This window comes from Pseudomonas panipatensis (assembly GCF_900099785.1).
Classification (GTDB): Bacteria; Pseudomonadota; Gammaproteobacteria; order Pseudomonadales; family Pseudomonadaceae; genus Pseudomonas; species Pseudomonas panipatensis.
On sequence record NZ_FNDS01000009.1, the window covers coordinates 1 to 57,267 of the forward strand.

50 protein-coding genes (1 of these 50 only partly in view) are annotated in these 57,267 nt (G+C 65.0%); 31 read left to right on the forward strand and 19 right to left on the reverse strand.

The genetic code is table 11. The annotated features are described in order from the left end of the window. From BLQ74_RS20025 to BLQ74_RS20060, 7 genes are all read left to right on the forward strand, one after another. Positions 1-4,661 (forward strand): hemagglutinin repeat-containing protein (locus BLQ74_RS20025; protein WP_212633150.1); only part of this gene is annotated, 4,661 nt, incomplete at its 5' end. A 972-nt stretch (positions 4,662-5,633) separates the two neighbouring features. Next, complete coding sequence (locus BLQ74_RS20035) at positions 5,634-6,440, forward strand: YfaP family protein (protein ID WP_090265525.1); 807 nt, start codon at positions 5,634-5,636, stop codon at positions 6,438-6,440. 38 nt (positions 6,441-6,478) lie between these two features. Next, positions 6,479-8,230 carry a DUF2138 domain-containing protein gene (locus tag BLQ74_RS20040; protein WP_090265528.1) on the forward strand — a complete coding sequence of 584 codons (1,752 nt, stop codon included), beginning with the start codon at positions 6,479-6,481 and terminating at the stop codon, positions 8,228-8,230. Next, positions 8,215-8,859 (forward strand): DUF1175 domain-containing protein, encoded by a 645-nt coding sequence (locus BLQ74_RS20045; RefSeq protein ID WP_090265530.1) that lies wholly within the window; start codon positions 8,215-8,217, stop codon positions 8,857-8,859. Before BLQ74_RS20040 ends, BLQ74_RS20045 begins: the two co-directional genes overlap by 16 nt. Beyond that, positions 8,856-13,403 (forward strand): alpha-2-macroglobulin family protein, encoded by a 4,548-nt coding sequence (locus BLQ74_RS20050; protein ID WP_090265532.1) that lies wholly within the window; start codon positions 8,856-8,858, stop codon positions 13,401-13,403. Before BLQ74_RS20045 ends, BLQ74_RS20050 begins: the two co-directional genes overlap by 4 nt. Further along, entirely contained in the window at positions 13,403-15,046 is a 1,644-nt protein-coding gene (locus BLQ74_RS20055; protein WP_090265534.1) for a DUF2300 domain-containing protein, read from the forward strand. Before BLQ74_RS20050 ends, BLQ74_RS20055 begins: the two co-directional genes overlap by 1 nt. 5 nt (positions 15,047-15,051) lie before the next feature. Beyond that, a complete protein-coding gene (locus BLQ74_RS20060; RefSeq protein WP_090265536.1) occupies positions 15,052-15,864 on the forward strand; it encodes a YfaP family protein in 813 nt (270 codons plus the stop codon). A 92-nt stretch (positions 15,865-15,956) separates the two neighbouring features. Here the strand turns inward: BLQ74_RS20060 and BLQ74_RS20065 are convergent, their stop codons facing one another. The 5 genes from BLQ74_RS20065 to gatC are packed head-to-tail and all read right to left on the reverse strand — an operon-like array spanning position 15,957 to position 20,007. Next, positions 15,957-16,343, reverse strand: a complete 387-nt coding sequence (locus BLQ74_RS20065; RefSeq protein WP_090265538.1) for a carboxymuconolactone decarboxylase family protein — start codon at positions 16,341-16,343, stop codon at positions 15,957-15,959. 14 nt (positions 16,344-16,357) lie between these two features. Next, positions 16,358-16,735, reverse strand: a complete 378-nt coding sequence (locus tag BLQ74_RS20070; protein WP_090265540.1) for a septal ring lytic transglycosylase RlpA family protein — start codon at positions 16,733-16,735, stop codon at positions 16,358-16,360. A gap of 53 nt (positions 16,736-16,788) precedes the next feature. After that, complete coding sequence (gatB, locus tag BLQ74_RS20075; RefSeq protein ID WP_090265543.1) at positions 16,789-18,234, reverse strand: Asp-tRNA(Asn)/Glu-tRNA(Gln) amidotransferase subunit GatB; 1,446 nt, start codon at positions 18,232-18,234, stop codon at positions 16,789-16,791. Positions 18,235-18,245: 11 nt separating this feature from the next. After that, a complete protein-coding gene (gene gatA / locus BLQ74_RS20080) occupies positions 18,246-19,700 on the reverse strand; it encodes an Asp-tRNA(Asn)/Glu-tRNA(Gln) amidotransferase subunit GatA (RefSeq protein ID WP_090265545.1) in 1,455 nt (484 codons plus the stop codon). Between the two features lie 19 nt (positions 19,701-19,719). Beyond that, a complete protein-coding gene (gene gatC / locus BLQ74_RS20085; protein ID WP_090265548.1) occupies positions 19,720-20,007 on the reverse strand; it encodes an Asp-tRNA(Asn)/Glu-tRNA(Gln) amidotransferase subunit GatC in 288 nt (95 codons plus the stop codon). A gap of 238 nt (positions 20,008-20,245) precedes the next feature. On the opposite strand from gatC, the gene mreB reads away from it, so the two are divergent. From mreB to tldD, 8 genes are all read left to right on the forward strand, one after another. Further along, a complete protein-coding gene (gene mreB / locus BLQ74_RS20090; protein WP_090265550.1) occupies positions 20,246-21,283 on the forward strand; it encodes a rod shape-determining protein MreB in 1,038 nt (345 codons plus the stop codon). Positions 21,284-21,314: 31 nt separating this feature from the next. Next, positions 21,315-22,397 (forward strand): rod shape-determining protein MreC, encoded by a 1,083-nt coding sequence (gene mreC, locus BLQ74_RS20095; protein ID WP_090265553.1) that lies wholly within the window; start codon positions 21,315-21,317, stop codon positions 22,395-22,397. After that, positions 22,397-22,885 (forward strand): rod shape-determining protein MreD, encoded by a 489-nt coding sequence (gene mreD / locus BLQ74_RS20100; protein WP_090265555.1) that lies wholly within the window; start codon positions 22,397-22,399, stop codon positions 22,883-22,885. The genes mreC and mreD overlap by 1 nt, the downstream gene beginning before the upstream one ends. A gap of 72 nt (positions 22,886-22,957) precedes the next feature. Further along, positions 22,958-23,542 (forward strand): Maf family protein, encoded by a 585-nt coding sequence (locus BLQ74_RS20105; protein WP_090265557.1) that lies wholly within the window; start codon positions 22,958-22,960, stop codon positions 23,540-23,542. A 44-nt stretch (positions 23,543-23,586) separates the two neighbouring features. Beyond that, the gene (gene rng / locus BLQ74_RS20110) at positions 23,587-25,044 is read left to right on the forward strand and encodes a ribonuclease G (RefSeq protein ID WP_090265560.1); all 1,458 of its coding nucleotides are present in this window, start codon (positions 23,587-23,589) and stop codon (positions 25,042-25,044) included. A gap of 14 nt (positions 25,045-25,058) precedes the next feature. Continuing rightward, on the forward strand, positions 25,059-28,883 hold the full coding sequence (locus tag BLQ74_RS20115) for a YhdP family protein (protein WP_090265562.1): 3,825 nt from the start codon (positions 25,059-25,061) through the stop codon (positions 28,881-28,883). A 158-nt stretch (positions 28,884-29,041) separates the two neighbouring features. Further along, positions 29,042-29,890 (forward strand): carbon-nitrogen hydrolase family protein, encoded by an 849-nt coding sequence (locus tag BLQ74_RS20120; RefSeq protein ID WP_090265564.1) that lies wholly within the window; start codon positions 29,042-29,044, stop codon positions 29,888-29,890. 2 nt (positions 29,891-29,892) lie between these two features. After that, a complete protein-coding gene (gene tldD / locus BLQ74_RS20125; protein WP_090265566.1) occupies positions 29,893-31,350 on the forward strand; it encodes a metalloprotease TldD in 1,458 nt (485 codons plus the stop codon). Positions 31,351-31,415: 65 nt separating this feature from the next. Here the strand turns inward: tldD and yjgA are convergent, their stop codons facing one another. Next, on the reverse strand, positions 31,416-31,940 hold the full coding sequence (yjgA, locus tag BLQ74_RS20130) for a ribosome biogenesis factor YjgA (RefSeq protein WP_090265569.1): 525 nt from the start codon (positions 31,938-31,940) through the stop codon (positions 31,416-31,418). 119 nt (positions 31,941-32,059) lie between these two features. Between yjgA and pmbA the strand changes: the two genes are divergently transcribed. Continuing rightward, positions 32,060-33,409, forward strand: coding sequence for a metalloprotease PmbA (gene pmbA / locus BLQ74_RS20135; protein WP_090265570.1), 1,350 nt, complete (start codon positions 32,060-32,062; stop codon positions 33,407-33,409). A gap of 57 nt (positions 33,410-33,466) precedes the next feature. On the opposite strand, the gene BLQ74_RS20140 is transcribed toward pmbA, so the two are convergent. The 10 genes from BLQ74_RS20140 to BLQ74_RS20185 form a co-directional block, all read right to left on the reverse strand. Further along, the gene (locus BLQ74_RS20140; RefSeq protein WP_090265572.1) at positions 33,467-33,739 is read right to left on the reverse strand and encodes an HPr family phosphocarrier protein; all 273 of its coding nucleotides are present in this window, start codon (positions 33,737-33,739) and stop codon (positions 33,467-33,469) included. 30 nt (positions 33,740-33,769) lie between these two features. Next, positions 33,770-34,627, reverse strand: coding sequence for an RNase adapter RapZ (rapZ, locus tag BLQ74_RS20145; protein WP_090265573.1), 858 nt, complete (start codon positions 34,625-34,627; stop codon positions 33,770-33,772). A gap of 2 nt (positions 34,628-34,629) precedes the next feature. Further along, a complete protein-coding gene (gene ptsN, locus BLQ74_RS20150; RefSeq protein ID WP_090265575.1) occupies positions 34,630-35,094 on the reverse strand; it encodes a PTS IIA-like nitrogen regulatory protein PtsN in 465 nt (154 codons plus the stop codon). Between the two features lie 10 nt (positions 35,095-35,104). Further along, the gene (gene hpf, locus BLQ74_RS20155) at positions 35,105-35,413 is read right to left on the reverse strand and encodes a ribosome hibernation-promoting factor, HPF/YfiA family (RefSeq protein ID WP_090265577.1); all 309 of its coding nucleotides are present in this window, start codon (positions 35,411-35,413) and stop codon (positions 35,105-35,107) included. A 77-nt stretch (positions 35,414-35,490) separates the two neighbouring features. After that, entirely contained in the window at positions 35,491-36,987 is a 1,497-nt protein-coding gene (locus BLQ74_RS20160; RefSeq protein ID WP_090265579.1) for an RNA polymerase factor sigma-54, read from the reverse strand. 215 nt (positions 36,988-37,202) lie between these two features. Further along, on the reverse strand, positions 37,203-37,928 hold the full coding sequence (lptB, locus tag BLQ74_RS20165) for an LPS export ABC transporter ATP-binding protein (RefSeq protein WP_090265582.1): 726 nt from the start codon (positions 37,926-37,928) through the stop codon (positions 37,203-37,205). After that, on the reverse strand, positions 37,928-38,464 hold the full coding sequence (gene lptA / locus BLQ74_RS20170; protein WP_090265584.1) for a lipopolysaccharide transport periplasmic protein LptA: 537 nt from the start codon (positions 38,462-38,464) through the stop codon (positions 37,928-37,930). Before lptA ends, lptB begins: the two co-directional genes overlap by 1 nt. Next, positions 38,451-39,023 (reverse strand): LPS export ABC transporter periplasmic protein LptC, encoded by a 573-nt coding sequence (gene lptC, locus BLQ74_RS20175; protein WP_090265586.1) that lies wholly within the window; start codon positions 39,021-39,023, stop codon positions 38,451-38,453. The genes lptA and lptC overlap by 14 nt, the downstream gene beginning before the upstream one ends. An 8-nt stretch (positions 39,024-39,031) precedes the next feature. After that, the gene (locus BLQ74_RS20180; protein WP_090265588.1) at positions 39,032-39,556 is read right to left on the reverse strand and encodes a KdsC family phosphatase; all 525 of its coding nucleotides are present in this window, start codon (positions 39,554-39,556) and stop codon (positions 39,032-39,034) included. Then, positions 39,557-40,531: a KpsF/GutQ family sugar-phosphate isomerase gene (locus BLQ74_RS20185; RefSeq protein WP_090265590.1), complete on the reverse strand. Its 975-nt coding sequence runs from the start codon at positions 40,529-40,531 to the stop codon at positions 39,557-39,559. It abuts the gene before it with no gap. A gap of 243 nt (positions 40,532-40,774) precedes the next feature. Between BLQ74_RS20185 and BLQ74_RS20190 the strand changes: the two genes are divergently transcribed. The 10 genes from BLQ74_RS20190 to hisC all read left to right on the forward strand — a co-directional run bounded on the left by BLQ74_RS20190 (position 40,775) and on the right by hisC (position 48,676). Beyond that, a complete protein-coding gene (locus BLQ74_RS20190; protein ID WP_090265592.1) occupies positions 40,775-41,584 on the forward strand; it encodes an ATP-binding cassette domain-containing protein in 810 nt (269 codons plus the stop codon). After that, complete coding sequence (mlaE, locus tag BLQ74_RS20195; RefSeq protein ID WP_090265595.1) at positions 41,584-42,381, forward strand: lipid asymmetry maintenance ABC transporter permease subunit MlaE; 798 nt, start codon at positions 41,584-41,586, stop codon at positions 42,379-42,381. The genes BLQ74_RS20190 and mlaE overlap by 1 nt, the downstream gene beginning before the upstream one ends. Then, positions 42,381-42,854 carry an outer membrane lipid asymmetry maintenance protein MlaD gene (gene mlaD / locus BLQ74_RS20200; protein ID WP_090265597.1) on the forward strand — a complete coding sequence of 158 codons (474 nt, stop codon included), beginning with the start codon at positions 42,381-42,383 and terminating at the stop codon, positions 42,852-42,854. Before mlaE ends, mlaD begins: the two co-directional genes overlap by 1 nt. Positions 42,855-42,868: 14 nt before the next feature. Then, on the forward strand, positions 42,869-43,522 hold the full coding sequence (locus tag BLQ74_RS20205) for an MlaC/ttg2D family ABC transporter substrate-binding protein (protein WP_090265599.1): 654 nt from the start codon (positions 42,869-42,871) through the stop codon (positions 43,520-43,522). Next, positions 43,519-43,830 carry an STAS domain-containing protein gene (locus BLQ74_RS20210; RefSeq protein WP_090265601.1) on the forward strand — a complete coding sequence of 104 codons (312 nt, stop codon included), beginning with the start codon at positions 43,519-43,521 and terminating at the stop codon, positions 43,828-43,830. The genes BLQ74_RS20205 and BLQ74_RS20210 overlap by 4 nt, the downstream gene beginning before the upstream one ends. Before the next feature lie 116 nt (positions 43,831-43,946). Continuing rightward, positions 43,947-44,186: a BolA family protein gene (locus tag BLQ74_RS20215; protein ID WP_090265602.1), complete on the forward strand. Its 240-nt coding sequence runs from the start codon at positions 43,947-43,949 to the stop codon at positions 44,184-44,186. 22 nt (positions 44,187-44,208) lie between these two features. Further along, positions 44,209-45,474 carry a UDP-N-acetylglucosamine 1-carboxyvinyltransferase gene (gene murA / locus BLQ74_RS20220; RefSeq protein WP_090265603.1) on the forward strand — a complete coding sequence of 422 codons (1,266 nt, stop codon included), beginning with the start codon at positions 44,209-44,211 and terminating at the stop codon, positions 45,472-45,474. Positions 45,475-45,486: 12 nt separating this feature from the next. Beyond that, positions 45,487-46,122, forward strand: a complete 636-nt coding sequence (gene hisG, locus BLQ74_RS20225) for an ATP phosphoribosyltransferase (protein ID WP_090265605.1) — start codon at positions 45,487-45,489, stop codon at positions 46,120-46,122. A 122-nt stretch (positions 46,123-46,244) separates the two neighbouring features. Next, entirely contained in the window at positions 46,245-47,555 is a 1,311-nt protein-coding gene (hisD, locus tag BLQ74_RS20230; RefSeq protein ID WP_090265606.1) for a histidinol dehydrogenase, read from the forward strand. A 65-nt stretch (positions 47,556-47,620) separates the two neighbouring features. After that, positions 47,621-48,676 (forward strand): histidinol-phosphate transaminase, encoded by a 1,056-nt coding sequence (hisC, locus tag BLQ74_RS20235; protein WP_090265608.1) that lies wholly within the window; start codon positions 47,621-47,623, stop codon positions 48,674-48,676. A gap of 46 nt (positions 48,677-48,722) precedes the next feature. Here the strand turns inward: hisC and algW are convergent, their stop codons facing one another. Beyond that, positions 48,723-49,871, reverse strand: coding sequence for a Do family serine endopeptidase AlgW (algW, locus tag BLQ74_RS20240; RefSeq protein ID WP_090265610.1), 1,149 nt, complete (start codon positions 49,869-49,871; stop codon positions 48,723-48,725). Between the two features lie 112 nt (positions 49,872-49,983). Between algW and BLQ74_RS20245 the strand changes: the two genes are divergently transcribed. After that, positions 49,984-50,742 carry a Nif3-like dinuclear metal center hexameric protein gene (locus BLQ74_RS20245; protein ID WP_090265612.1) on the forward strand — a complete coding sequence of 253 codons (759 nt, stop codon included), beginning with the start codon at positions 49,984-49,986 and terminating at the stop codon, positions 50,740-50,742. Positions 50,743-50,818: 76 nt separating this feature from the next. On the opposite strand, the gene mltB is transcribed toward BLQ74_RS20245, so the two are convergent. Then, positions 50,819-51,916 carry a lytic murein transglycosylase B gene (gene mltB, locus BLQ74_RS20250; protein ID WP_090265614.1) on the reverse strand — a complete coding sequence of 366 codons (1,098 nt, stop codon included), beginning with the start codon at positions 51,914-51,916 and terminating at the stop codon, positions 50,819-50,821. A gap of 532 nt (positions 51,917-52,448) precedes the next feature. On the opposite strand from mltB, the gene cysD reads away from it, so the two are divergent. After that, entirely contained in the window at positions 52,449-53,366 is a 918-nt protein-coding gene (gene cysD, locus BLQ74_RS20255; RefSeq protein ID WP_090265617.1) for a sulfate adenylyltransferase subunit CysD, read from the forward strand. A 12-nt stretch (positions 53,367-53,378) separates the two neighbouring features. Then, positions 53,379-55,280, forward strand: a complete 1,902-nt coding sequence (gene cysN, locus BLQ74_RS20260; RefSeq protein WP_090265619.1) for a sulfate adenylyltransferase subunit CysN — start codon at positions 53,379-53,381, stop codon at positions 55,278-55,280. Positions 55,281-55,404: 124 nt separating this feature from the next. On the opposite strand, the gene BLQ74_RS20265 is transcribed toward cysN, so the two are convergent. Next, positions 55,405-55,848, reverse strand: coding sequence for a Z-ring associated ZapG family protein (locus BLQ74_RS20265; protein WP_090265621.1), 444 nt, complete (start codon positions 55,846-55,848; stop codon positions 55,405-55,407). A 137-nt stretch (positions 55,849-55,985) separates the two neighbouring features. On the opposite strand from BLQ74_RS20265, the gene BLQ74_RS20270 reads away from it, so the two are divergent. Beyond that, positions 55,986-56,630 carry an alpha/beta hydrolase gene (locus BLQ74_RS20270; RefSeq protein ID WP_090265624.1) on the forward strand — a complete coding sequence of 215 codons (645 nt, stop codon included), beginning with the start codon at positions 55,986-55,988 and terminating at the stop codon, positions 56,628-56,630. A 42-nt stretch (positions 56,631-56,672) separates the two neighbouring features. Next, positions 56,673-57,267, forward strand: the start of a protein-coding gene (locus BLQ74_RS20275) for a tryptophan--tRNA ligase (protein WP_090265626.1). The gene runs 752 nt beyond the window's last position; the window shows 595 of its 1,347 coding nt (coding positions 1-595); the start codon lies at positions 56,673-56,675; its stop codon lies beyond the right edge, outside the window.

The following is a 57,267-nucleotide window of genomic DNA, read 5'->3' on the forward strand; positions in this document are numbered from 1 at the left end:
ACAACAGCCACAAATACCTGATCGAGACCAACCCGGCGCTGACCAGCCTGAAAAGCTTCCTCAGCTCCGACTACCTGCTCGGCCAACTCGGCTACGACCCGGATCGGGCACAGAAGCGCCTCGGCGACGGCCTCTACGAACAACGTCTGCTCCAGCAGGCCGTGGTGGCGCGCACCGGGCAGCGCTTCATCGACGGCATGGCCAGCGACGAAGCGCTGTTCAAGTACCTGATGGACAACGCCATCGCCTACAAGGACGCCCTGCACCTGAGCGTCGGCGTGGGCTTGAGCGCGGAGCAAGTGGCGGCGCTGACCCACGACATCGTCTGGCTGGAAGAGGCCGAGGTGAACGGCGAGAAAGTCCTGGTGCCGGTGCTCTACCTGGCCCAGGCGAAGAACCGCCTGGCGCCCAACGGCGCGCTGATCCAGGGCCAGGACGTCAGCCTGATCAGCGGCGGCAAGCTGACCAACCAAGGCACCCTGCGCGCCAGCGGCAACCTCTCCGCCACAGCGGCGAACATCGACAACAGCGGACTGATCGAGGCCAGCCAACGCCTGCAACTCTTGGCCACTGACAGCATCCGCAATGCCCAGGGCGGCATCATCGCCGGGCGTGATGTCAGCCTCACGGCGCTGACCGGCGACGTCATCAACCAACGCAGCGTGACCCGCATCGACAGCGCCCAGGGCCAACGCACCTGGACCGCCAGCTTCGCCGACAGCGCCGCGCGCATCGAAGCCGCCGGCAACCTCGACATCAGCGCCGGGCGCGACATCGGCAACCTCGGCGGCGTCCTCAAGGCCGGCAACGACCTGCGCCTGAACGCCCGCCGCGACCTCAACATCACCTCGGTCGAAACCATCAACGGCCAGGTCAACGGCAGCCGCTCGTCCAGCCAGAGCATCCGCCAACTCGGCGCCGAGGCCAGCGCCGGCCGCGACCTCGACATCAGCGCCGGGCGTGACCTGAGCGCCGTGGCCAGCCGGCTGGATGCGGCACGGGATGCGGCGTTGAGTGCGGGGCGGGATGTGACGCTCGCCTCGGCGGCGGATGAGAGCCATAGCTATAGCAACACCCGCAAGGTCACCGCGCAGGAGGACCACGTCCAGCAGCAGGGCAGCGAGCTGAATGCTGGGGGCAGCGTCAGCGTCGCCTCCGGTCAAGACCTCAGGCTGCAGGCGAGCAAGATCAGCGCTTCGCGCGAGGCCTACCTGTATGCCTCGCGCGACGTGAACCTGGTCGCCGCCGAAGACAGCGACTACAGCTACTACCGCAAGACCAAGACCAGCCACTCGGGGCTGTCCAGCTCTTCGAAAACGACCATCGACAGCAGCAGTAGCACCACGCAGGTGGGCTCGCTGGTCAGCGCCGATACCGTGGCCATTCGCGCCGGCCAGGACATCGGCGTCAGCGCCAGCGACGTCGCCTCCAGCAACGGCACCCGTCTGGTGGCCGGGCGCAACGTGGTGGTCGACGGCGCTACCGAAACCAGCGAAACCAGCCACGCCGAATCGAAGAAGAAGTCCGGCGTGATGAGCAGCGGCGGGCTCGGCTTCAGCATCGGCTCGGCCAGCACCAAGGCGACCCAGACCGAGCACACCGAGCAGACTCGCGGCAGCACCATCGGCAGCGTGCTCGGCAACGTCGATATCCAAGCCGGCAAGGACCTGACCATCCGCGGTTCGGATGTGGTCGCCGGCAAGGACATCAACCTCATCGGGCAGAACGTCAACATCCTCGCCGCGCAGAACGAGAACCGCAGCGAACAGACCTACAAGAGCAAGAGCAGCGGCTTGACCCTCGCGCTCTCCGGCAGCGTGGGCAGCGCCATGGACTCGGCGTACCAGACCGCCAAGCAGGCTCGGAGCGAGGATGACAGCCGACTCTCCGCCCTGCAGGGCATCAAGGCCGGGCTGACCGGCGTGCAGGCCTGGCAGGCGGCACAGCAGGGCAGTGAGGAAGGTGGTGTCAAACAGTTCTTCGGCATCAGCGCCTCCCTGGGTTCGCAGAAGTCCAGCTCCAAGCAGACCCAGGAACAGAGCGTCAGCCAGGGCAGCAGCCTGACCGCCGGCAACAGCCTCAACATCCTGGCCACCGGCAGTGGCGCGGTAGGCCAGGATGGCGACATCCACATCCAGGGCAGCCAACTCAAGGCTGGTAACGACCTGCTGCTGGCGGCCAATCGCGACATCACGCTGGAGGCCGCAGCCAACACCCAGACGCTCGCTGGCAAGAACAGCAGCAGCGGTGGGGCGATCGGCGCCAGCCTGGGCTATGGCTCCGACGGCAAGGCGGGCCTGAGTATTTTCGCCAGCGCCAACCAGGGCTCGGGCAAGGAGAAAGGCACCGGCACCACCTGGAGCGAAACCACGCTCGATGCGGGTGGCAAGGCCAGTCTGGTCAGCGGCCGCGACACCGCGCTCAAGGGCGCGCAGGTCAACGGCGAGCAGATCATCGCCAACGTCGGCCGCGACCTGACCCTGCAGAGCCTGCAGGACAGCGACTACTACGACTCCAAGCAGAAGAACGTCTCCGCCGGGGCAAGCGTTGCGATCATCGGCTCGGGCGGCAGTGCCAACTTCAGCGCCAGCCAGAGCAAGATCGACTCCAACTACCAGAGCGTGCAGGAGCAGACCGGCCTCTACGCCGGCAAGGGCGGTTTCCAGATCGACGTGGGCAACCACACGCAACTGGACGGCAGCGTCATCGCCAGTACCGCCGACGCCGACAAGAACCGCCTGAGCACCGCCACCCTGGGTTGGAGCAGCCTCGACAACAAGGCCGACTACAAGAGCCAGCAGCAAAGCGTCAGCGTCAGCAGCGGCAATGACGGCAGCGGCAAGTTCACCAGCAATATGCCCAGCGGCATGCTGGTGGCCTACACCCACGGCGACAGCGCCAGCGGCACCACGAACTCGGCCATCGCCAACGGCGCCATCGACGTTCGCGACCCGGCCAGCCAGCAGCAGGACGTCGCCAGCCTGAGCCGCGACGTCGAGCACGCCAACGGTAGCATCAGTCCGATCTTCGACAAGGAGAAGGAACAGCAGCGGCTGCAGCAGGTGCAGTTGATCGCCGAGATTGGCACCCAGGCGATGGACATCGTGCGGACGCAGGGGCAGATCGAGGCCGAAAAAGCCGCGAAGGCGAAGTTGGCCGAGGAGGGCAACCGCACGCCCACCCAGGAGCAGATCCGCAATAGCCCGGCGTACCAGGCGGCGATGGCCAGCTACGGTACCGGCAGCGATCTGCAACGCGCGGCCCAGGCGGTGACAGCCGCCCTACAAGGGCTGGCCGGTGGCGACATCGGATCGGCCTTGGCGGGGGCATCGGCGCCCTACCTGGCCAACGTCATCAAGCAGCAAACCGGCGACAACGACAGCGCGCGGATCATGGCCCAGGCCGTGTTGGGCGCGGTGGTGGCGCAAGCGCAGGGCAACTCGGCGGCAGCCGGAGCGGCCGGTGCGGCAGGCGGAGAACTGATCGCCAAGGCCATCGCCGACCAGCTCTATGGCGTCAAGAACAACGACACCCGTGGTTTGAGCGAAGAGCAGAAACAAACGATCTCGGCACTCTCGACCTTGGCGGCGGGCATCGCGGGCGCGGCGCTCAGGGGCGATGCGGCGGGTGCATTGGCGGCTGCGCAGGCGGGTAAGAATGCCGTGGAGAACAACCATCTCTCCACCTACGAAAGCCTCAGCCTGAAGCAGAAGGAGGCCCAGTACCAACGCGACTGCCCAGGTGGCGCAGGCAACAGCGGCGTCTGCCAGGCACTCAAGGCCGATATCCAGGCGCTACGAGAAAAGGGTCGTAGCGTACTGGAAACCGAGCGTATCGCCGTAGGCGATGACATGGGGGCGGAGTACGTAGGCAAAACCAAGCCAGGCGATATCATCCCGTGCTCGGGCTCAGCCAACGGTTTCTGCCAGGTCAGCGATCAGGTCGTGAACACCGAGCTGGGCAAGGAATGGCGGCTGATGCCAGCCACGCCGGAACAGGCCCAGGTCGCCCAGACGCAACAGCAGAGCGCGAACGCACAAGCCGATGCTTCCCTCAAACAATGGGGCGCCGGCGCATTCGACGCGGGCTGCGGAGGATTCGGCATGGCCTCGACGGCCTGCCAAGTCTACCGAGCGGCCGGCGGCGCAAACCCGATCTCCGGCGCCACGCCCAGCACGGGCGAACAGGTGCTGTGGGGCGCCTCGGCTATCCTCAATGGGCTGGGGATTTATGGGGCGGGGGCAAGAGGGGCTGCGACAACAGGGAAAATTAAGATTGAGCCTGGTGCAATACCTGATGCAAACGAAGTGCGAGCAGGACAAGGGCTATCTGGTCTTGGCTATGATGTTACGCACCAGACCACCGCATCAGCTAAGGGGATTCAGGGGCAGCGCACTGCAGACTTACATGTTGATGGGATTGGCTCTATCGATGTATATACGCCGAAGAACTTGGCTCCGACCAATATAGTCAGGGCAATAGAGAAAAAAGCGAATCAAGCAGGCGGAGTTCTAGTGCAGGCAGACTTACCTAGTGCTGATATGTCTTCCATTGCCGCTCGTATGTGGGGGAAAAATAACGCACAGAATATAAAAACTATATTCTTCCAAGGTTCTGATGGGGTGGTTGTCCGATTTGATCGGCCGTCTGGAGGGGGCTAATTATGCCAAAGTATTCTTGTGCATGCGGTTACGTTATGAATCTTTCCCAAGGGTGGTCAGACTGCGAGTTAACTTTAATTCCTGAGTCATCGATAGAGAAATTGGGAGGAAGGTTGGATAACGGAGATAGGCTTTCTTCTGATCAGCTATATGAGGCTCTTGATGAGGGAGCTGTCACTGTGTATCGATGTCCAAATTGTGCGCGGCTGCACTTGGAAGAGGAACCAAATAAATTCACTACGTATGTGGTTGAGTAAGTGCTCTATAAAAAACCGGAATTTGCCGGTGGAATTTCACGGCATCCTGTCCCTCCAAACTATCCAAATCAACTTCCCCGCCATTGCAGCGGGGAGGTTTTTACGTCAAATCATCGAATCCGCCGTCTTCGCCTCTACCGCTGATCGATTTTTCACCTGATTCCTCCGGCTGAAATGGCCGAAAAGTCAGCCCTGCTTGCCATCGGAACGAATCTCTCCGCCTGATCTATGGACAAGGACTTTTTCGGTGGCTGGGTGATCGAACCGCCGAATCACCAAGGGAAGTAATAGCCGGTCAGCCACCCATCCCAGGCGTCGAACCAAGTCATCCGCCGAGGCGTTCGCTGGTACGGATCGATCCCGTGTCATGCTTCCGGTGATGTGCACCCAGCCAGGTTCTGCGGGAGCCGTGCGCTATTGCGTCTGGTGATGAATTGCTCCAAGACCTTGTCTAGCTGCTCAGCGTTCAGCACCCGCCAGCGCTCCAGCGTGTTTTTCAGGGGGGCGAACAATCGCTCGATCCAGCCGTTCTGCCAGGGGCAGCCGACTTCGCCGCGTCGGGAGGCGGCGATAGGGTGGTTTGCATCACCGCGGTGTGCTTAAGGCTGTGCCTGAAAAGCTGAGCGCTGCGTCACTGCGTCGCCTGGCAGGCATTTCCCACGCTGAAACCTCCCGCTACACTTTGCGGCTCCATACGCGCGACAAAGGATTGCTCATGCGTCTCCAGGATTTCCGCTGCCATTGGGCACTGCTGCTTGGCCTGTTGCTGGCCGGGGCGGTTGGTGCTGAGCCGGGCGCCGAGCTGGCCAGCCCGACTGCGGGTTGGCGCTATTCCGGTCTGCTCGATGACCTGGACAGTCCGCGCGTCGCCTATCCGACACCGCCCATCGACCGTGGCGGCCAGCGTGGCCGCAGTCTGATCGAGGGCCACCTGCGCGAACTGGCCGGCATCGACCGCGCGCAGCGCCTGGTGGTGAATGGCAATCCCCTGCCGCTGTACACCGACGCCCAGGGGCGCTTCGTCCGTCCCTATGCCTTTGGCAGTGGCTCCAACAGCGTCGAGGTGGCCAGCGCCGATGGCCGCTCGCTCAAGCGCGTGCAGTTCTACGAGGCCAACGCCGGGCGCGTCCCGCCACGGGTGCGCGTGGTCCTCGGCTGGGATGATCCGAAGGCCGAGCTCGACCTGCATATCGTCACGCCCGACGGCCAGCATGCCTTCTGGGCGCGGCCGCGGTTGAACAATGGCGGCGGCCTCGACCCGGATGGCGTCGACGGTCCCGGCCCGGAAATGTTCACCATGGCCGCGCCGCTGCACGGCACCTATCTGGTCTACGTCAATTACTGGGGCAACTACGGTGATCAGGGCTACAACTTCCAGGCTGGCAGCAATCAGCAGGAGGTGATCACCGCCCAGGTCAACCTGGTGTTCAACGAAAACAGCGTCAACGAGAAGCGCGAGACCTTCGTGGTGCCGCTGCGCACCATCGGCGACCTGGTACTGGTCAAGACCTTCACTTACTGAAGCCGCCCCTCGCAGGGATGAAACGGGATCGAGCAAGCATGAGCGATAACACCCCCTCCAGCAGCGCGCCGAGCGGCGCTCCCAGCAACGCCAGCCCTGCGCCGGGCGTGCGACGCTGGCCCCTGATCCTCGCCGGTCTGGTCGCCGTCGCGGTGCTCGGCGGCGTGGCCCTGCGCTATGGCCTGCTGCCGTCGCACCACGGTCAGGTGGCGAGCCTGGAAGCGCCGCAGGGCGAGGTGCCGGCATTCAATCTCAAGCGGCCGGATGCGCTGATCGACAGCGCGTCGCTCAGCCGCTTGCCGAAGGAAGTGCTGGAGGTGCCGCTGCTGCGCGACACCCTGACCGAGGACTTCGTTTTCTACTACGAGAACAATGCCGACCGCCTGGGCCTCGGCGGCAGCTTGCGGCGCATCGTCTACGAGCACGAGCTGACGCTGAAGGACAGCCTGATCGAGGAACTCCTCGACCAGCCGGCGCAGGTCGCCCTGTGGCGCGGCGCCGATGGCCGCCTGCGCGATTTCCTGGTGCTGATGAAGCGCGGTGGGTTGGCTAAGGTGCTGGAGCCGCTGGCCCATGTCGCCGCCGATGACAGCCAGTTGCGCAAGGTCGGCGAACTCAAGGTGGAAGGCTCGCCCACCGCGCTCTATCGCCTGCGCTACGGCGCCGCCAAGACCCTGCTGTTCGCCTCCCGTGGCGACTACCTGCTGCTGCTGTCCAACCCGAAGATGCTCTATCCCAAGGCCGATGGCGACACCCTCGGCGAGGCCGATGCCCAGGCCAGCGGCGACCTGGCGGCGCTGCTCGGCGGCGAGGATGCCTTCCCGCGCCAGTTCGGCCTGACCGCGCGCGGCGAGCTGAGCCAGCGCATCACCCTCGATGCCAGCGTCCTGGCCATGGGTTATCAGCGTTTCATCCCGGCCTTCGCCGGCGTGCGCTTTGACAAGGACGCCAAGGGCTGGCACAGCTACCTGGCGCTGAATGCCGTGGAGCGCCAGCCGGAGCTGGATTTCAGTCCGGTGTGGCAAGCCATGCCGATGGGCGCCAGTGCCTGCGTGGCCCTGCCGCTGACGCCCGGCCTGTATGACAGCCTGCTGGTGCGCCTGGGCGCCGAGCAGAAGATGGCCGCGGCCTTCTCCGAGCACCTCAGCGGTGCCGCCGGCCTCTGCTGGTATGCCGACTCGCGCCTGCATTCGCCGCTGCTGGTGGCGACCCTCAGTGCGCCGCCCAGCAGCGAACTCGACGACGACCTCGGCAAGCTGTTCGCCAGCATGGTCGGCGCCTTCGAGCCGAACGCCGAGGGCGGCAGCTTCCCGGTGGATGCGCAGACCAACGGCGATACGCGCAAATGGCTGCGCCTGGTCAGCTCGAATTTCGGTCAGTACCCCGCCGAGCAGGCGGTGGACCCCGAGGCCATCAGTGGCCGTGGTTTCTTCCGCGTCGGCCTGGCGCGCAAGGGCAACACCCTGCTGTTCTCGATCGACGATCAATTGCTGGAAAAGGCCCTCGGCACCCTCGACAAGCGCTATCCGCCGCTGGCCGATGTGCTGCCCAAGGATGCCCTGGTGCCGGCCTATCTGGCGCCACAGTCGCTTTCCGCGCTGCTCCAGCGGGAAACCCTCGAGAGCCTGCCGCAGGACCTGGAGCCGGTGTTCCGCAATGCCGCCGACAGCCTGCTCATGCCCCGCCTGAAGGCCCTCGCCGGACATGGCGGCTACGCCCTCGGCCTGCCGGCCGGCAGCAGCACCGACCAAGCCTGGCAGTGGCTGCCGCTGCAATGGCGGCCGCTGTGACGCCACGCGCGCTGCTGCTCGCGCTGGGGCTGTGCTTCGCCCAGGTCACACAGGCGGCCGGCGCGGCGCTCGACCCGGAGCAGTCGCAGGTGTTTCGCGCCTGGTTCGTGCGCATCGCCGAGGAGCAGTTGCGCCAGGGCCCCAGCCCGCGCTGGCAGCAGCAGGACTGCGCGGGCCTGGTGCGCTTCGCCGCCAACGAGGCGCTCAAGGTGCATGACGACAAGTGGCTGCGCGCCAACGGCCTGTCCAACCGCTACCTGCCGCCGGAGCTGACGCTCAGCGCCGAGCAGCGTCAGCTCGCGCAGACCTGGCAGCAGGGCGGCGGCCAGGTCGGCCCCTACGTCAACGCGATCAAACTGATTCAGTACAACAGCCAGCTCGTCGGCCGCGACCTCAACCAGGCGCGGCCGGGCGACCTGATTTTCTTCGACCAGGGCGACGACCAGCACCTGATGATCTGGATGGGCCGCAACATCGCCTACCACACCGGAACCCGCACGCCGAACGACAACGGCATGCGCTCGGTCAGCCTGCAACAACTCATGACATGGAAGGACACCCGATGGATACCCGACGAATCCAATCCCAACTTTATCGGCATCTATCGCTTGTCCTTCCTCGCCCGATGAAGGCGCTCGCCGCGTTCGCCGGCCTGGCCCTGTGCGGCCTGCTGCTGGCCCCGGTCGATGCCAGCCGCGCCGACGACGCGGTGCCGCCGAGCAACTACACGCCGATGAGCGGCGAGTCGTTCTTCCTGCTGGCCGACAGCAGCTTCGCCACCGACGAAGTGGCTCGTGTGCGCCTGGAAGCGCCCGGCCGCGACTACCGGCGCTATCGCATGGAGAGCTACGGTGGGGTGGATATCCGCGTCTACCGCATCGACCAGCCGCTGGACTTCCTCAAACGCCAGAAGAACCTGCACCGGGTGCTCGCCGAGGGGCAGTTCAAGGGCGAGGGCCTGAGCAACACCCTGGCCTACCTGTGGGACAACTGGTACCGCAAGTCGCGCCGGGTCATGCAGCGCGCCTTCACCTATGAGTCGCGCAAGCAGGTCACCGAGGTGGTGCCGGAGCTGAAGATGGGCCAGGCGATCAGCGCGCCCACGCCCTACGAGGCACCGCCGCAGTACGCGCCGATTCCCGGCCTGCCGATGGTCAGCCAGTTCCGCTATCCGCTGTGGGACGCCAAGCCCATCGAGCCGCCGAAGGACGTCAAGCTGGCCGGCTCCTCCAGCGAGTTCATCAATGTCTCGCCGGGCAACGTCTACATCCCGCTGGGCAAGCTGAAGCCGGGCCTGTACCTGGTCGAGGCGCTGGTCGGCAAGTACCGCGCCACCACCGTGGTGTTCGTCTCCAACACGGTGGCGGTGAGCAAGATCGCCGGCAACGAGTTGCTGGTCTGGTCGGCGCGCAAGCATGAGGGCACCCCGGTGCCGGACACCCAGGTGCTGTGGACCGACGGCCTTGGCGTGATGAGCAGCGGGCATACTGACGGCGAGGGCCTGCTGCGCCTGCAGCACGCCAGCCCGGAGCGCTCCTTCGTGATCGGCGAGGACAAGGAGGGCGGGGTCTTCGTCTCGGAGAACTTCTATTACGACAGCGAGATCTACGACACCAAGCTCTACGCCTTCACCGACCGTCCGCTGTACCGACCGGGCGACTGGGTGTCGCTGAAGGTCGTCGGCCGCGAGTTCAAGAACGCCCGTGACTCCCAGGCGCCGCAGGCGGCGCCGCTGAAGCTCAGCGTGATCGACGCCGCCGGCACCACGCTGCAGAGCCTCGATCTGCAGCTCGATCCCAAGGGCGGCACTCAGGGCCGCTTCCAGTTGCCGGACAACGCCGTGGCTGGCGGCTATGAGCTGCGCTTCGACTACCGCGGGCAGACCTACGGCAGTGCCTTCCGCGTGGCCGAGTACATCAAGCCGCACTTCGAGATTTCCCTCGACCTGGCCAAGCCGGACTTCCGCACCGGCGAGCCGGTCAAGGGCAACCTGATCCTGCTCTACCCGGATGGCAAGCCGGTGGCCAATGCACGCCTGCAACTGACCCTGCGTGCGCAGCAACTGTCCATGGTCGACAACGAGTTGCAGTACCTCGGCCAGTTCCCGGTGGAGCTGTCCAGCGCCGAACTGACCACCGACGCCCAGGGCCGCGCCGCGCTGGAGCTGCCCGCGGCGGACAAGCCGAGCCGCTACCTGCTGACGGTGTTCGCCAGCGATGGCGCCGCCTACCGGGTCAAGACCAGCAAGGAAATCCTCATCGAGCGCGGCGCCGCCCGCTACAGCTTGAGCGCGCCGCAGCGCTTCAGCGCGGTGGGCGACAAGGTGCAATTCAGCTACGCCGCCGAGCAGCCCACCGCGCTGAAACCGAAGAGCTACCGCTGGCTGCGCCTGGAGGACCGCTCCAGCGGCGAGGGCGCGGCGGGCGAGGGGCACTTCGAACTGACCTTCGACAAGCCCGGCACCTACAGCATCGAACTGCGCGACGAGCACGGCCAACTGCTCGGCGGCACCGGCCACTCGGTGAGCGGCGAGGGCGTCAAGGCCGTGCCCGGCACCGTCGAGATCGTCCTCGACAAGGCCGAGTACCAGGCCGGCGACGAAGCCCTGGCGCTGATCACCTTCCCCGAGCCGGTGGACGACGCGCTGCTTTCGCTGGAGCGCGACAAGGTTGAGGCCACCGCGTTGCTGTCCAAGGGCGGCGACTGGCTCAAGCTGGAGAAACTCAATGCCACGCAGTACCGCGCGCGCATTCCGGTGAAACCTGATTTTTCGCCGAACCTGACCTTCTCCGTGCTCTACACCCGTGGCGGCGATTACAGTTTCCAGAACGCCGGGATCAAGGTCACGGTGCCGCAGGTGGAGATCGCCATCGCCACCGACAAGGAGCGCTACGAGCCGGGCGAGACGGTGACCGTCGAACTCACCACGCGCTACGCCGGCAAGCCGGTGTCGAGCCACCTCACGGTGGGCGTGGTGGACGAAATGATCTACGCCTTGCAGCCGGAGATCGCCCCCGGCATCGACCAGTTCTTCTACCACCCGCGGCGCAACAACGTGCGCACCAGCGCCAGCCTGTCCTTCATCAGCTATGACGTGGCCCTGCCGGGCAACGCCAGCGCACCGGGACGGGCCAACCGCAGCGAGCGTGGCGTCAAGGTGCTGGAGCGGCCGCGCCGCGAAGAAGTCGATACCGCCGCCTGGCAACCGCAGTTGGTCAGCGATGCCAACGGCAAGGCGCGCTTCAGCTTCCGCATGCCCGACTCGCTGACCCGCTGGCGTATCACCGCGCGGGCCATGGACGATAACGGCCAGGTCGGCCAGAAGAAGCAGTTCATCCGCTCCGAGAAGCCGCTGTACCTGAAGTGGAGCGGGCCGACCCGTTTCCGCGCCGGCGACAAGCCGGACCTCGGTCTGTTTGTGTTCAACCAGGGCGAGCAGGCGCTCAAGGCCGACCTGCTGATCCGCTACGCCGGCCAGGAGCAGAGCCAAGCGCTGGAGCTGGCCAAGGGTGTCAACTATGTGCGCCTGCCGGCGCAGGCCCTGAGCGACGGCGAATGGAGCGCCGAGCTGCGCCAGGACGGCCAGTTGCGCGACAGCCTGGGCGTGCGCTTCGCCCTCGCCGCCGATGGCTGGCAGGTGCTGCAGGCGCGCTCGCTGGAACTGGCCGCGCAGAGCAGCCCGCTGCAACTGCCGGCGGACGCCCGTGACATCCGCCTGCGCCTCGACGACAGCGCCCAGGCGCTGTTCCGTGGCAGCCTCGACGACCTGCTGGCCTATCCCTACGGCTGCGTCGAGCAGACCGCCAGCCGCCTGCTGCCGCTGAGCGTGGCCTACCCGCTGCTGGCCGGCGGCGAGCCGCGGGTCCGCGACCGCCTGCGCCTGATCATGCAGAACAGCCGCCTGCGCCTGGTGCAGATGGCCGGTCCGAACGCCTGGTTCACCTGGTGGGGCGGCGACACTGACAGCGATGCCTTCCTCACCGCCTATGCCTACTACGCCGACTGGCATGCCAGCCGCGCCCTGGAGATCGACCTGCCGCCCGAGCACTGGCAGCGCGTGCTCGAGCTCTACGCCAAGCTGGCAGGGCAGACGCCGCTGCTGCAGCGCGCGCTGATCCTCGGCTTCGCCCGTGACATGCAACTGCCGGTGCAGACCCTGGTCGGCGGCCTGCTCGACGACCTGGCCAAGGCCGGCGAGGGCGAGAGCGCCAAGCTGCCGGCCGATGGCGCGGTCAGCCTGGTGATGGCCGAGCCGGACTCCGATCTCGGCCTGGCCGTGGCGCGCGTCCTCGCCGCCAACCTCGCGCAGCAAGCCAAGGTGCCGCTGCCGGCGGCCTTCGCCAAGCAGCTCGATGGCGCGCGGCTGAAACTCAACACCAGCGATCAGCCATTCGCCCAGGCCGTGCAACTGTCCCTGGCCGCGCCGGATGCCGCGCGGGCGCGCGCCCTGCTGGCGCGTCTCGGTCCGCAGCAATCGACCCTGGAACGCGCCCTGGCGCTGACCTGGTTGCAGCGTGCCCTGGCCCAGGCACCGGCCGAAGCCGCGCTGAAGCCAGGCAAGGACTGGCTGGAACAACAAGGCCCGAGTGGCGAGCGCTACTGGCAGTGGCAGGGCCAGGGAGTGCCCGCCGAGCTGAACCTGGACAGCGCGCCGGCGCATGCCCTGGCCGCGTCGCTGAGCTTCCGCAGCGCCGAAGCGCCGGCCAGTCAGTTGCCGCTGACGATCAGCCGCCGTCTGCTGCGCCTGGTGCCGGGCGACAAGGCCTTCGAGTTCAAGGTCGAAGCGCTGGGCGACAAGCCGATCTCCAGCGATGACCTTTACCTCGACGAAGTGACCCTCAAGAGCGAGGGCAGCACCGCGTTGCGCTACGGCATGCTGGAAGTGCCACTGCCGCCGGGCGCCGATGTCGAACGCACCACCTGGGGCATCCAGATCAGCGGCCTGGGCGGCACCGAGGCGACCAGCCTCGAACGCGCGCGCAACGAACCCGGCGACCTGCACTACGGCATCCCGGTGGACAGCCTCAGCGGTGAACTGCGCTTCCGCCACCTGGTGCGCTTCTCGCAGAAGGGCGAGTTCGCCCTGCCGCCGGCGCGCTACCTGCGCCTCTACGCGCCGCAGGACCAGGCGCTGGAGCAGACCCCGGCGCTGGCGCGGATCAAGGTCGAGTAATGCGTCCGCGCCTGGCCTGGCTGCTGCTCCTGCTGCCGCTTTGCGCGGCAGCGGCGCCCGCGCCGGTGCAACTGGCCTGGCGCACGCCCCAGGGCGATCAGTTGCTGCGCCTGGATCGCCAACAGGTGCTGGAGCGCCAGCCCCTGCCGGCGGCGTTGCGCACGCCGCTGGGCAGCCTGTGGAAGCTGTTCGTCTTCGCCTGGCTGGTGGATAGCGGTCAGCGCGAGGCGGACTACTCCTGCACGGGCGAATCGCGCGAAGAGGTCTATTGCTGCACGGCCGGGCAGAGCATCGGTCGCGAGCAGGCGCTGGTGAAGTCCTGCGGCCTGTATTACCAGCCGGCGCGGCTCGGCCTGGACGCGGCGACCTGGCGGCGCTACTGGTCGGCGCACCAGGCCCCGGAGTGGCTGCTCGATCTCGACCGCGTGCAGCCGCAGACCGAGGTGCCGGTGGCCGAGCTGCTCGACCTGCTGGCGCGTCTGCCGGCCCAGGCCGAAGCACGCCGGGTGCTCTTGAATGTGGCGTTGAACGCCGATGACGGCCATGCCGTGGCCAGTCTCGGCGGCCGCCTGCGGGTGAAGACCTGGAGCTGGCTCGACGAACGCGATGCGCAAGCGCGCCGTGGCGGCTTCGCCGGCTGGCTGGTGGACGGCACGCCGCTGTGGATGAGCGGTCCGGGCACCAGCAAGACGCTGCTGGCGCAGTACGCCGAGGTGCTCGGTGGGCTGCTGCCGACGCCCTGGCCGGCGGAACCGGGGCGTTGCGTCGAAGTCGGCCTGTTCAGCCGCTACCCGCTGCGCCAGGTGCTCGGCGCCCAGGGCCGTCCGGCAACGCCCGGCGTCCTCAACGGGCGTTACCAGGTGACCTTCGACAACGGCAACCAGTTGGCTATCGACAGCAGCGGCGAGCTGTTCCTCCAGCGCAGCGATGGCCAGCCGCAACTGGTGGCGCGCCTGGACCGCGAGGAGTACGTCGCCCGCGTGCTGCAGCGCGAAGCCACGGCGGAGCCGGCGGAAGCGGCCAAGGCCCTGGCGGTGACCATCCGCACCTACCTGCTGCAGAACGCCGCGCCGCGCGGCGAATGCCTGAGCATCGACGACAGCAGCCAGCGCCAGCGCGTCGCCCCGCGCCCGGCGGTGGCGGAAATGCGCGCGGTGGCGGCCTTCACCGACGGCCTGGTGCTGGCCGGTAGCACGGTCACCTATCACAACGATCAGCCCGGCCCGGCGCGCCTGTCCTGGCAGGACGCCCAGGCCCAGGCGGCGAGCGGCCTGCGCTTCGACGCCATACTCGCACGGGCCTTCCCACGCGCCAGCCTGAGTGCCTGGAGCAACCCGGTGGCGGCCTGCCAGCCCCTGCCGGCCGCGGAAGACTGGCTGCGCAAGCAACGCCGCGAGTGGCGCGCGCGCCTGGATGACGAGCCCGGCTACGAGGAACTGTCCAGCTTCGCCGTGTGCCAGCTGTCGTCCGGGCGCCCCTACGTCGACCGCGAGCGCCAGCGCATCTATGTGCGTGGCCTGTACAGCATGCAGGACCGCCTGGACCTGACCCACGAATACCTGCACCTGGCCTTCCAGGCGCACCCCAACGGCCAGGACGAGGGCTTCGTCGAAAGCCTCGCCCGCCGTCTGTTACTGGAATGACCGCCATGAACCTTCGCCCGCTCGTATTCCTTACCCTTCTCGCCGGCCTGCCGCCCTGCGCGGCCGTCGCGGCCGAGTCGTCGATCCGGCTGGACACGCCGCTCGCCGGCTGGCGCAGCGGCAACGGCGAGGGCGCCAACTTCCGGCAGACGGTGAACTACCCGGCGGCCTCGGTGAACACCCCGGCGGACCAGTCCAGCACCGCGCGTATCAAAGGCGAGATCAAGGCGCTGCCCAAGGGCTCGGCGGAGCCGGCGACGCTGGTGGTGAACGGCGTGGCGATGCCGCTGAAGATCGACGACAACGGCGGCTTCGACCGTCCCTATGCCTTTCCGGCCGGCAGCAACAGCCTGGAAGTGATCAGCCCGGACGGCCAGCAGCGCAAGCGCGTGCAGTTCTACCACGGCGGAGGCGGCGGCGAAGTGCCGGCCAAGTTGCGCGTACTGCTGTCCTGGGACAGCGACCACACCGACCTCGACCTGCACCTGGTGACCCCCGATGGCGGCCACGTCTGGTACGGCAACCGCTCGCTGCCCAACGGCGCCACCCAGGACGTCGACGTGACCACCGGCTATGGCCCGGAAATCATCGCCACGCCGACCCCGCTCAGGGGGCAATACCTGGTCTATGTGAACTACTACGGTGGCGGCTACGGCTACAGCGAGGACGGCGAATCCGAGGCCGCGCAGCCGTTGACCACGGCGCGGGTGACCATCATCACCGAGGAAGGCACGCCGAACGAGAAGCAGGAGAGCTTCCTGGTGCCGATGCGCCAGCCGGGCGAGCTGACGCTGGTGAAGCGGTTCAGTTATCCCTGAGGGGGAGCGCTTTTTCGCTGGATGAGAGGACGAGCGCAGCGATTCCCATCGAGGGCTATCGCTGCGCTCAACGCCATCCTAGGGCGGAGGGCTCAGGCCTGCAGGTCGGCCTGCCAGGCGTCGATCACTTCCTGCGCCGCGCGGAAGGCGTCGATGGCCGCCGGCACCCCGGCGTAGACCGCGCAGTGCAGCAGCGCTTCGCGGATTTCTTCCACCGTGCAGCCGTTGTTCAGCGCGCCACGCACATGACCTTTCAGCTCCTGCGGGCACTTCAGCGCGGTAAGCGCGGCCAGGGTGATCAGGCTGCGGGTCTTGCGCGGCAGGCCGTCGCGGGTCCAGACGCCGCCCCAGGCATGCTGGTTGACGAAGTCCTGCAGCGGCTGGGTGAAGTCGCTGGCGTTGTTCAGTGCACGGTCGACGAAGGCGTCGCCCATCACTTCGCGGCGGACCTGTTCACCGGATTTGCTTGCTTCGCTCATGGGGTTTCCTTGTGTCAGTCGAGTTGTTGAACGCGCACCGGCGCCGTCCCGCTGCGGGTCAGGCCGATGGCCTCGGCGGCCTTGCGCGACAGGTCGATGATGCGCCCACGGGTGTACGGGCCGCGGTCGTTGATGCGCACCACCACGCTGCGATCGTTGTTCAGGTTGGTCACCCGCGCATGGCTGCCCAGCGGCAGGTCGCGGTGTGCCGCGGTCAGCAGGTTGGGGCTGTAGCGCTCGCCGCTGGCGGTGCGCTTGCCGGCGTGGCGGTTGCCGTAGAAGGACGCTTCGCCGGTTTCGTCGTAATTGCCGCCGCCATGTCCGGCGCAGCCGGCGAGGATCAGTGGCAGGGCGACGAGAATGGCCAGGCGTGGCAGAGGAACGAGCAGCATGCTGAATACCTGTGGACAAAAAGACGCCGGGCAAGCCCGGCGTCTGGTCTGACTCAGCCTTCGAGCTTCTTCTTCAGCAATTCGTTCACTTGGCCGGGGTTGGCCTTGCCCTTGGAAGCCTTCATCGCCTGGCCGACGAAGAAGCCGAACATCTTGCCGCGCTTGGCCTCGTCGGCGGCGCGGTACTGTTCGACCTGCTCGGCGTTGGCCGCCAGCACCTCGTCGAGCATCGACTCGATGGCGCCGCTGTCGGTGACCTGCTTCAGGCCCTTGGCTTCGATCACCTGGTCGGCCGAGCCTTCGCCGGCGGCCATGGCCTCGAAGACCATCTTGGCGATCTTGCCGGAGATGGTGTTGTCCTTGATGCGCAGGATCATGCCGCCCAGTTGCTCGGCGGATACCGGCGACTGTTCGATCTCCAGGCCGTCCTTGTTGAGCAGGCTGGACAGTTCGCCCATCACCCAGTTGGCCGCCAGCTTGGCGTCGCCGCAGATGGCCTGGACCTGTTCGAAGTAGCCGGCCATCTCGCGGCTGGCGGAGAGCACGCTGGCGTCGTAGCTGGACAGCCCGTACTGGCTCTGGAAGCGCTCGCGCTTCTGGTCCGGCAGTTCCGGCAGGTCGGCGCGCAGCGTTTCCAGGAAGCTGCGCTCGATCACCACCGGCAGCAGGTCGGGGCAGGGGAAGTAGCGGTAGTCGTTGGCTTCTTCCTTGCTGCGCATGGAGCGCGTCTCGTCCTTGTTCGGGTCGTACAGGCGGGTTTCCTGGACCACCTTGCCGCCGTCCTCGATCAGGTCGATCTGCCGCTGCACTTCGTGGTTGATGGCCTTTTCGATGAAACGGAAGGAGTTGACGTTCTTGATCTCGGCGCGGGTGCCGAACTCGGCCTGTCCCTTGGGCCGTACCGAGACGTTGCAGTCGCAGCGCAGCGAGCCTTCGGCCATGTTGCCGTCGCAGATGCCCAGGTAGCGCACCAGGGCGTGGATCGCCTTGACGTAGGCCACGGCTTCCTTGGCGCTGCGGATGTCCGGCTCGGAGACGATCTCCAGCAGCGGCGTGCCGGCGCGGTTCAGGTCGATGCCGCTCATGCCGTGGAAGTCTTCGTGCAGGCTCTTGCCGGCGTCCTCTTCCAGGTGTGCGCGGGTGATCCCGACGCGCTTGACGGTGCCGTCTTCCAGGGTGATGTCCAGGTGGCCCTTGCCGACGATGGGATGGTCCATCTGGCTGGTCTGGTAGCCCTTGGGCAGGTCCGGGTAGAAGTAGTTCTTCCGGGCGAAGACGTTACGCTCGGCGATTTCGGCGTTGATCGCCAGGCCGAACTGGCAGGCCATGCGCACCGCCTCGGCGTTGAGCACCGGCAGGGTGCCGGGCATCGCCAGGTCGATCAGGCTGGCCTGGGTGTTGGGCTCGGCGCCGAAGGTGGTGGCGCTGCCGGAGAAGATTTTCGAGCGGGTGGAGAGCTGCGCGTGGATTTCCAGCCCGATCACGGTTTCCCATTGCATGTGTGTCGTCCTCAGAATCCAGCCGGTGCTTGTTTGTGCCAGTCGCTCACCTGTTGGTACTGGTGCGCGACATTCAGCAGGCGGCCTTCCTGGAAGTAGGGGGCGAGCAACTGCACGCCTACCGGCAGGCCCTCGACGAACCCGGCGGGCATGGACAGCCCGGGGATGCCGGCGAGGTTGGCGGTGATGGTGTAGATGTCTTCCAGGTACTGGGCGACCGGGTCGTCGTTCTTGGTGCCGAGCTTCCAGGCCGGGTTCGGCGTGGTCGGGCCGAGGATGACGTCGACGTCGGCGAAGGCGCTGACGAAATCGTTCTTGATCAGCCGGCGAATCTTCTGCGCCTTCAGGTAGTAGGCGTCGTAGTAGCCAGCGGACAGCGCATAGGTGCCGACCATGATGCGGCGCTTCACTTCGGCGCCGAAGCCTTCGGCGCGCGAACGCTTGTACAGGTCCTGCAGGTCTTTCGGGTTGGCGCAGCGATAGCCGTAGCGCACGCCGTCGAAGCGCGACAGGTTGGAGCTGGCTTCCGCCGGGGCGATCACGTAGTAGGCCGGAATGGCGTGCTGCATGTTCGGCAGCGAGATGTCCTTGACCACCGCGCCGAGCTGCTTGAGCTGCTCGACCACGGCCAGCACGGCATCGCCGATGCGGCTGTCGAGGCCGGCGCCGAAGTATTCCTTGGGCAGGCCGACGCGCAGGCCGTTGAGCGGCTTGTTCAGGGCTGCCAGGTAGTCATCCACCGGGGCGTCGACGCAGGTGGAGTCCTTGGCGTCGAAGCCGGCCATGGCGCCGAGCATCAGCGCGCAGTCTTCGGCGCTGCGCGCCAGCGGGCCGGCCTGGTCGAGGCTGGAGGCGTAGGCGACCATGCCCCAGCGCGAGACGCGACCGTAGGTCGGCTTGATCCCGGTGAGGTTGGTCAGCGCGGCGGGTTGGCGAATCGAACCGCCGGTGTCGGTGCCGGTGGCGGCCGGGATCAGCCGGGCGGCGACCGCCGCGGCCGAGCCGCCGGAGGAACCGCCGGGCACGCGGCTGGTATCCCAGGGGTTCTTCACCGCGCCGTAGTGGCTGGATTCGTTGGCCGAGCCCATGGCGAACTCGTCCATGTTCAGCTTGCCCAGGCTGACCGCGCCGGCACTGGCCAGGCGCTCGACGACGGTGGCGTCGTAGGGCGAGACGAAATTGTCGAGAATCTTCGAGCCGCAGCTGGTGCGTACCCCTTTGGTGCAGAACAGGTCCTTGTGCGCGATCGGGGCGCCGAGCAGGGCGCCGTTTTCACCGGCGGCGCGCCGCTGGTCGGCTGCCTGGGCCTGGGCGATGGCCGGTTCCGCGGTGACGCTGATGAAACTGTTGATCTGCGGGTCGAGCTGCTCGATGCGGCTCAGCAGGGCACGGGTCAGCTCTTCGGCGGAGAACTGCTTGTCGGCGAGGCCGCGGGCGACTTCGGCGAGGGTCAGTTGGTGCAGCATGTGTCCGTGTCCTTCCTTATTACTCGATGACTTTCGGGACCAGGTAGAGGCCGTTTTCCACGGCCGGGGCGACGGCCTGGTAGGCGTCCCGCTGATTTTCTTCGGTCACCAGGTCGGCGCGCAGGCGCTGGGTGGTTTCCAGCGGGTGGGCCAGGGGTTCGATGCCGTCGGTATTCACCGCCTGCATCTGATCGACCAAACCGAGTATGGTGTTCAGGGTTTCGGTGGTTCGTTGGACGTCGGCTTCTTCCAGGCCCAGGCGGGCCAGGTGGGCGATTTTCTCCACGTCGGAGCGGTCAAGCGCCATCGGGGGTCTCCAGGCTAGAGCGGCCAGCGACCAATGGGCGCATGGCCGGACGGAACGGGGCGGGGGAACGTAGCCCGCAGCGGGCGGTCAGAGTACCGCAGGGAAGGGCGTCAGACGCCCTGAAAGTCAAGCAATTTAGCACATTGCCGCCTTGCCCAAAATCCCTGTCATTGTTAGAGTTTGCCGCACTTTTTTACCCGCGCATTTTCACCCACGCATCGTCCAGGGTCCCTTTTCCATGTTCAAAAAATTGCGTGGCATGTTCTCCAGCGATCTGTCGATCGACCTGGGTACTGCCAATACCCTTATTTATGTGCGCGAACGCGGCATCGTCCTCAATGAGCCGTCGGTGGTCGCCATCCGCAACCATGGCAACCAGAAAAGCGTGGTCGCCGTGGGCACCGAGGCCAAGCGCATGCTCGGCCGTACCCCTGGCAACATCTCCGCCATCCGCCCGATGAAAGACGGCGTGATCGCCGACTTCAGCGTCTGCGAGAAGATGCTGCAGTACTTCATCAACAAGGTGCACGAGAACAGCTTCCTGCAGCCCAGCCCGCGCGTGCTGATCTGCGTGCCCTGCAAATCCACCCAGGTGGAACGCCGCGCCATCCGTGAATCGGCCCTGGGTGCCGGTGCCCGCGAGGTGTACCTGATCGAAGAACCGATGGCCGCGGCCATCGGTGCCGGCCTGCCGGTCGAGGAAGCCCGTGGTTCCATGGTCGTCGACATCGGCGGCGGCACCACCGAAATCGCCCTGATTTCCCTCAACGGCGTGGTCTATGCCGAATCCGTCCGCGTCGGCGGCGACCGCTTCGACGAGGCCATCGTCACCTACGTGCGCCGCAACTACGGCAGCCTGATCGGCGAATCCACCGCCGAGCGCATCAAGCAGGAGATCGGCACTGCCTTCTCCGGCGGCGAAGTCCGCGAAGTCGACGTCCGCGGCCGCAACCTGGCCGAAGGCGTACCGCGCAGCTTCACCCTGAATTCCAACGAAGTCCTGGAAGCCCTGCAGGAGTCCCTGGCGACCATCGTTCAGGCGGTCAAGAGCGCCCTGGAACAGTCGCCGCCGGAGCTGGCCTCGGATATCGCCGAGCGCGGCCTGGTGCTGACCGGCGGTGGCGCGCTGCTGCGCGATCTGGACAAGCTGCTGGCCCAGGAAACCGGTCTGCCGGTGATCGTCGCCGAAGACCCGCTGACCTGCGTGGCGCGTGGCGGTGGCCGTGCGCTGGAAATGATGGATCGCCATTCCATGGACCTGCTCTCCACCGAGTGAGGTGGAGAGTTTCCGTGTCTAGGAGCGGACCATAAAACCGCTATTCTCCAAAGGCCCCTCGCTTGGCGTGCGCCTGCTGGCGCTCGCCGTGCTATCGGTGAGCCTGATGGTGGTCGACGCGCGCTTCGAGTACCTCAAGCCGTTTCGCAGCCAGTTGGGTCTGGTATTGACGCCCTTCTATGGCGTGGCCGATTTGCCGGTTCGCGCCTGGGAGGGCGTGCGCGACCAGTTCACCAGCCGTAGCGAGCTGCTCGCCGAAAACGAGCGGCTGAAGGCCGAATCGCTGCTTATGCAGCGGCGCCTGCAGAAGCTCGCCGCGCTCACCGAGCAGAACGTGCGCCTGCGCGAGCTGCTCAACTCCGCGGCCCTGGTCGACGACAAAGTGCTGGTCAGCGAACTGATCGGCGTCGATCCCAATCCCTTCACCCAGCGCATCCTCATCGACAAAGGCTCGAAGGACGGCGTTTTCCAGGGGCAGCCGGTGCTCGATGCCAGCGGCCTGATGGGGCAGGTGGTCGAGGTCATGCCGTACACCGCCCGCGTGCTGCTGCTCACCGATACCACCCACAGCATTCCGGTGCAGGTCAACCGTAACGGCCTGCGCGCCATCGCCGTCGGCACCGGCAACCCGGAACGCCTCGAACTGCGCTATGTCGCCGATACCGCGGACATCAAGGAAGGCGACCTGCTGGTCAGTTCGGGGCTCGGCCAGCGCTTCCCCGCCGGTTATCCGGTCGCGGTGGTCAAGGAAGTCATCCACGATTCCGGCCAGCCTTTCGCGGTCATTCGCGCCGTCCCCACCGCCAAAATGAACCGCAGCCGCTATGTGCTGCTGGTGTTCAGCGACAGCCGTACCCCCGAGCAGCGCGCCAACGACGCCGCCGAAGCCCAGGCCGAAGCCGATCGCAAGGCGGCCGAAGGGACCGGCCAGGCGCCCGCGCAACCTGCGGCTGCCGCGGCGCCAGGCGTGCCTGCCGCGACGGCCACGCCGGCCGCCGCGACCCATGCGATTCATCCGCAGGCCGCGCCGGTGGTGAAGCCGCCCGCCGCCCCCGCGAGCGCGTCTGCCCAGCCGCAGGCGCCCGCCCAGCCCGAGCAAAGGAAACGTCACTGATGGCCGCCCAAGGTCCGCGCAATAGCTGGCTGATCTGGTTGAGCCTGTTGTTGGCGCTGTTGCTGTCAGTGGCGCCGATGCCCGGTTTCACCGAAATCGGCCGGCCCTTGTGGCTGGCGATGTTCCTCACTTTCTGGGTGCTGATGGCGCCGCAACGGGTCGGCTTGCTGAGCGCCTGGGTCTTCGGCCTTGCCGAGGACGTGCTCTATGGCAGCCTGCTCGGGCAGAACGCCCTGGTGCTCAGCCTGATCATCTTCCTGGTGCTGTCCCTGCATCAGCGGCTGCGCCTGTTCCCGGTGTGGCAGCAATGCCTGGTGCTGATGGTCATCTTCGGTCTGGCGCAACTGGTGCAACTGTGGCTGAACGCGCTGACCGGCAACCGCCCGCCGACCCTGGCCTTCCTCCTGCCGGCGCTGGTCAGTGGCTTGCTCTGGCCGTGGGTGCATGGCCTGCTGAGAAGCCTCGGGCGGCGCCTGAAAGTCTACTAACGCTTGTTTGCGGCGCTCTCCGACCGGCGTGGGGCGGAGCACACGCAGCCGAAATCGATTTGGGAGTCGTCGATGTTCCAGCTTTACCTGGCCTCCAGCTCGCCGCGTCGCCGCGAATTGCTGCAGCAGATCGGCCTGTCCTTCAACCGCGTCCCCGGCAATGTCGACGAAACGCCGTTGGCCGAGGAGGCGCCGGTCGCCTATGTCGAGCGCCTGGCACGCGAGAAAGCCCTGGCCGGTCTGACCATGTTGGCCCAGCGCGCCGATGTTTGCGTCCTCGGCGCGGATACCGCGGTGGTGCTCGACGGGCACATCCTCGGCAAACCCAAGGACCGCGCCGACGGCCTGGCCATGCTGCAGGCGCTGTCCGGCCGCGAGCATGAGGTGTTGACCGCGGTGGCGGTGGCCAACCGCGATCGCTGCGAGGTCCGGGTGGTCAGCAGCCGAGTGACCTTCCGCCCGATCAGTGCCGCCGAGGCGGAGGCCTACTGGAACACCGGCGAACCGCAGGACAAGGCTGGCGGCTACGCTATCCAGGGGCTGGCGGCGATCTTCGTCAGCCGCGTCGAGGGCAGTTACAGCGGCGTGGTCGGTCTGCCATTGTGCGAAACAGCAGAACTGCTGGCTGACTTCTCGATATCCTGCTGGCAGTCTTGAACTGACGTAGCGCTGCAGCAGCCGAGCGCGATAAGGAAGGGCGCATGAGCGAAGAGATTCTGATCAATATCACGCCGATGGAATCGCGCGTGGCGGTAGTGGAAAACGGAGTCCTTCAGGAAGTCCACGTCGAGCGCACCCTGCGCCGCGGGATCGTCGGCAATATCTACAAGGGCAAGGTCGTGCGCGTGCTGCCGGGGATGCAGGCGGCCTTCGTCGACATTGGCCTGGAGCGCGCGGCTTTCATCCACGCGGCGGAGATTTCCACCCGCGAGGGCAGCGCGGTGGAGAGCATCAGCGCGCTGGTCCACGAGGGCCAGAGCCTGGTGGTGCAGGTCACCAAGGACCCGATCGGCACCAAGGGCGCGCGCCTCACCACGCACCTGTCGATTCCTTCGCGCTACCTGGTGTACATGCCGCGCACCAGTCATGTCGGCATTTCCCTGAAGATCGAGGATGAACTCGAACGCGAGCGCCTCAAGCAGGTCGTGGCCAAGTGCGTCGCGGCCGAAGGCATCGTCGAGCAGGGTGGCTTCATCCTGCGTACCGCCGCCGAAGGCGCCGGAGAGGACGAGATTCTCGCCGATATCCGCTATCTTCGCCGGCTTTGGGATCAGATCGCCGCACAGATGCAGACGGTCGGTGCGCCGACCATGATCTACGAAGACCTCTCCCTGGCCCTGCGTACCCTGCGCGATCTGGTCAACCCGCGCATCGAGAAGATCCGTGTGGATTCCCGGGAGAACTTCCAGAAGATCACCCAGTTCGTCGAGGAGCTGATGCCGGAGATCGCCGACCGCCTCGAGCACTATCCCGGCGAGCGGCCGATCTTCGACCTCTACGGAGTCGAAGACGAGGTGCAGAAGGCCCTGGAGCGCAAGGTGCTGCTCAAGTCCGGTGGCTACCTGATCATCGACCCGACCGAGGCGATGACCACCATCGACGTCAACACCGGCGCCTTCGTCGGTCACCGCAACCTCGAAGAGACCATCTTCAAGACCAACCTCGAGGCGGCCACGGCCATCGCCCGCCAACTGCGCCTGCGCAACCTTGGCGGGATCATCATCATCGACTTCATCGACATGGAGGACGAGGATCACCGCCGTCAGGTCCTGCGCACCCTGGAGAAGCAACTGGAGCGCGACCACGCCAAGACCAACATCATCGGCATCACCGAACTCGGCCTGGTGCAGATGACCCGCAAGCGCACCCGCGAAAGCCTGGTGCAGGTGCTGTGCGAGCCCTGCCCGAGCTGCCAGGGGCGCGGCATGCTGAAGACCGCTGAAACCATTTGCTACGAGATCTTCCGCGAAATCCTCCGCGAGGCCCGTGCCTATCAGGCGGACTCCTACGTGGTGCTGGCCAACCAGAAGGTGGTCGATCGGCTGCTGGACGAGGAGTCGGGCAATGTCGCCGATCTGGAAGTGTTCATCGGCAGAACCATCAAGTTCCAGGTCGAGCCCATGTACTCGCAGGAACAATATGATGTCGTGCTGCTCTGAAGGCCGGCATTGACATGCAGCGTTTCGGCCGCCTGTTAGCCACCGCCCTGCGCGGGCTGCTGGGGCTGTGCTGCCTGGTGCTGGTGCTGCTGGCGCTCTATGTCAGCCTCGGCCGGCAATTGGTGCCGCTGGTGGCGGAGTACCGCGAGCAATTGGTCGAGCAGGCCAGCGCCAAGCTCGGCCTGCCGGTCAGTGTCGGCGCGCTGGACGGGCACTGGCGGGGCTTCGGTCCGGTCATCGAGGTGCACGATATCCAGATCGGCGAGGGTCCTGGCGCCTTGCGTCTGGAGCGGGTGCGGCTGACGCCCGACGTGTTCGGCAGCCTCATGGCCCGTCAGCCAAGGGTCGATGCCCTGGAGTTCGCCGGCCTGCACCTGAGGTTCCGCGAAGGCGAGGATGGCCAGTGGCAGGTGGAAGGATTGCCCCAGCCGTCGCAGGCCTCCGATCCACGGCAACTGATCGATCTCCTGCTGACTCCCGGGCGCCTGTCCCTGCTGGACAGCCAGATCACCTTTTTGCCCAGGGACATGCAACCGCAAACGCTCAGCTACCTGAGCCTGACCCTGCACAACGGCGTTTTCGGCCAACGCCTGGATGGCCGCGTGAACCTTCCCGACGGCCAGCCCCTGTCGCTGCGCGTCGATGGCCGAGTCAATCGCGACGACTGGCAACGCAGTTCCCTGGATGCCTATCTGAGTCTGCCGCAGAGCGACTGGGCGAAGTGGCTGCCGCCACGCCTGACCCAGAGTTGGCGGGTGGTCCAGGCCAAGGCTGGCGGTGAAGTCTGGCTCCGCGTCGAGCAGGGCGTGGCGCAGAACGCCGTGCTGCGCCTGAACGCGCCACAGATTCAGGCGGCCTACGATGGACGGGAGCCGGTCAGCATCGGCGATCTCGGCGTCGGCCTGTATCTCTCCCGCGAGGGCGACGATCTGCGCCTGCGCGTCGCCGATCTGGCGGCCAACTTCGGCAACACCCGCTGGGGCGAGGCGGAACTCGAACTGCTGCGCCACAGTGGCGACGACGAACACTGGCAACTGCGCGCCGATCGCCTCGACCTGGCGCCACTGGTGCCGCTGATCGAGTCCCTCGCGCCCCTGCCGGATGCCGCGGTGGCCTGGCTCGGCGGCCTCAAGCCGAGCGGTGTGCTGCATAACCTCAACCTGGATTACTGGCCGCAGCGCCAGGGCGTCCAGCGCCTGACCTACGCCAGCAATCTGGAAAAGGTCGGTGTCAGCGCCTACCGCGAGGTTCCGGCGGTCGCCAATGTCGATGGCACCTTCAGCGGCAACCTGGGCGGTGGCCAACTGGATGCGTCGGCCCAGGATTTCATGCTCCACCTGGCCATGCTGTTCCCCGAGCCCTGGCGTTTCCGCAAGGCCAACGCGCGCTTGTTCTGGTCCTGGGACGACCAGGCGTTCACCCTGGGCAGCCACCTGATGCAGGTCGAGGGCGATGTCGGCCGGCTAGGCGGCGACATGTTGATCCGCCTGATGCATGACAGCAGCAAGGAAAGCTACATGGACCTGCGGGTCGGCCTGCGCGATGGCGATGGACGCTTCACGCCGTTGTTCCTGCCGACGGTGCTGCCGGAAATGAGCCAGGACCTGGCGCACTGGCTGTCCACGGCGATCAAGGGCGGGCGTGTCGAGCAGGGGTATTTCCAGTGGCAGGGTTCGCTGCAGAAGGGCGCCGCGCCCGAGGCCCACGTCATGAGCCTGTATTTCAAGGTGCATGACGGCGAACTGGACTATCAGCCCGGCTGGCCGGCTCTCAGCCAGGCCGAGGGTGAGGTGCTGGTGCAGAACAACGATGTGCGCATCCACGCGCAGTCCGGGCGCATCCTGCAGAGCCAGGTGCGCGATGTGAGTGTGGACATTCCGGCGGTGCCGCATGGCGAAGTGTCCCATCTGCTGATCGATGGCACGGTCGACAGCAACCTGGCCGATGGCCTGAAAATCCTCCAGGACTCCCCCCTCGGCGTACAGCAGGCGTTCGCCGGCTGGAGCGGCGAAGGTCCGTTGCAGGGCCATCTGAAGCTGGACATCCCGCTGGCCAAGGCGCAGGCGAACAAGACCCGGGCGGTGGTCGATTTCGCCACGGAGAATGCGCGTCTGAAGATCAGTAAGCCGCTGCTGGAACTGAGCCAGCTCAAGGGCGCTTTCCGCTACGACACCAATAGCGGCCTGAGCGGCCAGAACATCGTCGCCCAGGCCCTGGGCGCGCGGGTCGCGGGCAGCATCCGCGCCGAGGGCAGCCCCGGCGTGCCGCGCAGCCGCATTCTGGTGGGCGGCCAGGTCGCGTTGAAGAATCTGCTCGAATGGGGCGGCGTCAAGCAGACGCTGCCGGTGGCCGGGCGCGTGCCTTATCAGCTCGATCTGCTGATTGACGGAAAGGATAGCCAGCTCCAGGTCAACTCCAGCCTTCAGGGGGTCGCCATCGACCTGCCGGCGCCTTTCGGCAAGGCTGCGGACGAGAGCCGTCCGAGCAGCTGGAGCATGACGCTGGAGGGGCCCGAACGGCGCTATTGGGCCAGCTACGACAAGCTCGCCAGCCTGGCCTATGCGGCGCCCGCCGACAACCTCCTGGGCGGACGTGGCGAGCTTCGCCTGGGGGGCGATTCGGCGCAGTTGCCCGGCGCCGCGGGTGTGCAGGTCCGCGGACGGGTGGCCAACCTGGATGCCGAAGCCTGGCAGGCCGCGCTGAAACAGTATTCCAACAACGATGTCCAGGGCGCGGCCGGACTGCTGCGTGGCGCCAATCTGCAGATCGGCAATTTCCGCGGTTTCGGTGTGAGCATGGACAACCTCACCCTGGACCTGGCTCGCCTCGACAGTAGCTGGCAGTTGGGGCTGAACAGCAGTTTGCTGGCCGGTCAGGTGGTGATCGCGGATGGCGGCAGCCGGCCGATGCAGATCCGCCTGGACCGCCTGGACCTGCCGAAGAATCCCACCAACGACCTGGCCAACCTGCCAACCCAGGCGCCCGATCCACTGGCGAAGGTCGATCCGCGCAGCCTGCCCGCCATGGATGTGAGCATTCGCCAGCTCACTCAGGGCGGCAAGCCGATCGGCGCCTGGAGCTTCAACGTACGCCCGACCACCAGCGGCACCAGCTTCAACAACCTGAACCTCGACCTGCGTGGGCTGAAGGTCAGCGGCGGTCTGCGCTGGGAGGGGCCGGTGGCGGCGACATACAGCAGATTCCAGGGCCGCCTGGAGGGCAAGAACCTGACCGACGTGCTCAAGGCCTGGGATTTCGCGCCCACCGCCACCAGCGAGCGCTTCAGTCTCGATGTCGACGGCGGCTGGCAGGGATCGCCGGCGCACATCAGCCTGCGCCACTTCGACGGGCGTCTGGAGGCGGATATGCGCAAGGGGCAGTTCGTCGAAGTAGAAGGGGGCGCCAACGCCCTGCGGGTGTTCGGTCTGCTCAACTTCAACGCCATCAGCCGCCGCCTGCGCCTGGACTTCTCCGACCTGCTCGGCAAGGGCCTGAGTTACGACCGGGTACGCGGCGTCCTGACGGCGACCGATGGCGTCTACCTGACCCGCGAGCCGATCAGGCTCACCGGGCCGTCGAGCAATATCGAGATGAATGGCACCCTGGACATGGCCCATGACCAGATCGACGCCAAGCTGTTGGTGACCCTGCCGGTGACCAATAACCTGCCGCTGGCCGCGCTGCTCGTTGGCGCCCCGGCGGTGGGGGGCGCGCTCTTCGTGGTCGACAAACTGCTGGGTGACCGGGTGGCGCGCTTCGCCAGTGTGCAGTACAGCGTCAAGGGCCCCTGGCAATCGCCGAACATCGCCTTCGAGAAGCCCTTCGAGAAACCCCGGTGAGCAGAGCCGGCGGGCATCGGTTAGGATGAAAGCCAGCGGCTTTCGAGCCGTTGCCTGCCGTGCTGCGCACCTCGGAAGAGCGTACCCCGGCAAGCCTCACCTCGGAACGCCGGACTTCGGCAAAGCCTAACCCGGACTACCGCCTCTCGGAGCCCCGCATGTCCATCGCTGTGATCCAGATGGTCAGCCAGGATGATGTCCTGGCCAATCTCGCCGCCGCTCGTCGTCTGCTCGAAGAGGCCGCGGCCGCCGGTGCGCGCCTTGCCGTGCTGCCGGAAAACTTCGCCGCCATGGGCCGCCGCGACCTCGCCGAGCTGGGCCGCGCGGAGGCCATGGGGGAAGGCCCCATCCTGCCCTGGTTGAAAAGCGCCGCGCGCGACCTCAGCTTGTGGATAGTGGCCGGGACCTTGCCATTGCCACCTGACGGTCAACCCGAGGCCAAGGCCAACGCCTGTTCCCTGCTGATCGATGATCAGGGGCAGCGCGTCGCGCGCTACGACAAATTGCATTTGTTCGACGTGGACGTCGCCGACGCCCGTGGGCGCTACCGCGAATCCGATGACTACGCCTTCGGCCAACAGGTGGTGGTGGCCGACACGCCGGTCGGACGCCTGGGGCTGACGGTGTGCTATGACTTGCGCTTTCCCGAGCTGTATACCCGCCTGCGTGAGTCCGGCGCCGAACTGATCAGCGCGCCTGCGGCCTTCACCGCTGTGACGGGCGCGGCGCATTGGGAGGTGCTGATTCGCGCGCGGGCCATCGAGACGCAGTGCTACCTGCTGGCCGCAGGGCAGGGTGGGAGCCACCCGCGTGGCCGCGAGACCTGGGGGCAATCGGCCATCGTCGATCCCTGGGGGCGCATCGTCGCTCAGCGGGACAAGGGCGAGGCTGTGCTGCTGGCCGAGCGCGACAGCGCGGAACAGACGGCGGTCCGGCAACGCATGCCGGTCGTCCGCCACCGACGATTTTATCCGCCGGCCGAACCAGGCCCGGCGCCTACGGAGTGAATATGAGCGAGTTGTTGTCATCCGTCAGCCAGCAGTTGCTGGTCCCCGGTGGGCTGGACATCGATGGTCTGCAACCGATCCTGCACGAGCTGAGCGGCCCGGGCATCGATGCCGCCGACCTGTATTTCCAGAGCCAGATTTCCGAGTCCTGGATGCTCGAGGACGGCATCGTCAAGGAAGGCAGCTTCCACATGGACCAGGGTGTCGGTGTCCGCGCCCAGTCCGGTGAGAAGACCGGTTTCGCCTACAGCAATGCCATCAATGCGGAGGCCCTGTCGCAGGCAGCCCGCGCCGCGCGCTCGATCTCCCGCGCGGGGCAGAATGGGCGGGTACAAGCGTTCCGTGCCAGTGTGCCGCCGCGCCTGTACGCCGGCGACAATCCACTGGATGTGCTCAGCCGTGCCGAAAAGGTCGAGTTGCTGCAGCAGATCGATGCCGCCACGCGCGCGCTCGATTCACGCATCCAGCAGGTCACGGTCAGTCTGGCCGGTGTCTGGGAGCAGATTCTGGTCGCTGCGGCGGACGGCTCCCTGGCTGCCGATATCCGCCCGCTGGTGCGCTTCAACGTCAGTGTCATCGTCGAGCAGAATGGTCGCCGTGAGCGCGGTGGCCATGGCGGCGGCGGGCGTACCGACTACCGCTTCTTCCTGGAGAAGAACGGCGTCCACGAAACGCGCGCCATGGGCTATGCCCGCGAGGCTCTGCGCCAGGCGCTGGTCAACCTGGAAGCGGTTCCCGCGCCGGCGGGCACGCTGCCGGTGGTGATGGGCGCCGGCTGGTCCGGCGTGCTGCTGCACGAAGCCGTGGGCCATGGCCTGGAGGGCGACTTCAACCGCAAGGGCAGCTCGGCCTACAGTGGCCGCGTTGGCGAAAAAGTCGCTTCCAGCCTCTGCACCATCGTTGACGACGGCACCCTGGCCGGGCGCCGTGGGTCGTTGTCAGTGGACGACGAGGGGACCCCGACCCAGTACAACGTGCTGATCGAAAACGGCATCCTCAAGGGCTATATGCAGGACAAGCTGAATGCTCGCCTGATGGGCGTGGCGCTTACCGGTAACGGCCGGCGTGAATCCTATGCGCACCTGCCGATGCCGCGCATGACCAACACCTACATGCTGGCCGGGCAGAGCGAGCCGGGGGAAATCATCGCCTCGGTGGAGAAGGGTATCTACTGCGCGAATCTCGGCGGTGGCCAGGTGGACATCACCAGTGGCAAGTTCGTCTTCGCCACGAGCGAGGCGTACCTGATCGAAAACGGCAAGATCACGCGTCCTGTGAAGGGCGCCACGCTGATCGGCAATGGCCCAGAAGTGATGAGCCGGGTGTCGATGGTCGGCAACGACATGGCCCTGGACAGTGGCGTGGGTACCTGCGGCAAGGACGGTCAGTCGGTGCCGGTGGGCGTCGGCCAACCGACCCTGAAGATCGACGCGATCACGGTCGGCGGTACCGGTGCCTGATAGCGCCGGTGGCAGGGCCAGGGCGCCATCCGTTGCGGGCGGCGCGCTGACGGCCGCGCTGCCTGTCAGCGCAATCCGCGCTTCAGTTCGTCCAGCTCGCGGATGTATTTGAAGATCTTCCGCGCTGCCGCCGGTGGCTTGTTGTGAGCCGCCTCGTGCTGGGCATGGCGGATCAGTTGCAGCAGGTGCTGGCGGTCGCTGTCCGGGTATTCCCCGAAGAACGCCGACAGCGCTTCGTCGCCGCCGCTAATCAGGCGGTCGCGCCAGCGTTCGAGGGCGTGGAAGCGCTCGTTGTACTGGCGGGTGGAGCTGTCCATTTGGTCGAGCAAGGTGGTGATGGCGTCGACATCCTGGTCGCGCATCAGCTTGCCGATGTATTGCAGGTGGCGTTTGCGGGCGACGTTGGCCTTGTGCTTGGGAGCGTCGGCCAGCGCGCGGCGTAGGGGATCGGTGAGTGGCATGCGGTCCAGCAGGTCGGCCTTGAGCGTGGTCAGGCGTTCGCCCAGGTCCTGCAGCGCATGCAGCTCGCGTTTGATTTGCGACTTGCTCTTCTCATCGAACAGCGAGTCGTCGTCGTGAATTTCAGCCATGGTGGTGGTCCAGTGGAAAACGCCGCCATGATAACGAGTCGAGGGCCGCTTGTCCGGCCCGCCCGTAGTGCCGCAGGGCAAGCCGCCCCGGCAGCGGGTCAGAACAGGAGAGTCATGCAATGAGCGAACAGGCCAAGGTAGTCGGCCCCGACGTACTTCCCGAACTGCGCGAGCAGGTCGAGCGGATCATCGACGAAGCGAAACGTCAGGGTGCCAGTGGCTGCGAGGTCGCTGTCTCGGTGGAGCAGGGACTGTCCACCAGTGTGCGCCAGGGCGAGGTGGAAACCGTCGAGTTCAACCGTGACCAGGGATTTGGCATCACGCTCTACGTCGGCCAGCGCAAGGGCTCGGCGAGCACCTCGGCGACCGGTGAGGCGGCCATCCGGGAAACCGTGGCGGCGGCCTTGGCCATCGCTAAGCATGCGTCGGAGGACGAGTGTGCCGGCCTCGCCGATGCCGCGCTGATGGCCCGCGAGTTACCCGATCTTGACCTCTACCACGCCTGGTCGCTGACCCCGGACGAAGCCGTGGAGCGCGCGCTGGTTTGCGAAGCTGCCGCTTTCGCCGCCGACGCACGGGTAACCAAGGCCGACGGCACCACCCTGAACACCCACCATGGCTGCCGCGTATACGGCAACAGCCATGGCTTCATCGGCGGCTACGCCAGCACGCGGCACAGCCTCAGTTGCGTGATGATTGCCGAAGGCGAAGGGCAGATGCAGCGTGACTACTGGTACGACGTGAACCGTCGTGGCGAGTTGCTCGACAGCCCCGAGAACATTGGCCGGCGTGCGGCCCAGCGCGCCGCCAGTCGTCTCGGCGCCCGCCCGGTGCCGACTGCCGAGGTGCCGGTGCTGTTCGCCCCGGAAGTGGCGGTCGGCCTGTTCGGGCATTTCCTCGGTGCGATCTCCGGTGGCAGCCTGTACCGCAAGTCTTCCTTCCTCGAAGGCTGCCTTGGCCAGCGCCTGTTCCCCGAGTGGCTGACCCTCGATGAACGGCCGTTGCTGCGTGGCGCCCTGGGCAGCGCCTCCTTCGACAATGACGGCCTGGCGACCTACGCCAAACCGTTCGTGGAGAACGGCACCCTGGTCTCCTACGTGCTCGGCACCTACTCCGGCCGCAAGCTGGGCATGCCGAGCACGGCCAATGCCGGTGGCGTGCATAACCTCTTCGTCACCCATGGCGACGAGGACCAGAAGGCACTGCTGCGGCGCATGGGGCGCGGCCTGCTAGTCACCGAGTTGATGGGGCAGGGCGTCAATCTGGTCACCGGTGACTACTCGCGAGGTGCTGGCGGCTATTGGGTGGAAAATGGCGAGATTCAGTTCCCGGTACAGGAAGTCACCATTGCCGCCAACCTCAAGGATCTGTTCGCCAGCATCGTGACGATCGGCAATGACGTGGAAAACCGCGGCAACCTGCACACCGGTTCGGTGCTGGTGGAGCGCATGATGGTGGCCGGCAACTGATTGCCGGCAACACGAAAAAGCCCGCCGGATGGCGGGCTTTTTCATGACCGAATGGCGCTATTCGCCTTCGTCGAAGTAATTGTTGATCAGTTCCGCCAGCGCTTGCAGCGCCTCGTCCTCTTGCTCGCCTTCCGCGAACAGATGCAGATTGGTGCCCTTGCCTGCGGCGAGCATCATCACAGCCATGATGCTCTTGCCGTCCACGGTGCTCTCCGGGGTGCGGCCTACGCGGATCTGGCAGGGGAAGCGACCGGCCACGCCGACGAATTTGGCCGCAGCGCGGGCGTGTAGGCCAAGCTTGTTGATGATGGTGATCTCGAGGGCGGGCATCGCGAGGGACTGTCCTTTTGTTATTTGCTGCTAGCTCAGGTCGCGGTGGCGAATCTGTACGTTCTTCAGGGATTCTTTCAAGGCGCTGCCGATGCGCTCGGCCAGATAGACCGAGCGATGATGGCCGCCCGTGCAGCCAATGGCAATGGTCACATAGGCACGATTGCTGGCGGCGAAACGCGGAAGCCACTTGTTCAGGTATGCCAGGGTGTCCTGGTACATCTCTTCCACATCGGCCTGCTCGCCCAGATATTCCTTCACCTCGGTGTCGAGGCCTGAGAGTTCGCGCAGCTCTGGCTTCCAATACGGGTTGGGCAGGCAGCGCACGTCGAATACCAGATCGGCATCCACCGGCATGCCGCGCTTGAAACCGAAGGATTCGACCAGGAATGCCGTGCCCAGCTCTGGCTTGTTCAGCAGGCGCAGCTTGATGACGTCGCGAAGTTGATAGAGGTTGAGGTTGGTGGTGTTCAGCTTGAGATCGGCGAGGTCGGCGATCGGGCTCAGCAACTGGGCTTCGTCGCCGATGGCCTCGGCCAGCGAACGGTTGTCGCTGCTCAGCGGATGGCGTCGGCGGGTTTCCGAGAAGCGCTTGAGCAGGGTTTCGTCATCGGCATCGAGGTACAGCACGTCGCACTGAATGTGCTTGTCGCGGGCTTCCTGAAGAAGCTCGGGGAAGCGCTTCAACTGGCTAGGCAGGTTGCGGGCATCTATCGACACGGCGACCTGTGGATGCAGCAGTTCGGTGTGCAGCAGGGCGCGCTGGGCCAGGTCCGGCAGCAGGCTGGCCGGCAGGTTGTCGATGCAGTAGAAGCCGTTGTCTTCAAGGACGTTGAGCGCTGTGCTCTTGCCCGAGCCGGAGCGGCCGCTGACGATGATCAGGCGCATGCTTATCGGCCGTTCTGCACGTCCACGACGATCTGGTACAGCGCTTCGCCGTCCCGTGCGTGGCGCAGCCGTTCGCGGACATCGGAGCGGTCGAGCATGGATGCGATCTGCCGCAGCAGCTCCAGGTGTTCCTCGGTGGCGGCTTCCGGTACCAGCAGGACGAAGACCAGGTCGACCGGCGCGCCGTCGAGGGCATCGAAGTCGACGGGGGCGTCGAGGTGGAGGATGGCGCTGATCGGTTCCTTGCAGCCGGTGAGGCGGCAGTGGGGAATGGCGATGCCATTGCCGAAACCCGTGGAGCCCAGGCGTTCGCGGGCTACCAGGCTTTCGAAGATGTTTTGCGCGTCGAGGCCCGGCAGGTCGCGGGCGACCAGGTTGGCAATCTGTTCCAGTACGCGCTTCTTGCTGCCTCCCGGCACGTTCACGAAGGAACGGCCGGGGGTCAGGATCTGCTCAAGTCGGATCATAGGGGAGGGGTTAGCGGACTCCGACGCCCTGTTGGCGTTCGAGGTACTTTTCCTTGTGTTTGATCAGCTGGCGGTCGAGTTTGTCGGTCAGCAGGTCGATGGCTGCGTACATGTCCTCATGTTCGGCACAGGCGACTACTTCGCCACCGGCGACATGCAGGGTGGCTTCGATACGCTGTTTGAGTTTCTCGACCTCCATGATGACCTGGACATTGGTGATCTTGTCGAAATGGCGCTCCAGCCGGCCGAGTTTTTCGCCGACATAATCGCGCAGGGCGTCGGTCACATCCAGTTGATGGCCACTGATGTTGACTTGCATACCGCTTCTCCTTATTGCCCGTGTAGAAGTGGCAGGTTATGCAACCTGCCGCCGGAACACCTTGGCGTGGGTCAAGGTCAGACCAGACGCTTACGCTCGCTGGACGGAGCGATACCGAGGGATTCCCGGTACTTGGCGACGGTCCGACGTGCCACTTGAATGCCCTGTGCCTCCAGTAAACCAGCGATCTTGCTGTCGCTCAACGGCTTTTTCGGACTTTCTGCCGCCACCAGTTTTTTGATGATGGCGCGGATGGCGGTGGAGGAGCACTCGCCACCCTCGGAGGTGCTGACGTGGCTGGAGAAGAAGTATTTCAGCTCGAAGATGCCACGCGGGGTGTGCATGAATTTTTGCGTGGTCACCCGTGAGATGGTCGATTCATGCATGCCCACCGCTTCGGCGATGTCGTGCAGGACCAACGGCTTCATCGCTTCCTCGCCATACTCGAGAAAGCCGCGCTGGTGCTCGACGATCTGGGTGGCGACTTTCATCAGGGTTTCGTTGCGGCTCTGCAGGCTTTTGATGAACCAGCGCGCTTCCTGCAGTTGGTTGCGCATGAAGGTGTTGTCCGCGCTGGAGTCGGCGCGGCGCACCAGGCCGGCGTACTGCGAGTTGACGCGCAGGCGCGGCACGGCTTCCTGGTTCAGTTCGACCAGCCAGCGCTCGTTGTGCTTGCGCACGATGACGTCGGGCACCACATATTCGGCTTCGCCGGACTCGATCTGCGAACCGGGGCGTGGGTGCAGCGACTGGATCAGTTCGATGGTCTCGCGCAGCTCGTCTTCCTTGAGCTTCATGCGCCGCATCAGTTGCGCATAGTCGCGGCTGCCGAGCAGGTCGAGGTGGTCGGAGACCAGGCGCTGGGCCTCGCTCAGCAGGTAGGTGTCCTCTGGCATCTGGCGCAGTTGCAGGAGCAGGCACTCGCGCAGATTGCGCGCGCCGACCCCGGCGGGCTCCATCTGCTGGATGCGTCGAAGCACGACTTCGATTTCGTCCATCTCGACATCCAGTTCAGGATCGAGGGAGGAAAGGATGTCGTCGAGGGATTCTTCCAGGTAACCGTCATCGTTGATGCCGTCGATGATGCTCAGGGCGATCAGGCGATCGGTATCGGACATGGGAGCCAGATTGAGTTGCCACAGCAGATGGCTTTGCAGGCTTTCGCCGGCGGACGTGCGAGCGGTGAAATCCCACTCGTCGTCATCGTTGCTCGGCAGGCTGCTGGCGCTGGTCTGGTAGATGTCTTCCCAGGCGGTGTCGACCGGTAGTTCGTTGGGGATGCGGTCGGCCCATTGATCTTCGTCCAGGCTGTCGGCGCTGGGTGTGGTGCTTTCCTGGTAGGTGTCGCTCTGCGTGTTCGTACTGGTTGGCGTGTCGTCGCCATCGGCCAGCGGGTCGCTGTTGTCGAAGTCGTCGCCATCTTCCTGGCGTTCGAGCATCGGGTTGGATTCCAGGGCCTCCTGGATCTCCTGCTGCAGATCGAGCGTGGACAGTTGGAGCAGTCGGATGGCCTGTTGCAGCTGCGGGGTCATCGTCAGCTGCTGACCCATCTTGAGGACGAGCGATGGTTTCATGGCAGGAACTTGGCACCTTGTTCGCTGGCGCGGGGGAGCGCCATATCCACGACTACGGGCGCCGGGTTTTGAACTCCGGGGCGCCGCTAGGAAGCAAATTATATGCCTGAATTTTTAGGCTTTGCCTAGAGCGGAAAACATTTATTCGGTGCCATGCACCAGGTGCGTGGACGCGAGGCGCAACCGTCTGCGTGAGCAGACGGTTGCCGACGGGCTTACAGGCGGAACTCGTGACCGAGATAGACTTCCTTGACCAGTTCGTTGGCCAGGATGGTTGCGGAGTCGCCTTCGGCGATCAGTTGGCCGTCGTTGACGATGTAGGCGGTTTCGCAGATATCCAGGGTCTCGCGGACGTTGTGGTCGGTGATGAGCACGCCGATCCCCTTGGCCTTGAGGTGGTGGATGATCTGTTTGATGTCGCCCACCGAGATGGGGTCCACGCCGGCGAAGGGTTCGTCGAGGAGGATGAACTTGGGCGCGCTGGCCAGGGCGCGGGCGATCTCGACCCGGCGCCGCTCACCGCCTGACAGGCTCATGCCGAGGTTGTCGCGGATGTGGTGGATGTGGAACTCCTCCAGCAGTCCTTCCAGGGCCTCCTTGCGTCCGTTGCGATCCAGGTCGCTGCGGGTTTCCAGGATGGCGCTGATGTTGTCCGCCACCGACAGCTTGCGGAAGATCGAGGCTTCCTGCGGCAGGTAGCCGATGCCGGCGCGTGCGCGACCGTGCATGGGCAGGTTGGTCACGTCCTGATCGTCGATACGGACTACCCCCTGCTCGGCTCGGATCAGGCCGACGATCATGTAGAAGCAGGTGGTCTTGCCCGCGCCGTTGGGGCCGAGCAGGCCGACGATCTGTCCGCTGTCGATGCTCATGCTGACGTCGCGAACGACCTGGCGGCCTTTGTAGCTCTTGGCGAGGTGCTGTGCGGTGAGCGTAGCCATTACTGCGCCTGATCCTGCTTTTTCTTCGGCTGGATGACCATGTCGATGCGCGGGCGCGGTGTGGTCACCTGGGTGCCCGTGGCACGGCCGGCGTTGACGATCTGCCGTTGGGTGTCATAGATGACCTTCTCGCCTTCGAAGGTGTTGCCTTCCTGGATCACCTTGGCCTGGTCGATCAGGATCACCCGGTTCTGGGTGACGAAGTACTGGATGGTCAGGCCGTAGGCCTTGGTGAGTTCCTTGTCCGGTGCCGGCTTCTGCTCGAAATAGGCAGGCTTGCCGACCGAAGTGACCACTTCGATCTCTCCACCCTTGTTCTGTTTCAGCGTGACGGTGTTGCCGGTCAGCTTCATGCTGCCCTGGGTCACGACGACGTCGCCACGGTAGACGGCGACGCCCTGCTTGTCGTCCATCTCGGCGCTGTCGGCTTGTACGCGGATCGGTTGCTCGCGATCCGTCGGCAGCGCCCAGGCGGCGGTGCTGCCGATGCTGGCGACGAGGCTGAGAAGTAGGGGGAGGGTATTAACGAACCTCATGCTGACCTCTTACGTTGGACAGCAGGAGCATCCGGCTGTCTTTCAGATACGCTTTCATTCCAACCGCCGTTGTCACTCCGTTGGGCTCGGTGATCTTAACGGGTTGCTCGGTTTGCGCATAATCCTGGTCCGGGAACACAGTCAGGCGCGTGGTGTTGAGGAGCAGGTTGCGGTTCTGCGCATCGGTGCGCTGGACCCGTACATCGTCGATCAATTCGACCTGCTTGCCTTGTGGTGCGACCTCTGCGCGTACGCTCTGCACGTGCCAGGGCAAGGTATCGCCGGCGCGGAAGAAGTACAGGTCAGGGGTGGTGACATTGGTGATGTCGGTCGCCTTCATGTGTTCCAGGCGATCGGCAGTCATCTCGTAACCGAGCGTGCCATCCACGCGATACTGGATGCTGTGCGCGCTCACCGCATAGAAATCGATGGCATCGTTGCTCTGCGGAATGTTGCGTTCGGTGAACAGATCCAGGCGCACGTTCCAGTAATACCCCAGGGCGACCAGCAGGACGGCGATCAGGGCGAGAATGAGCTTCTGGCGGAAAGACTTCGGCATGTTTGGCTCTACAGGTAGGCGCTTTGCGCCGCCTCCAGGTTGCCCTGGGCGTGCAGTATGAGTTCGCAGAATTCACGGGCCGCGCCCTCGCCGCCACGTGCCGCCGTCACGCCATGGGCGTGTTGGCGGACGAATGCGTCAGCGCTGGCCACGGTCATCCCCAGACCGACCCGGCGGATCACCGGGAGGTCGGGCAGGTCGTCGCCCAGGTAGGCCACGTGCTCATAGCCTAGCCCGAGTTCGGCGAGCAGTTGGTCGAGGACCACCAGCTTGTCCTCGCGACCCTGATAAAGGTGCTGGATGCCGAGGTTCTGTGCGCGGCGCTCGACGACCGCGCTCTGCCGGCCGCTGATGATGGCAGTACGCACGCCCGAGGCGATGAGCATCTTGATGCCGTGGCCGTCGAGGGTATTGAAAGTCTTGAATTCGCCGCCGTCGGGAAGGAAATACAGCTTGCCGTCGGTCAGCACGCCATCGACATCGAACACCGCCAGGCGCACGGCACGGGCACGTTGTTGCAGGTCGGCGCTCATTCAGATCACTCCGGCGCGAGTCAGGTCGTGGACATGCAGGACGCCGACCGGGTGATCGTGGTCATCGACCACGACGAGAACGTTGATCTTGTGGTCGTCCATGATTTTCAGCGCTTCGGCCGCGAGCATGTCGGGGCGCGCGGTCTTGCCGTGTACGGTCATGACCTGGTCGATGCTCACCTGGCGCACGTCCAGGCCCTTGTCCAGCGTGCGGCGCAGGTCACCGTCGGTGAACACGCCGGCAAGGCGGCCATCGTCGCCAAGGATGATGGTCATGCCCAGCCCCTTGCGGGTCATTTCCAGCAATGCGCCGCTGAGTGAAGTGCCGGGCGATACCTGCGGCAGTTCTTCACCTACGTGCATAATGTTTTCCACTTTCAGCAACAATCTCCGCCCCAATGCGCCGCCCGGATGCGAGAAAGCGAAGTCTTCGGCGGTGAAGCCACGGGCTTCCAGCAGGGCGATGGCGAGCGCGTCGCCGAGCACCAGGGAGACCGTGGTCGAGGAGGTCGGGGCCAGGTTCAGCGAGCAGGCTTCGTGCTCGACGCTGGCATCCAGATTGACTGCCGCTGCCTTGGCCAGCGGGGATTCCGGGTTGCCGGTCATGCTCACCAGGGTGATGCCCAGGCGCTTGATCAGCGGCAGCAGCGTGATGATTTCGGCGGTGGAGCCGGAGTTGGACAGCGCCAGAACCACGTCATCACGAGTGATCATGCCCATGTCGCCATGGCTGGCCTCGGCCGGATGCACGAAGAAGGACGGCGTGCCCGTGCTGGCCAGGGTGGCGGCGATCTTCCTGCCGATATGCCCGGACTTGCCCATGCCAACCACTACCACGCGGCCTTTGCAGGCGAGCAGCAGCTCGCAGGCGTGGGTGAATTCGGCTCCGATTCGCGGCAACAGGGCGTCGACCGAGTCGCGTTCGAGGCGGATCGTGCGCTGTGCGGAATGGATGAAGTCGTGATTCTGATTCATGTTCGCATGACGTGGGGCAAAGTGAAGGGCGAGATTATAACGGGAAAGCGTCATCGGCTTCATCCTGCTCATGCGCGAACATGGGCTCGGATTGCTGAATACCGGCTGAACGAGCCGTGGCAGACCCTTGGGCCGTCGTAGTCGGCGGTGCTATAGTGCGCCGCCGTTCGGCCTGTCCCATGTTCGCGTGCCCCGGCGGTTCGGCGGGCGCTGCAAGGACAGGGCTGTCACGCAAGGAGTTCTATGAGCACCGATGAAAAATACGCTGTCGAATTGAAGGGTGTGACCTTCAAGCGCGGAACCCGTGCCATTTTCGACAACGTGGATATTCGTATTCCGCGCGGTAAGGTTACCGGGATCATGGGGCCGTCCGGGTGCGGCAAGACCACGCTGCTGCGCCTGATCGCCGCTCAGTTGCGTCCCGCCCAGGGTGATGTCTGGGTGAATGGACAGAATCTGCCGAAGCTCGGGCGGGCCGACCTTTTCGATATGCGCAAGCAGTTCGGTGTGCTGTTCCAGAGCGGGGCGCTCTTCACTGATCTGGACGTGTTCGAGAACGTCGCCTTCCCGCTGCGGGTGCATACCGATCTGCCCGACGAGATGATTCGCGACATCGTATTGATGAAGCTGCAGGCGGTGGGCCTGCGCGGTGCGCTGGAGTTGATGCCGGATGAGTTGTCCGGCGGTATGAAACGCCGCGTCGCGTTGGCCCGGGCGATCGCCCTGGACCCGCAGATTCTCATGTACGACGAACCTTTCGTTGGCCAGGACCCGATTGCCATGGGCGTGCTGGTGCGCCTGATCCGTTTGCTCAACGACGCACTGGGGATCACCAGTATCGTGGTTTCCCACGACCTGGCCGAGACCGCCAGCATCGCCGACTACATCTATATCGTCGGTGACGGCAAGGTGCTCGGTCATGGCACGCCGGCGCAGCTCAAGGAGCTCGACGATCCGCGCGTGAGTCAGTTCATGAAGGGGATTCCGGACGGCCCGGTGCCGTTCCATTACCCCGCGCGCGACTATCGCGCCGATCTGTTGGGAGAAGGCTGATGCGCAAGACTTCACTGCTCGAGCGGATTCGCCTGCTCGGGCGTGCGGGCTTCGACGTGATCGAGGCGCTCGGGCGCTCGACACTGTTCCTGCTGCATGTGCTGGTCGGGCGTCGTGTTCCCGGCGGCATGTTCCATCTGCTGGTCAAGCAGCTGTACTCGGTTGGTGTGCTGTCGCTGGCGATCATCGTGGTCTCCGGCGTGTTCATCGGTATGGTGCTGGCCCTGCAGGGCTACAACATCCTCAAGGACTATGGGTCCGAGCAGGCGGTGGGGCAGATGGTGGCCCTGACGCTGTTGCGCGAGTTGGGGCCGGTGGTGACCGGTCTGCTGTTCGCGGGACGGGCAGGCTCTGCCTTGACTGCCGAGATCGGTAACATGAAATCCACCGAGCAGCTCTCCAGCCTGGAGATGATCGGTGTCGATCCGTTGCGCTATGTCATCGCTCCGCGCCTGTGGGCCGGCTTCATTTCGATGCCCTTGCTGGCGACGATCTTCAGCGTCGTCGGTATCTGGGGGGGCGCCGCGGTCGCCGTGGACTGGCTGGGCGTTTATGAGGGTTCCTTCTGGGCGAACATGCAGAACAGCGTGCAGTTCGGCAACGATGTGCTCAACGGTGTGATCAAGAGCGTGGTGTTCGCCTTTGTCGTGACCTGGATCGCCGTGTTCCAGGGCTACGATTGCGAACCGACCTCCGAGGGAATCAGCCGCGCAACGACGCGAACCGTGGTTTACGCCTCCCTGGCCGTATTGGGGCTGGACTTCATTCTGACCGCTTTGATGTTTGGAGACTTCTGATGCAAACCCGCACCCTGGAAATCGGTGTAGGCCTGTTTCTTCTCGCCGGCCTGCTGGCCTTGCTGCTGCTGGCCCTGCGTGTCAGTGGCCTGACCATTGGCAATTCCAACGACACCTATCGCCTCTATGCCTACTTCGATAACGTCGCGGGTGTGACCGTGCGCGGCAAAGTGACCATGGCCGGCGTGACCATCGGCAAGGTGGTCGCAGTGGACCTGGATCACGACAGCTACCGTGGCCGGGTGACCATGGAGATCAACAAGCAGGTGAACAACCTGCCGGATGACTCCACCGCGTCCATCCTGACCGCTGGTCTGCTGGGGGAGAAATACATCGGCATCAGTGTTGGTGGTGACGACAAGATGCTCAAGGATGGCGGTGTGATCCACGACACCCAGTCTGCGCTGGTGCTGGAAGACCTGATCGGCAAGTTCCTGCTGAACTCGGTCAATAAAGACGACACCAAGAAATGATGAGGATTAATGCCATGCTGACTCTTCTGCGTCGCGGCCTGCTGGTCCTGCTCGCCGCGCTGCCTCTGTTCGCTAATGCCGCACCTGGCGCACAGCAAGTCGTTCAGCAGACCGTCGATAGTCTGCTGTCCGATCTGAAGGCCAACAAATCGGCCTACAAGGCCGATCCCAAGCAGCTCTATGCCGCCCTGGACCGTATTCTCGGCCCGGTAGTGGACTCCGAGGGCATTGCCAAGGGCGTGATGACCATCAAGTATTCGCGCCAGGCCAGCCCCGAGCAGGTGAAGCGTTTCGAGACGGTGTTCAAGAACAGCCTGATGCAGTTCTATGGCAACGCCCTGCTCGAATACGACAACCAGGATATTCGTGTGCTGCCGGTGACCGGCAAGCAGGATCCGGATCGCACCAGCGTCAACATGGAGATCCGTGACAGCAAGGGCACCGTTTATCCGGTGCAGTACACCATGATCAGCCAGGACGGTACCTGGCGCCTGCGCAACGTGATCATCAACGGCATCAACATCGGCAAGTTGTTCCGTGACCAGTTCGCTGATTCCATGCAGAAGAATGGCAACGACCTGGAGAAGACCATCGCCGGTTGGGACCAGGTGGTGGCCAACGCCAAGGATGCCGCGAAAGGGCAGAAGGGCGGGGACAGCGCGCAATGAGTCAGCAGGCCGGTATTCGTGAGGTCGCGAGCGGCGAGTTAAGGCTGGCAGGCGTCCTCGACTACCGCAGTGGTCCCTTGTTGCGCGAGCAGGGTCGAGCCCTGATCTCGGCGAGCCAGGCGCCGCAACTGGTGCTGGACTGCTCGGAGGTCGAGAAGTCCAGCAGTGTCGGCATTTCTCTGCTGCTGGCGTACCTGCGCGATGCGCAAAAAGCCAAGAAAGCCCTGAAAATCCGGGGGCTGCCGCAGGACATGCAGGACATCGCCAAGGTCAGTGACCTGCTCGATATACTGCCGCTGCAGGCTTGACTTCGACCTGGCGAGCAAGCCCTCCGTCCGCGACTTCCCTTCCCGGGGTTCGCAGGCAGAGGGCTTTTTTGTATCATTGCCGACCCGCGCGCGTTGGGCGCCGATTGAGGTTGAGCATGCAGGCCATAGAAGTCAAAAACCTCCTGGAGGAAAAACTTCCGGGTACCCAGGTTGAAGTGGAAGGTGAGGGCTGCAACTTCCAGTTGAACCTGATCAGCGACGAGTTGGCCGGCCTCAGCCCGGTGAAGCGTCAGCAGCAGATCTATGCCCATCTCAACGATTGGATCGCCAATGGCAGCATCCACGCCGTAACCATGAAATTCTTCAGCCGCGCCGCCTGGGCCGAGCGTTCCTGAGCCGCCGGGGGAAATACTTGCTATGGATAAACTGATCATTACCGGCGGCTCTCGTCTCGATGGCGAGATCCGCATCTCCGGCGCGAAGAACTCCGCGCTGCCTATTCTCGCCGCCACCCTGCTGGCGGATACCCCGGTCACCGTGTGCAACCTGCCGCACCTGCACGACATCACCACCATGATCGAGCTGTTCGGTCGCATGGGCGTGCAGCCGGTGATCAACGAAAAGCTCAACGTCGAAGTCGACGCCAACAGCATCCGCACGCTGGTCGCGCCTTATGAGCTGGTGAAGACCATGCGGGCTTCCATCCTGGTGCTCGGCCCGATGGTCGCGCGCTTCGGTGAAGCCGAAGTGGCCCTGCCCGGTGGTTGCGCCATCGGCTCGCGTCCGGTCGATCTGCACATTCGTGGCCTCGAAGCCATGGGTGCGGAGATCATCGTCGAGGGTGGCTACATCAAGGCCAAGGCACCGGCTGGCGGTCTGCGTGGCGCGCACTTCTTCTTCGATACCGTCAGCGTGACCGGTACCGAGAACATCATGATGGCCGCCGCACTGGCCAATGGCCGTACCGTGCTGGAAAACGCCGCGCGCGAGCCGGAAGTGGTCGACCTGGCCAACTGCCTGATCGCGATGGGTGCACAGATTCAGGGTGCCGGCACCGACACCATCATCATCGATGGCGTCAAGCGTCTGGGCGGCGCCAAGTACAGCGTCATGCCCGACCGCATCGAGACCGGTACCTACCTGGTCGCGGCTGCCGCCACCGGTGGCCGAGTCAAGCTCAAGGATACCGATCCGACCATCCTCGAAGCCGTGCTGCTGAAGCTGGAAGAGGCGGGTGCGCAGATCAACACCGGCAACGACTGGATCGAGCTGGACATGAAGGGCAACCGGCCGAAGGCGGTGAATATCCGCACCGCGCCGTACCCGGCCTTCCCGACCGACATGCAGGCCCAGTTCATCTCGCTCAACGCAGTAGCCGAAGGGACTGGCGCGGTCATCGAGACGGTGTTCGAGAACCGCTTCATGCACGTCTACGAAATGAACCGCATGGGCGCGCAGATCCTGGTCGAAGGCAACACCGCCATCGTTACCGGCGTGCCGCAGCTCAAGGGCGCCCCGGTCATGGCTACCGACCTGCGCGCGTCGGCCAGCCTGGTGATCGCCGGCCTGGTGGCCGAAGGCGATACCCTGATCGACCGCATCTACCACATCGATCGTGGTTACGAGTGCATCGAAGAGAAGCTGCAACTCCTCGGCGCGAAGATTCGCCGCGTACCGGGCTAGGGCTGACCAGACATGCTGACCATTGCCCTGTCCAAGGGCCGTATCCTCGATGACACCCTGCCGCTGCTCGCAGCGGCGGGCATTGTGCCGACCGAGAATCCGGACAAGAGCCGCAAGCTGATCATCCCCACCAGCCTGGAAGACGTGCGCCTGCTGATCGTTCGCGCCACCGACGTGCCGACCTACGTCGAGCACGGCGCCGCGGATCTCGGCGTCGCCGGCAAGGACGTACTCATGGAGTACGGTGGCCAGGGCCTTTACGAGCCCCTGGACCTGCAGATCGCCAACTGCAAGCTGATGACCGCCGGTGCGATCGGTGTGCCCGAGCCCAAGGGCCGCCTGCGCGTGGCGACCAAGTTCGTCAACGTCGCCAAGCGTTACTACGCCGAGCAGGGGCGCCAGGTCGATGTGATCAAGCTCTACGGTTCCATGGAATTGGCGCCGCTGGTGGGCTTGGCCGACAAGATCATCGACGTGGTCGATACCGGCAACACCCTGCGCGCCAACGGCCTGGAACCCCAGGAACTGATCGCCACCATCAGCTCGCGGCTGGTCGTCAACAAGGCTTCGATGAAGATGCAGCACGCGCGCATCCAGGCCCTGATCGACACCCTGCGCGAAGCCGTCGAGGCGCGACACCGTCACTGATACCCCTGCGGCTCCGGGCCGCAGACGCCTATCCGTGTCATAGCCAAATTTTCTCGGGTGCCCGCACGGCAGGCTTGTTAGTCTAGCGGCGCCCGAGATCACGCCAATTAAAGAGGCCAGCTATGACCGCACCCTTCGCCATCCGTCGACTCAACGCCGCCGATCCGGACTTCGCGCGTCATCTGGACCATCTGCTGAGCTGGGAAAGCGTATCCGACGATGCCGTGAACCAGCGCGTGCTGGACATCATCGCCGCCGTGCGCAGCCGTGGCGACGCCGCCCTGGTTGAGTTCACCCAGCGTTTCGACGGCCTTGCCGTACAGTCCATGGCCGATCTGATCCTGCCGCGCGAGCGCCTGGAGCTGGCCCTGACCCGCATTACTCCGGCCCAGCGCGAAGCCCTGGAAACTGCCGCCGCGCGCGTGCGCAGCTACCACGAAAAGCAGAAGCAGGATTCCTGGCGCTACACCGAGGCCGACGGCACCGTGCTTGGCCAGCAGGTCACGCCGCTGGACCGCGCCGGTCTCTATGTCCCCGGCGGCAAGGCTTCCTACCCGTCGTCGGTACTGATGAACGCCATTCCGGCCAAGGTCGCCGGTGTCGCCGAAGTGGTGATGGTGGTGCCGACTCCGCGCGGTGAAATCAATGAAATCGTCCTCGCCGCGGCCTGCATCGCCGGTGTCGACCGCGTCTTCACCATCGGTGGCGCGCAGGCCGTGGCCGCGCTGGCCTACGGCACCGAGAGTGTGCCGCAGGTGGACAAGATCGTCGGCCCGGGCAACATCTATGTCGCCACCGCCAAGCGCCATGTGTTCGGCCAGGTCGGCATCGACATGATCGCCGGCCCCTCGGAAATCCTCGTGGTCTGCGATGGCGCTACCGATCCGGACTGGATCGCCATGGACCTGTTCTCCCAGGCCGAGCACGACGAGGACGCCCAGGCCATCCTGGTCAGCCCGGATGCGGCCTTCCTCGACAAGGTCGCGGCGAGCATCGACAAGCTGCTGCCGACCATGGAGCGCGCCGAGATCATTCGCACCTCGCTGCAGAACCGCGGGGCGCTGATCCTGGTCGCCGACCAGGCCCAGGCCTGCCAGGTCGCCAACCGTATCGCCCCGGAGCACCTGGAGCTGTCGGTCGCCGATCCGGAAAGCTGGCTGCCGCACATCCGGCACGCCGGCGCCATCTTCATGGGCCGCTACACCGCCGAGGCGCTGGGCGACTACTGTGCCGGACCGAACCACGTGCTACCGACCTCCGGTACCGCGCGCTTCTCCTCGCCGCTGGGCGTGTATGACTTCCAGAAACGCTCGTCGATCATCTTCTGCTCCGCCGACGGTGCTTCGGTACTGGCGGGCACCGCCTCGGTGCTGGCTCGCGGCGAATCGCTGACTGCCCACGCGCGCAGCGCCGAATACCGTATCAAGAACTGAATCCGTGCCGCCGCGCCCAGTGGGCGCGGCTTTACCGAACGAACGCTTTCGAGGAGAGAAGGGCGATGAGCAAATTCTGGAGCCCCTTCGTCAAAGACCTGGTGCCCTATGTGCCGGGCGAACAGCCGAAGCTGGCGAAGCTGGTCAAGCTGAACACCAACGAGAATCCCTATGGGCCATCGCCCAAGGTGCTGGAAGCCATCCAGGCGGAGCTGAGCGACAGCCTGCGCCTGTATCCCGATCCCAATGCCGACCGCCTGAAGCAGACCGTGGCCGGTTACTACGGGGTCCGCCCGAGCCAGGTCTTCGTCGGCAATGGTTCCGACGAAGTGCTGGCGCACGCCTTCCATGCCTTCTTCCAGCACTCGCTGCCGCTGCTCTTTCCGGACGTCACCTATAGCTTCTATCCGGTGTATTGCGGTCTCTACGGGATTCCCTTCGAAACCGTGGCGCTGGACGAGCAGTTCCAGATCCGCGTGGAAGATTACGCGCGACCGAATGGCGGCATCATCTTCCCCAACCCCAACGCACCCACGGGTTGCCTGTTACCGCTGGAGGCCATCGAGCGCCTGCTGCTGGCCAATCCCGACAGCGTGGTGCTGGTGGACGAGGCCTATGTCGACTTCGGTGGGGAAAGTGCGATCGCCCTGGTCGAGCGTTATCCGAACCTTCTGGTGGCGCAGACCCTGTCGAAGTCGCGTTCGCTGGCCGGCCTGCGGGTCGGTCTGGCGATCGGCCACGAGGATCTGATCGAGGCGCTGGAGCGGGTGAAGAACAGCTTCAACTCCTATCCCCTCGACCGCCTGGCCCAGGTCGGCGCGGTGGCGTCCTTCGAGGATCGTGCCTACTTCGAGCGCACCTGCAAGGCAGTCATCGACAGTCGCGAACGCTTGGTCGCTGAGTTGCGCGGCATGGGTTTCGAGGTGCTGCCCTCGGCGGCCAACTTCATCTTCGCCCGTCACCCGCAGCATGACGCCGCCACCCTGGCCGCCGCCTTGCGTGAGGATGGCGTGATCGTGCGCCACTTCAAGCAGGCGCGCATCGCCCAGTTCCTGCGGATCAGCATTGGCACCGAGGAGCAGAACCAGGCGCTGCTCGATGCCCTGCGTCCGCGTCTCTGACGCCAGTCGCTGCAATGAAAACGGCGCCCTCAGGCGCCGTTTTTCGTTACTGCGGGTTGGGCGTGGGCGGTGGCCGCAGGCCGACTTCCGCTTGCAGGGTGAGGCGCTTGCCGTTGCGCATCACGTCGATGGACACCTTCTCGTTGGGTTTGGTGCGTGCCACCTGGTTCATCGCCTTGCGCCCGTCGCTGGCCGGTTCGCCGTCGATGCTCAGGATGATATCGCCGGGCTGCATGCCGGCATGGGCTGCCGGACCGTCGCGGTAGACCCCGGCAACGACGATGCCGGCCTTGTCCTGCAAACCGAAGGATTCGGCCAGTTCCGGGGTCAGCGGTTGCACTTCGACGCCGAGCCAGCCGCGGATGACCTGGCCGTGCTCGATGATCGACTGCATCACGTCCAGCGCCAGCTTGACCGGAATGGCGAAGCCGATGCCTTGCGAGCCGCCGGATTTGGAGAAGATCGCGGTATTGATGCCGATCAGGTTGCCGTTGGCGTCGACCAGCGCGCCGCCGGAGTTGCCCGGGTTGATGGCCGCGTCGGTCTGGATGAAGTCTTCGTAGGTGTTCAGGCCGAGCTGATTGCGCCCGGTGGCGCTGATGATGCCCATGGTCACCGTCTGGCCAACGCCGAAGGGGTTGCCGATGGCCAGGCAGACGTCGCCGGTGCGGATGCCGTCGGAGCGGCCGAGGGTCATCACCGGCAGGTCCTTGAGGTCGATCTTCAGCACCGCGAGGTCGGTCTCCGGGTCGCTGCCGACCAGGTGGGCGATGGTTTCGCGGCCGTCGCGCAGGGCCACGATTATCTGGTCGGCGCCGGCGGTGACGTGGTTGTTGGTCAGCAGGTAGCCCTCGGGGCTCATGATCACCGCCGAGCCCAGGCTCGACTCCATGCGTTTCTGCTGTGGCAGGTTGTCGCCGAAGAAACGCCGGAACATGGGGTCGTCGAGCATGGAGTTGCTCGGTTTGCTGACCATCTTGGTGGTGTAGAGATTGGCGACCGCTGGCGCCGCCTGGGTCACCGCGTCGGCGTAGCTGACCGGGCCGCGCTGGATGCGGCTGAGCAGAGGCGCTTGCTGCAGGTGCACTTCCTGCTGCGGCAAGCCGACCCACTCAGGGTTACGCTGAATGATCAGCAGCGCCAGCAAGACGCCGACAAGCGCGGGCCAGCCGAGAAAACGCAGGGCCTTCAGCATCGAGGAAATCCTTGGGGTTGCTCGGCCAGGGGAAGGCCGATAGGGTGGCGGCCATTATACGGGCGGCCGGGCAAGAAAATAGCCGTCGAATCCGTGCCTTGGAGGAAATTCAATGGTGATCGATCTGACAGCGCTGGTCGAAGAAGCCGATCGTTTCCTGGATGTCGCGCGTATCCAGGATTACTGCCCCAATGGCCTGCAGGTCGAAGGCCGGGCGCAGGTGCGGCGTATAGTCAGCGGCGTCACTGCCAGCCAGGCGCTGCTGGATGCCGCGGTGGCCGCCGATGCCGATGCGGTGCTGGTCCACCATGGCTATTTCTGGAAGGGCGAGAACCCTTGCGTGGTGGGCATGAAGCAGCGTCGTCTGAAAACCCTGCTCAGCCACGATATCAGCCTGCTGGCCTATCACTTGCCGCTGGATCTGCACCCCGAGGTGGGTAACAACGTGCAGTTGGCGCGCCAGCTCGGTCTGACCATCGAGGGGCCGCTGGAACCGGGCAATCCGCGCTCCATCGTACTGCTCGGCGCGCCGGCGGAGCCGCTATCGCCCGCTGACTTCGCCGCTCAGGTAGCGCGCTCGCTCGGCCGCGAGCCGCTGCTGGTCGAGGGGCAGCGAGCGATCCGGCGTATCGCCTGGTGCACCGGTGGCGCCCAAGGCTACATCGACCAGGCCATCGCCGCCGGGGTCGACGCCTACCTGACCGGAGAGGTTTCCGAGCAGACCGTGCATAGCGCGCGGGAAAACGGTATCACCTTCATCGCCGCCGGCCATCACGCGACCGAACGCTATGGCGTGCAGGCGCTGGGGCGTTACCTGGCCGAACGCTTCGGCATCGAACACCAGTTCATCGATTGTCCGAACCCGGCGTGAGCTAGCCACCGAGTGCGCTTGAGGAAGCGCAGCCCAGGGCCAGCTTGGGGCGGCCCTGGCGGAGGCGATTGACCCATCAGTAGCGGTGGCGTGCCTGGCCTACGGATTCCCCCAGTTGCCACACCGCCATCGCATAGTGCGTGCTGTGGTTGTAGCGGGTAATGACGTAGAAGTTCGGCAGGCCGTACCAGTATTGATAGTTCCTGCCCATGTCCAGGCGCAGCAGGCTGGCGCTATCGTGCTTGCCCAGCGAGCCTTCCGGGCGCAGGCCGGCCGCGCCCAGCGCGCTGAGCGGATATTGCGTTTCGAAGCCGTTGTCCAGCGAGGGGGCCTGGCCGATAGCGGGCACGGCTATGGTGTCGCCGGCAACCCAGCCGTGTTGCTTGAAGTAGTTGGCGACACTGCCGATGGCGTCTCGCGGGTTCCAGAGGTCGATATGCCCGTCGCCATCGAAATCGACCGCGTACTGGGCGAACGAGGACGGCATGAACTGGCCGTAGCCCATGGCGCCGGCGTAGGAGCCCCGCAAGCTCAGCGGGTCGTTGCTTTCCTTGCGCGCCAACAGCAGGAACTGCTCCAGTTCGCCGGAGAAGAAGTCGGCACGCCGTGGATAGGCGAACGCCAGGGTGGCCAGCGCATCGATGGTGCGGGTCTTGCCCATCACGCGACCCCAGCGGGTCTCCACGCCAATGATGCCGACGATGATCTCCGGCGGAACACCATAGGTCCGCCAGGCGCGTTGCAGCGCATCGTCATACTGATTCCAGAACGCCACGCCGTTCTGAATGTTCTCCGGCGTAATGAATTTCTTGCGATAGCGGATCCAGGCGCCGTTGGGGCCATAGGGCCCCTGGTAGATCGGCGCCTGTTGGTCCATCAGGCGGATGACCCAGTCCAGGCGCTGAGTCTGCGCCAGCACATCCTGTAGCTGCTGGCGATTGAAGCCGTGCTGGCTCACCATCTTGTCGATGAAGTGCAGCGCATTCGGATTGTTGGCGAATTCGCCGCTCAACGGGCGAGTCGCCTGAGCAGCGTTCAAGTCGACATAGGTGCGTGACGGGATGGCGTTTTTGGTGTTGTTCTGGACGGCGGCTGTTTCTGGTGGCGAGACCGGCTTGCTGCTGCACGCGGAGATCAGGAAAAACAGGGGCAGAAGAAGAGCGATGCGGCGCATTGGAAATCTGCAGGTAGTGAAAAAAGTGAGCGCTATGTTAGCGCGGTACAGGGCGCAGACAAGTATGCGTATGGGTATGTCGCGGCGGCTCTTGCGCTGCACTTGGAAGCCCCTTAATTACCGTTGAGCCGCTTGTCGAGGAGCCATATTCCTTTATGTGCAGGGTGCGATAGTTTTCAGTTCGCTTTATCGCTTATTGGCCATCGCCGGTTTTTTTATTGAAGGACTTATGTGGCTGGAGTTGCCATCGATAGTTTGGATGTTTATCGACGGGCAACTTGCTTCGGACGTGTCGGCTATTGGCCATGCCGGTCCGCCCCGTTCAGGAAATCAGCGACTCTTCGATGCGCGCCGAGCTTGCGCGTGGACGCCTTTCGCGGGTGCTGCGGCGGCGGCTGAAACACTGCGCTGCGCGGCTATATGGGTATGTTTTTTCGGTATAAAAGGCCATCCGGTTAGAGTCCGGCGTTGTGGTAGAGTGCGCGCTCGTCTACGGCCCGAAGGCCGTCCATAAGCAATTCCGTGAGTAGCCATGGTCGACAAACTGACGCATCTGAAACAGTTGGAGGCGGAAAGCATCCACATCATCCGTGAGGTCGCCGCCGAGTTCGATAACCCGGTGATGCTGTACTCGATCGGTAAGGACTCCGCGGTGATGCTGCATCTCGCGCGCAAGGCCTTCTTCCCCGGCAAGCTGCCGTTCCCGGTGATGCACGTCGACACTCGCTGGAAGTTCCAGGAGATGTACAGCTTCCGCGACAAGATGGTCGCCGAGATGGGCCTGGACCTGATCACCCACGTCAACCCGGAAGGCGTCGCCCAGGACATCAATCCCTTCACTCACGGCAGCGCCAAGCACACCGACATCATGAAGACCGAAGGCCTCAAGCAGGCCCTCGACAAGTACGGCTTCGATGCCGCCTTCGGTGGTGCCCGCCGCGATGAAGAGAAGTCCCGCGCCAAGGAGCGTGTCTACTCGTTCCGCGACAGCAAGCACCGCTGGGACCCGAAGAACCAGCGTCCGGAGCTGTGGAACATCTATAACGGCAAGGTGAAGAAGGGCGAGTCGATCCGCGTCTTCCCGCTGTCCAACTGGACCGAGCTGGACATCTGGCAATACATCTATCTGGAACAGATCCCGATCGTTCCCCTGTACTTCGCCGCCGAGCGCGATGTGATCGAGATGAACGGCGCGCTGATCATGATCGACGACGAGCGCATCCTCGAGCACCTTACGGACGAACAGAAGGCCAGCATTCAGAAGAAGATGGTGCGTTTCCGCACCCTCGGCTGCTACCCGCTGACCGGTGCGGTGGAGTCCACCGCCACTTCGCTGCCGGAAATCATCCAGGAAATGCTCCTGACTCGTACTTCCGAACGCCAGGGCCGGGTCATCGACCACGACCAGGCCGGTTCGATGGAAGAAAAGAAACGTCAGGGCTACTTCTAAGGTTCTCGCACCATGTCGCACCAATCCGATCTGATCAGCGAGGACATCCTCGCTTACCTGGCCCAGCACGAACGCAAGGAACTCCTGCGCTTCCTCACCTGCGGCAACGTCGACGATGGCAAGAGCACCCTGATCGGGCGCCTGCTGCACGACTCCAAGATGATCTACGAGGACCACCTCGAGGCCATCACCCGGGACTCGAAGAAAGTCGGCACCACTGGCGACGACGTCGACCTGGCGCTGCTGGTGGACGGCCTGCAGGCTGAGCGCGAGCAGGGCATCACCATCGATGTGGCCTACCGCTACTTCAGCACCGCCAAGCGCAAGTTCATCATCGCCGACACCCCCGGCCATGAGCAGTACACCCGCAACATGGCCACCGGCGCGTCGACCTGCGACCTGGCGATCATCCTGATCGACGCGCGCTACGGCGTGCAGACCCAGACCCGCCGGCACAGCTTCATCGCCTCGCTGCTGGGCATCAAGCACATCGTGGTCGCCATCAACAAGATGGACCTGATGGACTTCGATCAGGCGGTCTTCGAGAAGATCAAGGCCGACTACCTGCAATTCGCCGAGCGCATCAAGCTGAACGCTTCGTCGCTGCACTTCGTGCCCATGTCGGCGCTCAAGGGCGACAACGTGGTCAACCGCAGCGAGCGCGCGCCCTGGTATGAGGGCAAGCCGCTGATGGAGATCCTCGAATCGGTGGAAATCGCCGCCGACCGCAACCTCGACGACATGCGTTTCCCGGTGCAGTACGTCAACCGTCCGAACCTGAACTTCCGCGGTTTCGCCGGCACCCTGGCTAGCGGCATCGTGCACAAGGGCGACGAGATCATGGCGTTGCCGTCGGGCAAGACCAGCAAGGTCAAGTCCATCGTCACCTTCGAGGGCGAGTTGGAGGAGGCCATTCCCGGCCAGGCCATCACCCTGACCCTGGAAGACGAGATCGACGTGTCCCGCGGCGACATGCTGGTGCATGCCGATAATCGCCCGCAGGTCACCGACAGCTTCGACGCCATGCTGGTGTGGATGGCTGAAGAACCGATGCTGCCCGGCAAGAAATACGACATCAAGCGCGCCACCAGCTATGTGCCGGGCTCGATTCCGAGCATCACCCACAAGGTCGATGTGAACACCCTGGAAGAGACCGCAGCCAGCGAACTCAAGCTCAACGAGATCGCCCGTGTGAAGGTCAGCCTGGATGCGCCCATCGCCCTCGATGGCTATGCACAGAACCGCACCACCGGCGCCTTCATCGTCATCGATCGGTTGACCAATGGCACCGTCGGCGCCGGCATGATCATCGCCGCACCGCGGGTTGCGCAGGGCGCTGGCAGCCACCATGGTCAGGGTGCCCATGTCGCCCGTGAAGAGCGCGCTGCGCGCTTTGGCCAGCAGCCGGCCACCGTGCTGTTCAGTGGCCTCTCCGGCGCCGGCAAGAGCACCTTGGCCTATGCCGTGGAGCGCAAGCTGTTCGACATGGGGCGTGCGGTCTATGTGCTGGATGGCCAGAACCTGCGTCATGACCTGAACAGGGGGCTGCCGCAGGATCGTGCCGGGCGCACCGAGAATTGGCTGCGCACCGCCCACGTCGCCAAGCAGTTCAACGAGGCCGGGCTGATCAGCCTGTGCGCCTTCGTCGCGCCGAGCGCCGAAGGTCGTGAGCAGGCCAGGGCGCTGCTCGGCGCCGAGCGGCTGATCACCGTCTACGTGCAGGCTTCCCCGCAAGTCTGCCGCGAGCGCGATCCGCAGGGCCTGTACGCTGCCGGCAAGGACAACATCCCTGGCGAGTCCTTCGCCTACGATGTGCCGCTGGATGCCGATCTGGTGATCGACACCCAGACCCAGTCGGTGGAAGACGGCGTCAAGGCAGTGCTCGACCTGCTGCGTCAGCGCGGCGCGATCTGAGTCGCCAGCGTTGAGAAAAGCCCCGCCCATGCGGGGCTTTTTCATGGGCGCGCGACAGTCGCCGGGACTTTTCCACAGGCAAAGAAAAGCCCCGCCATGGCGGGGCTTTTCTTGAAACCTGGGCTCAGTACTTGCCTTTCAGGCCGTAGGTCTCGTCCAGCGTGCCGGGCGCGTCCGAAGGTTTGGGCGCGTAGTCCTTCGGCGCTTCGTTGCTGGCCGGCGGCGTCAGGCGCTCGCGGCGCTCGGGGTATCCGTCCTCGGTGTGCAGGGCGGCCATCAGGCGCTGCCGGGTCTGCTCATCCAGGGCCAGGCGTTCGGCGCTCTCGGACAGGTGTTCCTGCACATCCTGGTAGCTCTGGGTGAGCTTCTTCACCAGGCTCGCGGTGGTATTGAAATGGGTGACGACTTCGCGCTGATAACTGTCGAAGCGGTCCTGCAAATCGTCCATTTGACGCTGCATTCGGTTGGGGGCTGCGCTGGGCAGCAATCGAGCGACCAGGAAACCGATGGCGGCCCCTACGAACAGGGCGATGACCGGCAGCAACCAGGCGGTGAGGGACTGTTCCACGCGAATCCTTCCTCTATAGACGGCTTTGCTTTACGTTAGCGGCTTGCACCTGCGCTGTATACCACGAGGCGAGCCTCGGCGTTGGCGCGGTATCGAGCTAGACGAGACGACCCGCTTCGGGGTCACGGAGTTACTGTTTGTCCACCCGCGAAATCCCACTCTTCATCGATGGCCCCGAAGGTCCGTTGGAGGCCTTGCACCTGGATACCCCCGACGCTGTCGGCGTGGCTCTGATCTGCCATCCACACCCACTGTTCGCCGGCACCATGCAGAACAAGGTGGTCGCCACCCTGCAACGCATCGCCCGCGATGCCGGCTACGCCACCCTGCGTTTCAATTTCCGTGGCGTCGGCCAGAGCGCCGGTGGCTATGGCGAAGGGCGCGGGGAGATCGACGACGCCCTGGCGGCGGCCCGTTGGCTGGGTGAGCGTCATCCCGGCTTGCCGCTGACCCTGATGGGTTTCTCCTTCGGCTCCTGCGTGGCCGGCAACGCCGCCGCGCGTCTGGAGAGCGACGGCGTGGCATTGCGCCGGCTGTTCATGTTGGCGCCGCCGGTGGAGCGCTTCGACGTCGAGCTGCCAGTTGACTGCCCGCTGACCGTGGTACAGCCGGAAGATGACGAAGTGGTGACGCCGGCGCGTGTCTACGCGTGGAGTGAATCGCTGGACAAGCCCCACGAGTTGCTGCGGGTGCCCGCGTGCAGCCACTTCTTCCACGGCAAGCTGATCGAGCTCAAGGAGCTGTTGCAGCCTCGACTCGCACCTATCGGCGCTGCGGGTTAACATCCGGGCCGCTCATTTTTCCGCGTTGACTTCTGGTATCCCATGACGACTCGCATCCTCACCGGCATCACCACCACCGGCACCCCGCACCTGGGTAACTACGCCGGCGCCATCCGGCCGGCGATCATCGCCAGCCGCGATCCGCAGGCGGACTCCTTTTATTTCCTGGCTGACTACCACGCGCTGATCAAGTGCGACGACCCGCTGCGTATCCAGCGTTCGCGTCTGGAGATCGCCGCCACCTGGCTGGCCTGTGGCCTGGATGCCGACAAGGCGACCTTCTACCGCCAGTCCGACATCCCCGAGATTCCCGAACTGACCTGGCTGCTGACCTGCGTCAGCGCCAAGGGCCTGCTCAACCGCGCGCATGCCTACAAGGCCACGGTGGACAAGAACCTGGAAGCCGGCGAAGACCCCGACGCCGGCGTCACCATGGGGCTGTACAGCTACCCGGTGCTGATGGCCGCGGACATCCTGATGTTCAACGCACACAAGGTTCCGGTCGGTCGCGACCAGATCCAGCACGTGGAAATGGCGCGCGACATCGGCCAGCGCTTCAACCATCTGTTCGGTGCCGGTCGTGAGTTCTTCACGCTGCCCGAGGCGGTGATCGAGGAGGACGTGGCGACACTGCCAG

Bases quoted from the DNA above. Each gene is read 5' to 3' on its own strand.
- BLQ74_RS20035 (WP_090265525.1), top strand. From the start codon at position 5,634: ATGCGTCTCCAGGATTTCCGCTGCCATTGGGCACTGCTGCTTGGCCTG.
- BLQ74_RS20040 (WP_090265528.1), top strand. From the start codon at position 6,479: ATGAGCGATAACACCCCCTCCAGCAGCGCGCCGAGCGGCGCTCCCAGC.
- BLQ74_RS20045 (WP_090265530.1), top strand. From the start codon at position 8,215: ATGGCGGCCGCTGTGACGCCACGCGCGCTGCTGCTCGCGCTGGGGCTG.
- BLQ74_RS20050 (WP_090265532.1), top strand. From the start codon at position 8,856: ATGAAGGCGCTCGCCGCGTTCGCCGGCCTGGCCCTGTGCGGCCTGCTG.
- BLQ74_RS20055 (WP_090265534.1), top strand. From the start codon at position 13,403: ATGCGTCCGCGCCTGGCCTGGCTGCTGCTCCTGCTGCCGCTTTGCGCG.
- BLQ74_RS20060 (WP_090265536.1), top strand. From the start codon at position 15,052: ATGAACCTTCGCCCGCTCGTATTCCTTACCCTTCTCGCCGGCCTGCCG.
- BLQ74_RS20065 (WP_090265538.1), bottom strand. From the start codon at position 16,343: ATGAGCGAAGCAAGCAAATCCGGTGAACAGGTCCGCCGCGAAGTGATG.
- BLQ74_RS20070 (WP_090265540.1), bottom strand. From the start codon at position 16,735: ATGCTGCTCGTTCCTCTGCCACGCCTGGCCATTCTCGTCGCCCTGCCA.
- gatB (WP_090265543.1), bottom strand. From the start codon at position 18,234: ATGCAATGGGAAACCGTGATCGGGCTGGAAATCCACGCGCAGCTCTCC.
- gatA (WP_090265545.1), bottom strand. From the start codon at position 19,700: ATGCTGCACCAACTGACCCTCGCCGAAGTCGCCCGCGGCCTCGCCGAC.
- gatC (WP_090265548.1), bottom strand. From the start codon at position 20,007: ATGGCGCTTGACCGCTCCGACGTGGAGAAAATCGCCCACCTGGCCCGC.
- mreB (WP_090265550.1), top strand. From the start codon at position 20,246: ATGTTCAAAAAATTGCGTGGCATGTTCTCCAGCGATCTGTCGATCGAC.
- mreD (WP_090265555.1), top strand. From the start codon at position 22,397: ATGGCCGCCCAAGGTCCGCGCAATAGCTGGCTGATCTGGTTGAGCCTG.
- BLQ74_RS20105 (WP_090265557.1), top strand. From the start codon at position 22,958: ATGTTCCAGCTTTACCTGGCCTCCAGCTCGCCGCGTCGCCGCGAATTG.
- rng (WP_090265560.1), top strand. From the start codon at position 23,587: ATGAGCGAAGAGATTCTGATCAATATCACGCCGATGGAATCGCGCGTG.
- BLQ74_RS20115 (WP_090265562.1), top strand. From the start codon at position 25,059: ATGCAGCGTTTCGGCCGCCTGTTAGCCACCGCCCTGCGCGGGCTGCTG.
- BLQ74_RS20120 (WP_090265564.1), top strand. From the start codon at position 29,042: ATGTCCATCGCTGTGATCCAGATGGTCAGCCAGGATGATGTCCTGGCC.
- tldD (WP_090265566.1), top strand. From the start codon at position 29,893: ATGAGCGAGTTGTTGTCATCCGTCAGCCAGCAGTTGCTGGTCCCCGGT.
- yjgA (WP_090265569.1), bottom strand. From the start codon at position 31,940: ATGGCTGAAATTCACGACGACGACTCGCTGTTCGATGAGAAGAGCAAG.
- pmbA (WP_090265570.1), top strand. From the start codon at position 32,060: ATGAGCGAACAGGCCAAGGTAGTCGGCCCCGACGTACTTCCCGAACTG.
- BLQ74_RS20140 (WP_090265572.1), bottom strand. From the start codon at position 33,739: ATGCCCGCCCTCGAGATCACCATCATCAACAAGCTTGGCCTACACGCC.
- rapZ (WP_090265573.1), bottom strand. From the start codon at position 34,627: ATGCGCCTGATCATCGTCAGCGGCCGCTCCGGCTCGGGCAAGAGCACA.
- ptsN (WP_090265575.1), bottom strand. From the start codon at position 35,094: ATGATCCGACTTGAGCAGATCCTGACCCCCGGCCGTTCCTTCGTGAAC.
- hpf (WP_090265577.1), bottom strand. From the start codon at position 35,413: ATGCAAGTCAACATCAGTGGCCATCAACTGGATGTGACCGACGCCCTG.
- BLQ74_RS20160 (WP_090265579.1), bottom strand. From the start codon at position 36,987: ATGAAACCATCGCTCGTCCTCAAGATGGGTCAGCAGCTGACGATGACC.
- lptB (WP_090265582.1), bottom strand. From the start codon at position 37,928: ATGGCTACGCTCACCGCACAGCACCTCGCCAAGAGCTACAAAGGCCGC.
- lptA (WP_090265584.1), bottom strand. From the start codon at position 38,464: ATGAGGTTCGTTAATACCCTCCCCCTACTTCTCAGCCTCGTCGCCAGC.
- lptC (WP_090265586.1), bottom strand. From the start codon at position 39,023: ATGCCGAAGTCTTTCCGCCAGAAGCTCATTCTCGCCCTGATCGCCGTC.
- BLQ74_RS20180 (WP_090265588.1), bottom strand. From the start codon at position 39,556: ATGAGCGCCGACCTGCAACAACGTGCCCGTGCCGTGCGCCTGGCGGTG.
- BLQ74_RS20185 (WP_090265590.1), bottom strand. From the start codon at position 40,531: ATGAATCAGAATCACGACTTCATCCATTCCGCACAGCGCACGATCCGC.
- BLQ74_RS20190 (WP_090265592.1), top strand. From the start codon at position 40,775: ATGAGCACCGATGAAAAATACGCTGTCGAATTGAAGGGTGTGACCTTC.
- mlaE (WP_090265595.1), top strand. From the start codon at position 41,584: ATGCGCAAGACTTCACTGCTCGAGCGGATTCGCCTGCTCGGGCGTGCG.
- mlaD (WP_090265597.1), top strand. From the start codon at position 42,381: ATGCAAACCCGCACCCTGGAAATCGGTGTAGGCCTGTTTCTTCTCGCC.
- BLQ74_RS20205 (WP_090265599.1), top strand. From the start codon at position 42,869: ATGCTGACTCTTCTGCGTCGCGGCCTGCTGGTCCTGCTCGCCGCGCTG.
- BLQ74_RS20210 (WP_090265601.1), top strand. From the start codon at position 43,519: ATGAGTCAGCAGGCCGGTATTCGTGAGGTCGCGAGCGGCGAGTTAAGG.
- BLQ74_RS20215 (WP_090265602.1), top strand. From the start codon at position 43,947: ATGCAGGCCATAGAAGTCAAAAACCTCCTGGAGGAAAAACTTCCGGGT.
- murA (WP_090265603.1), top strand. From the start codon at position 44,209: ATGGATAAACTGATCATTACCGGCGGCTCTCGTCTCGATGGCGAGATC.
- hisG (WP_090265605.1), top strand. From the start codon at position 45,487: ATGCTGACCATTGCCCTGTCCAAGGGCCGTATCCTCGATGACACCCTG.
- hisD (WP_090265606.1), top strand. From the start codon at position 46,245: ATGACCGCACCCTTCGCCATCCGTCGACTCAACGCCGCCGATCCGGAC.
- hisC (WP_090265608.1), top strand. From the start codon at position 47,621: ATGAGCAAATTCTGGAGCCCCTTCGTCAAAGACCTGGTGCCCTATGTG.
- algW (WP_090265610.1), bottom strand. From the start codon at position 49,871: ATGCTGAAGGCCCTGCGTTTTCTCGGCTGGCCCGCGCTTGTCGGCGTC.
- BLQ74_RS20245 (WP_090265612.1), top strand. From the start codon at position 49,984: ATGGTGATCGATCTGACAGCGCTGGTCGAAGAAGCCGATCGTTTCCTG.
- mltB (WP_090265614.1), bottom strand. From the start codon at position 51,916: ATGCGCCGCATCGCTCTTCTTCTGCCCCTGTTTTTCCTGATCTCCGCG.
- cysD (WP_090265617.1), top strand. From the start codon at position 52,449: ATGGTCGACAAACTGACGCATCTGAAACAGTTGGAGGCGGAAAGCATC.
- cysN (WP_090265619.1), top strand. From the start codon at position 53,379: ATGTCGCACCAATCCGATCTGATCAGCGAGGACATCCTCGCTTACCTG.